Source organism: Neisseria sp. P0009.S008 (assembly GCF_051958615.1).
GTDB classification, from domain to species: domain Bacteria; phylum Pseudomonadota; class Gammaproteobacteria; order Burkholderiales; family Neisseriaceae; genus Neisseria; species Neisseria subflava.
In genome coordinates this window covers 1-46,108 of record NZ_JBQCVG010000012.1, presented here as the reverse complement: position 1 = coordinate 46,108, position 46,108 = coordinate 1, and the positions used below count along the sequence as shown (strand labels likewise).

36 protein-coding genes, 2 tRNA genes and 3 pseudogenes are annotated in these 46,108 nt (G+C 48.5%); 14 read left to right on the top strand and 27 right to left on the bottom strand.

Features of this window, described 5'->3' with window-relative positions; genetic code table 11:
- Positions 1-167: 167 nt before the first annotated feature.
- Positions 168-4,455 (bottom strand): annotated as a pseudogene (gene glgB, locus ACTHSQ_RS09755) (1,4-alpha-glucan branching protein GlgB).
- A 217-nt stretch (positions 4,456-4,672) separates the two neighbouring features.
- A complete protein-coding gene (locus tag ACTHSQ_RS09750) occupies positions 4,673-5,155 on the bottom strand; it encodes an FKBP-type peptidyl-prolyl cis-trans isomerase (protein ID WP_440371562.1) in 483 nt (160 codons plus the stop codon).
- A gap of 514 nt (positions 5,156-5,669) precedes the next feature.
- Here ACTHSQ_RS09750 and ACTHSQ_RS09745 point away from each other — a divergent pair.
- Complete coding sequence (locus ACTHSQ_RS09745; protein ID WP_440371563.1) at positions 5,670-5,945, top strand: hypothetical protein; 276 nt, start codon at positions 5,670-5,672, stop codon at positions 5,943-5,945.
- Between the two features lie 95 nt (positions 5,946-6,040).
- Positions 6,041-7,414, top strand: coding sequence for an FAD-binding oxidoreductase (locus ACTHSQ_RS09740; protein WP_440371564.1), 1,374 nt, complete (start codon positions 6,041-6,043; stop codon positions 7,412-7,414).
- Positions 7,415-7,469: 55 nt separating this feature from the next.
- Here ACTHSQ_RS09740 and ACTHSQ_RS09735 read toward each other — a convergent pair whose 3' ends face one another.
- Positions 7,470-8,300: a symmetrical bis(5'-nucleosyl)-tetraphosphatase gene (locus tag ACTHSQ_RS09735; protein ID WP_070461450.1), complete on the bottom strand. Its 831-nt coding sequence runs from the start codon at positions 8,298-8,300 to the stop codon at positions 7,470-7,472.
- Positions 8,301-8,370: 70 nt separating this feature from the next.
- Positions 8,371-8,760, bottom strand: a complete 390-nt coding sequence (locus ACTHSQ_RS09730; RefSeq protein WP_003746001.1) for a RidA family protein — start codon at positions 8,758-8,760, stop codon at positions 8,371-8,373.
- Between the two features lie 170 nt (positions 8,761-8,930).
- Here ACTHSQ_RS09730 and yaaA point away from each other — a divergent pair, with 170 nt between their 5' ends.
- Positions 8,931-9,710, top strand: a complete 780-nt coding sequence (gene yaaA / locus ACTHSQ_RS09725; RefSeq protein WP_440371565.1) for a peroxide stress protein YaaA — start codon at positions 8,931-8,933, stop codon at positions 9,708-9,710.
- Between the two features lie 79 nt (positions 9,711-9,789).
- A tRNA-Ser gene (locus ACTHSQ_RS09720) sits at positions 9,790-9,880 on the top strand.
- Positions 9,881-10,009: 129 nt separating this feature from the next.
- Here the strand turns inward: ACTHSQ_RS09720 and ACTHSQ_RS09715 are convergent.
- The 5 genes from ACTHSQ_RS09715 to ACTHSQ_RS09695 all read right to left on the bottom strand — a co-directional run bounded on the left by ACTHSQ_RS09715 (position 10,010) and on the right by ACTHSQ_RS09695 (position 17,263).
- Entirely contained in the window at positions 10,010-11,614 is a 1,605-nt protein-coding gene (locus ACTHSQ_RS09715) for an ABC transporter ATP-binding protein (protein ID WP_440371566.1), read from the bottom strand.
- Positions 11,615-11,638: 24 nt separating this feature from the next.
- Positions 11,639-12,547: an oligopeptide ABC transporter permease OppC gene (gene oppC / locus ACTHSQ_RS09710; protein WP_003683112.1), complete on the bottom strand. Its 909-nt coding sequence runs from the start codon at positions 12,545-12,547 to the stop codon at positions 11,639-11,641.
- 72 nt (positions 12,548-12,619) lie between these two features.
- Entirely contained in the window at positions 12,620-13,540 is a 921-nt protein-coding gene (oppB, locus tag ACTHSQ_RS09705) for an oligopeptide ABC transporter permease OppB (protein ID WP_036472303.1), read from the bottom strand.
- Between the two features lie 231 nt (positions 13,541-13,771).
- Entirely contained in the window at positions 13,772-15,568 is a 1,797-nt protein-coding gene (locus ACTHSQ_RS09700) for an aminopeptidase P family protein (RefSeq protein ID WP_440371567.1), read from the bottom strand.
- 75 nt (positions 15,569-15,643) lie between these two features.
- Positions 15,644-17,263: an ABC transporter substrate-binding protein gene (locus ACTHSQ_RS09695; protein ID WP_440371568.1), complete on the bottom strand. Its 1,620-nt coding sequence runs from the start codon at positions 17,261-17,263 to the stop codon at positions 15,644-15,646.
- Positions 17,264-17,591: 328 nt separating this feature from the next.
- Here ACTHSQ_RS09695 and ACTHSQ_RS09690 point away from each other — a divergent pair, with 328 nt between their 5' ends.
- The 6 genes from ACTHSQ_RS09690 to ACTHSQ_RS09665 all read left to right on the top strand — a co-directional run bounded on the left by ACTHSQ_RS09690 (position 17,592) and on the right by ACTHSQ_RS09665 (position 24,000).
- Positions 17,592-18,662, top strand: a complete 1,071-nt coding sequence (locus ACTHSQ_RS09690) for a porin (RefSeq protein ID WP_440371569.1) — start codon at positions 17,592-17,594, stop codon at positions 18,660-18,662.
- 124 nt (positions 18,663-18,786) lie between these two features.
- A complete protein-coding gene (locus tag ACTHSQ_RS09685) occupies positions 18,787-20,304 on the top strand; it encodes a polyamine aminopropyltransferase (RefSeq protein WP_440371648.1) in 1,518 nt (505 codons plus the stop codon).
- Between the two features lie 167 nt (positions 20,305-20,471).
- Positions 20,472-20,939, top strand: a complete 468-nt coding sequence (locus ACTHSQ_RS09680) for an FxsA family protein (protein WP_039864096.1) — start codon at positions 20,472-20,474, stop codon at positions 20,937-20,939.
- Between the two features lie 178 nt (positions 20,940-21,117).
- Positions 21,118-22,965: a transglycosylase SLT domain-containing protein gene (locus tag ACTHSQ_RS09675; RefSeq protein ID WP_440371570.1), complete on the top strand. Its 1,848-nt coding sequence runs from the start codon at positions 21,118-21,120 to the stop codon at positions 22,963-22,965.
- Positions 22,966-23,242: 277 nt separating this feature from the next.
- Positions 23,243-23,455 carry a 30S ribosomal protein S21 gene (gene rpsU, locus ACTHSQ_RS09670; RefSeq protein WP_003680926.1) on the top strand — a complete coding sequence of 71 codons (213 nt, stop codon included), beginning with the start codon at positions 23,243-23,245 and terminating at the stop codon, positions 23,453-23,455.
- Between the two features lie 98 nt (positions 23,456-23,553).
- Complete coding sequence (locus ACTHSQ_RS09665) at positions 23,554-24,000, top strand: GatB/YqeY domain-containing protein (protein WP_137040542.1); 447 nt, start codon at positions 23,554-23,556, stop codon at positions 23,998-24,000.
- 63 nt (positions 24,001-24,063) lie between these two features.
- On the opposite strand, the gene accD is transcribed toward ACTHSQ_RS09665, so the two are convergent.
- The 14 genes from accD to ACTHSQ_RS09595 all read right to left on the bottom strand — a co-directional run bounded on the left by accD (position 24,064) and on the right by ACTHSQ_RS09595 (position 35,991).
- Positions 24,064-24,930, bottom strand: a complete 867-nt coding sequence (accD, locus tag ACTHSQ_RS09660; protein WP_440371571.1) for an acetyl-CoA carboxylase, carboxyltransferase subunit beta — start codon at positions 24,928-24,930, stop codon at positions 24,064-24,066.
- 75 nt (positions 24,931-25,005) lie between these two features.
- Positions 25,006-25,791 (bottom strand): tryptophan synthase subunit alpha, encoded by a 786-nt coding sequence (gene trpA, locus ACTHSQ_RS09655; RefSeq protein WP_440371572.1) that lies wholly within the window; start codon positions 25,789-25,791, stop codon positions 25,006-25,008.
- Positions 25,792-26,117: 326 nt separating this feature from the next.
- Positions 26,118-26,465, bottom strand: a complete 348-nt coding sequence (locus tag ACTHSQ_RS09650; RefSeq protein ID WP_063076401.1) for a hypothetical protein — start codon at positions 26,463-26,465, stop codon at positions 26,118-26,120.
- Positions 26,449-26,751, bottom strand: coding sequence for an integration host factor subunit alpha (locus ACTHSQ_RS09645; RefSeq protein ID WP_003680933.1), 303 nt, complete (start codon positions 26,749-26,751; stop codon positions 26,449-26,451). Before ACTHSQ_RS09645 ends, ACTHSQ_RS09650 begins: the two co-directional genes overlap by 17 nt.
- 114 nt (positions 26,752-26,865) lie before the next feature.
- Positions 26,866-29,229, bottom strand: a complete 2,364-nt coding sequence (gene pheT, locus ACTHSQ_RS09640; RefSeq protein ID WP_440371573.1) for a phenylalanine--tRNA ligase subunit beta — start codon at positions 29,227-29,229, stop codon at positions 26,866-26,868.
- Between the two features lie 100 nt (positions 29,230-29,329).
- The gene (locus tag ACTHSQ_RS09635) at positions 29,330-29,926 is read right to left on the bottom strand and encodes a hypothetical protein (RefSeq protein WP_070749647.1); all 597 of its coding nucleotides are present in this window, start codon (positions 29,924-29,926) and stop codon (positions 29,330-29,332) included.
- A gap of 4 nt (positions 29,927-29,930) precedes the next feature.
- Positions 29,931-31,028 carry a DNA cytosine methyltransferase gene (locus ACTHSQ_RS09630; RefSeq protein ID WP_070749648.1) on the bottom strand — a complete coding sequence of 366 codons (1,098 nt, stop codon included), beginning with the start codon at positions 31,026-31,028 and terminating at the stop codon, positions 29,931-29,933.
- Positions 31,006-31,443 carry a very short patch repair endonuclease gene (locus tag ACTHSQ_RS09625; RefSeq protein WP_070749649.1) on the bottom strand — a complete coding sequence of 146 codons (438 nt, stop codon included), beginning with the start codon at positions 31,441-31,443 and terminating at the stop codon, positions 31,006-31,008. The genes ACTHSQ_RS09630 and ACTHSQ_RS09625 overlap by 23 nt, the downstream gene beginning before the upstream one ends.
- 16 nt (positions 31,444-31,459) lie before the next feature.
- Complete coding sequence (gene pheS / locus ACTHSQ_RS09620) at positions 31,460-32,449, bottom strand: phenylalanine--tRNA ligase subunit alpha (RefSeq protein WP_440371574.1); 990 nt, start codon at positions 32,447-32,449, stop codon at positions 31,460-31,462.
- Between the two features lie 248 nt (positions 32,450-32,697).
- The gene (gene rplT, locus ACTHSQ_RS09615; protein WP_003675502.1) at positions 32,698-33,057 is read right to left on the bottom strand and encodes a 50S ribosomal protein L20; all 360 of its coding nucleotides are present in this window, start codon (positions 33,055-33,057) and stop codon (positions 32,698-32,700) included.
- Positions 33,058-33,069: 12 nt separating this feature from the next.
- Entirely contained in the window at positions 33,070-33,267 is a 198-nt protein-coding gene (gene rpmI, locus ACTHSQ_RS09610; RefSeq protein ID WP_003675505.1) for a 50S ribosomal protein L35, read from the bottom strand.
- A 142-nt stretch (positions 33,268-33,409) separates the two neighbouring features.
- Positions 33,410-33,931: a translation initiation factor IF-3 gene (infC, locus tag ACTHSQ_RS09605; protein WP_079453677.1), complete on the bottom strand. Its 522-nt coding sequence runs from the start codon at positions 33,929-33,931 to the stop codon at positions 33,410-33,412.
- Between the two features lie 17 nt (positions 33,932-33,948).
- Positions 33,949-35,862, bottom strand: a complete 1,914-nt coding sequence (thrS, locus tag ACTHSQ_RS09600) for a threonine--tRNA ligase (RefSeq protein WP_440371575.1) — start codon at positions 35,860-35,862, stop codon at positions 33,949-33,951.
- 52 nt (positions 35,863-35,914) lie between these two features.
- Positions 35,915-35,991: transfer RNA gene (locus tag ACTHSQ_RS09595), tRNA-Val, on the bottom strand.
- Positions 35,992-36,228: 237 nt separating this feature from the next.
- On the opposite strand from ACTHSQ_RS09595, the gene tgt reads away from it, so the two are divergent.
- The 4 genes from tgt (at position 36,229) to ACTHSQ_RS09575 (ending at position 39,656) form a co-directional block, all read left to right on the top strand.
- Positions 36,229-37,344: a tRNA guanosine(34) transglycosylase Tgt gene (gene tgt, locus ACTHSQ_RS09590; protein ID WP_440371576.1), complete on the top strand. Its 1,116-nt coding sequence runs from the start codon at positions 36,229-36,231 to the stop codon at positions 37,342-37,344.
- An 85-nt stretch (positions 37,345-37,429) separates the two neighbouring features.
- The gene (hemH, locus tag ACTHSQ_RS09585; RefSeq protein WP_308111440.1) at positions 37,430-38,440 is read left to right on the top strand and encodes a ferrochelatase; all 1,011 of its coding nucleotides are present in this window, start codon (positions 37,430-37,432) and stop codon (positions 38,438-38,440) included.
- 120 nt (positions 38,441-38,560) lie between these two features.
- Positions 38,561-38,959: a c-type cytochrome gene (locus ACTHSQ_RS09580; RefSeq protein ID WP_049351158.1), complete on the top strand. Its 399-nt coding sequence runs from the start codon at positions 38,561-38,563 to the stop codon at positions 38,957-38,959.
- Between the two features lie 205 nt (positions 38,960-39,164).
- Positions 39,165-39,656 (top strand): disulfide bond formation protein B, encoded by a 492-nt coding sequence (locus ACTHSQ_RS09575; protein WP_440371577.1) that lies wholly within the window; start codon positions 39,165-39,167, stop codon positions 39,654-39,656.
- Positions 39,657-39,989: 333 nt separating this feature from the next.
- Here the strand turns inward: ACTHSQ_RS09575 and ACTHSQ_RS09570 are convergent.
- The 4 genes and pseudogenes from ACTHSQ_RS09570 to ACTHSQ_RS09555 form a co-directional block, all read right to left on the bottom strand.
- Positions 39,990-40,609, bottom strand: a pseudogene (locus tag ACTHSQ_RS09570) (transposase).
- Positions 40,610-40,700: 91 nt separating this feature from the next.
- A complete protein-coding gene (locus ACTHSQ_RS09565; RefSeq protein ID WP_440371578.1) occupies positions 40,701-43,430 on the bottom strand; it encodes a lactoferrin/transferrin family TonB-dependent receptor in 2,730 nt (909 codons plus the stop codon).
- Positions 43,431-43,516: 86 nt separating this feature from the next.
- On the bottom strand, positions 43,517-45,295 hold the full coding sequence (locus ACTHSQ_RS09560; protein WP_440371579.1) for a transferrin-binding protein-like solute binding protein: 1,779 nt from the start codon (positions 45,293-45,295) through the stop codon (positions 43,517-43,519).
- 136 nt (positions 45,296-45,431) lie between these two features.
- Positions 45,432-46,108: pseudogene (locus ACTHSQ_RS09555) on the bottom strand (hypothetical protein); the annotation flags it as partial.

Here is a 46,108-nt window from a genome sequence, read left to right as displayed (position 1 = left end):
TAATGTATATTTGCTCATAAAAAAACTGCACCTTGTGAGTTGGAGGGGGGATGTCCAACTTTTGGGGTGCAGTTCAAAGCTTTCAGACGGCCTTGAGTCATATTGATATCACTATCTTTTAATTTTCAGTTCAGTAGGCAGGCATGATGCCCACCCTCAAAGTTGATTTACGCTTCGTCTTTGACTGCCGCCTGATACAGGTAAACGGTTGCCAACGGCGGTACGGTAACAGACAGGGAATTTGGTTTACCATGCGACCAAACTTCTTCTGTCTCCACCGTTGCGCCGGCAGAAACACCGCTGCCTTTGTAATGCAGGTCGTCTGAATTGAGGATTTCGCGGTATTCGCCGGCAGAATTCACACCGAAACGGTAGCCTTCGCGCACCACAGGCGTGAAGTTGCTGATGACGATAACACGGTTGCCTTCGCGGTCACGGCGCTCGAAGACAAATACGGAATTGTCGCCGTCATCGGCAACCAGCCACTCAAAGCCTTCAGGCCATTGATCTAATTGGTAAAGCGGCGCAGTGTCTTTATAGACATGGTTCAACTCGCGTACGAAGTCTTGTACACCTTTGTGCCAGCCGCCCTCTTGCTCCAGCAGGAACCAATCCAGTCCTTCGTTGTAGTTCCACTCGCGGCCTTGTGCAAACTCGTTGCCCATAAACAAGAGTTTTTTGCCGGGGAAGCCGTACATAAAGCCGTAGTAGGCGCGCAGGTTGGCAAATTGTTGCCAGCAGTCGCCGGGCATACGTCCGAGCAGCGAGCGTTTGCCGTGCACGACTTCATCGTGTGAAAGCGGCAGGACAAAGTTTTCGCTGTACTGGTACATCATGCCTAAGGTCATTTTGTTGTGGTGATATTTGCGGTTGATGGGGTCTTCCATCATGTAACGCAAAGTATCGTTCATCCAGCCCATATTCCATTTGAAGCTGAAGTTCAAACCTTCTTGGCGGATCACATTGGCAAACGATGTGGATTCTTCGGCGATTTCAGTCGCAGCCGGAACCTCCTCTTTCAACATGGTGTTGGTATCACGTAGGAAAGCGATGGCTTCGAGGTTTTCATGGCCGCCGTATTGGTTCGGAATCCACTCGCCGTCTTTACGTGAGTAGTTGCGGTAAATCATCGAAGCCACCGCGTCAACGCGGATACCGTCGAAGCCGAAACGTTCTATCCAATACAGGGCATTGCCTTGCAGGAAGTTTTTCACTTCGTTTCTGCCGAAGTTGTAAATCAGGGTGTTCCAGTCTTGGTGGTATCCTTCGCGCGGATCGGCGTGTTCATACAGCGCGGTTCCGTCGAATTTGGCCAGACCGTGATCATCGGTTGGGAAATGGCCGACCACCCAGTCGAGGATAACGCTGATGCCCTCGTCGTGCGCGGCTTTAATCAATACGCGCAATTCTTCCGGCGAACCGAAACGGCTGGTCGGCGCATACAATCCGGTCGCCTGATAGCCCCACGAGCCGTCAAAAGGATATTCGGAAACGGGTAGGAATTCGATATGGGTGAAGCCCATGTCTTTGACGTATGCAACCAATTCTTTGGCGAGCTGTTCGTAAGTCAGCCAGAAGTTGTTTTCGGGATTGCGTTTCCACGAACCCAAATGCACTTCATAAATGCTGATGGGCGCGTCAATGGCGTTGGCGCGGGCGCGGAAGTCGGGTGCGTCCACTTTTTCCGGTAAACCGCGCACGACAGACGCCGTATTCGGACGCAACTCCACACCGAAAGCATACGGGTCGGCTTTTTCGCGCACATCGCCGTTGGCATCGCGAATTTCAAATTTGTAGAGGGCGTTGAGTTTGACTGCCGGAATAAAGATGTCCCAAATGCCGTTGTCGCGGTGGAAACGCATCACATGGCGGCGACCGTCCCAGTTGTTGAACTCGCCGATAACAGAAACGCGTTGCGCATTTGGCGCCCATACGGCAAAGCGTACGCCCTTCACGCCGTCCAATTCGGCAAAATGCGCACCTAAAGTCTCATAAGGACGCAGGTGCTTGCCTTCGGCCAACAGCCAGGAATCCATATCTTGCAACTCAGAGTTGAAACGATAAGGGTCTTCTTCAATCACAGGCTCGGAGTCTTCGGTATAACGGATACTCAAAGCGTAATCGGGCGCATCATCGGGCAAAACAGCCACAAAGAAACCGCGTTCATCAATTTTTTCAGACGGCACGATGAGTTCACCGCTGCGGCGGTTCACGATATCCACGCTTACTGCGCCGGGAATCAAAACGCGCACCACTTCATCGCCCTCTGCAAGGCGGTGTCGTCCCAGATAAGCGAACAAGTCGCTGTGGGTGGCAAGAAACAGGCTTTCGACCGTATCGCGCTCGATTTGGTCAAGTTCATGATAAGCCTTGATTTAGCTGTTTGTTTTCATGCGTACCTCGTCAATAATGGCAAGTTGGCCGCCCATGAGGCGGTGTTGTAGGAAATCTTCCAAAGAAACCGGCATTTTTTGCGCCCAGTTCGGATAACCGTCCGGCACGCCGGGGACATTCAAATTGTCAATGACGCCCAGCAGGTTTTCCAGTTGTACGGCGTAAAGCTTGCTGCGGCTCAATGCGCCGTATCTGTGCAAAGCCGCCAGCAAAGTTTCATCGGCTTTTGCCGGCATTTGCACGTCTGCACCCAGACAGCCGGTATATTTCAATTTGTCCAGCAAATCGGCTTTATCGTGTTCGCGCTCATCCAAGGCCGTCTGAAAAGCGGCTGCATCAGGCAAAGTACCGAGTTTGAACATCGTATCCAAATCTTTGCCCATCCAATAACCTGCCAGCGGCGCGACATCGTGGGTACTGATGACCGTAATCGCCTGCTCAGGGTATTCTTCAGGCAGTTGGAAACCGTTCCAGCCCTTGCTGAAATACATCACTTTGTAGGAGAACACTTGATAGCGGTTAAGCAGATAACGCGCTTGATCGGGTACCGTTCCCAAATCCTCGCCGATGATGACGCAACGGTTGCGCTGGCTTTCCAAAGCCAATATGGCGAAAGTCACTTCGGCATCGTAATGCACATATGCGCCGAAATCCGCTGTTTTATCGTTTAAAACCCACCGCAAACGACACAATGCCATCACATGGTCAATCCGCAACACGCCATACAGGCGCATGTTTTCACGCAACAGATGGGCAAACTTTTCATAGCCCGTATGCTTCAACATCGACGGATTGAGCGGCGGCAAATCCCAGTTTTGCCCCGTCGGGCTGAACGGATCGGGCGGCGCACCGACCGATACGTCCATACAATAATCTTAGCGGTGTAACCAAGTATCCACACTGCCGCGCGCCACGCCGACCGCCAAATCGCCGTAAATACCAAGTTTGACACCGTATTCGGCAGCGGCTTGGTTAACTTCTTGCAACTGCTCCGCGCAAAGCCATTGCAGCCACATATAAAAACGGATTTCACGTTCATGGCTGCGCGCGAATTTTTCTACTGCTTTGCTATCAGGCTGATGAAATTCAGACGGCCATGACTGCCAACCCACTTGTCCGGAACGACTGTAATACTGGTCCAAAGCCTCAAACAAACCGAAGCCCTGCAAAGCTTTGCCTTTTTCTAATACAAATGCTTCAAATGCAGCGCGTTCATTTGCCGCAGCTTCGCAAGTATCCTGTTCAAACGCGTTAAACGCCATTTGCAGCGCATCACGCTTGCATGTCCAAACCGCCGTATAAGTTACCGTTTCCGTAACACGCAAAGCAGCAATGCGCTGACGGATTTTCGGTTGTGCCAGCCAGTTTTTCAGTTGCTCGTTATAAGTAAACGCGCCGACTTTTTCGATATCCAAGTAAATCGGATTGAGCCATTCGCGCGAAGAAGGGCTATACGGGCTGGCAAAGGCAGGCTTGCTGGTAAACAAGGCGTGCAAAGGGTTGATACCGACAAAATCCAGCTTTTTCTCTGCCGCATACTTTCATCAGGTTCAGCAAATCGGTAAAGTCGCCTATACCCCAGTTGCGCTCGGAACGCAGGCTGTACAAATGCATGGTCAAACCATTCATCCGACCGCCATTGGCAAGCAGTTTGGGTTGGTAAACCGATTCAGGCGCAACAATCAGGCGTACAAGGCAACATTTTCCGCCGGTCTCGGCCGACAAAGTGTAATAACCGCAAGCCAGTTGGGGCAGCTTAATCCAAAGCGTATCGTTGTCGCCCGGATATAAAGTCAAGGTCTGGCACTCATCCGCCTCATCAATCAATACAACCACTTCCGCACCATGAAATTCAGACGGCATCTGTAAAGACTCTTCGCCGTTTTCATGCGCGACCATCGTATTCAGATAAAGGCCGTCTGAATCCGGTTTGCTTTTGTCCAAAACAGCAACGATCGATTCAAAAACTTCAGGTTTGGTCGCATGATATGTACCGTTGATGTCGTGGTAGCCTAAATCAATACCGGCCGCTACGGCCTGCTGCTCCAATGTCTCACTCATTGCACTCTGCCTGTTTTACCAATATCTGAATCTTAATACAGATCTTGTCGCACCGTTACATGTAATTCATTGTAATCTCTAACAAAATCCATATTTCCCTGTTTGATTTGACCTGCGCCAAAATTTCCTATTTATCTGTCTTGTAAAAACTTAAAGGCCGTCTGAAAAGGAAGGTTTCATTCCTTTTCAGACGGCCTTTATCATGCTTCAAACCTGATTAGTGGTGGTGATGACCGTGCGGGCCATGTACGTGACCGTGGGCAATTTCTTCCTCTGTCGCATCGCGTACACCTTCAACAGTCGCTTTGAACAATACTTTCATACCGGCCAAAGGATGGTTGCCGTCCACTACGGCTTTACCGTCAGCAACATCGGTTACACGATAAATCAATACATCGCCGGTTTCCGGATCATCGGCTTCAAACATCATGCCGACTTCAACTTCAACAGGAAATACGCTTACATCTTCAATACGCACCAGCTCAGGATCTTGCTCTCCGAAAGCATCATCAGGCGACAAAGCCACTTCAACGGTATCACCTACATTTTTGCCGTGCAACGCTTCTTCCACCAAAGGGAAAATACCGTCATAACCGCCATGCAGGTAAGCAATCGACTCTTCGGTTTTATCCAACAACTGGTTATTTGCATCGTACATTTCATAATGCAGGGAAACTACGGAATTTTTAACAATAGACATCATGTCGTCCTTAATCAATATTTAAAAGTCAGGTTCAGGCTATTCTATCACAGCTGTAACTCAACAATCGGTTTACCTTAAACAAATACTTTTGGCGAACACAACAAAACCGAAAAAGTCCATATGAAAAACAAAATTGAATGATTCCAATCCATAAAAGTTGCTTTTTCACAACACAAAGTTGCTAAATTACAAAAAATTCCCCAAACGCAAAAACATTCTAAATCCTTAAAACCAACAACAGTTAAAAAAATCAAATTATTGAATATAAATAACTTTTTAAAAGTTCATTAATTATGAATATTTTTAGATGATTTTTTACCTGCCTCCCTGATTTACATTATTTTCGCTAATTTTGTATTGATTTTAATCCGCAAACGGTTAAGCAACGTTGCATTGGCCCACCCCGTGGGGCATAATAACGAAAATTCAGCAATGAATTTCTACTGTACAGGCCGTTTGACGGCTATTTTTAGTTTAAATGTTTAAATCGATTTAAAAAAGGTCCTCAAAAATGAAAAAATCTCTGTTCGCTGCTGCTTTGTTGTCTTTAGCTTTGGCCGCTTGTGGCGGTGCTGATAAAGCTGCTGAAACTGCCGCTTCTGCTGCTTCTGCTGCTTCTGAAGCCGCTGCTTCTGCTACTGAAGCTGCTGCATCTGCTACTGAAGCCGCTGCTTCTGCTGCTACCGAAGCTACTGAAGCCGCTGCTTCTGCTACCGAAGCTGCTGCATCTGCTACTGAAGCTGCTGCTTCTGCTACTGAAGCCGCTGCTTCTGAAGCTGCTAAATAATATTCTTTTGAATATAAGAAAAGCAGGATACCATTGCGTATCCTGCTTTTTTACATTCTTCATTTTCCCCTTCCCGACTTTTCCGCCTGACTGCCATGCACCTTCACGACCGTTTTGCTGAGTTTCTTTCCGCCTCTGAAATCATTGAAGCTACTCCGACCTTGTTAAACGACCAACGCCGCCGTTTTGTTTCTTCGCCGGATATTGTCTTACAGCCGAACTCTGTCGAAAGCGTGCAGAAAATCATGCGTTTCTGTTTTGAAAACCGCATCCGCGTAACCCCGCAAGGCGGCAATACCGGATTATGCGGCGCAACGGTAACAAGCGAAGGTGTACTGCTCAATCTCTCCAAGCTCAACCGCATCCGCGATATCAACCTTGCGGACAACAGCATGACGGTTGAAGCTGGCGTGATTTTGCAAAATGCTCAAAAGGCGGCAGCCGAAGCCGGACGACTGTTTCCGCTCAGCCTTGCCAGCGAAGGCTCTTGCCAAATCGGCGGCAATATCGCCTGTAATGCCGGCGGTTTGAATGTCTTGCGTTACGGCAGCATGCGTGATTTGGTATTGGGTTTGGAAGTCGTTTTACCAAACGGCGAACTGGTTTCCCACCTTCAGCCCCTGCACAAAAACACGACCGGCTACGACTTGCGCCATCTTTTTATCGGCAGCGAAGGAACATTGGGCATCATTACCGCCGCCACACTCAAACTCTTTGCCCAGCCCAAAACCAAAGCGACCGCATGGGTAGGTTTAGACGATATTGAATCCGCCGTCTCTCTTTTAACTGCGGCGCAAGGCCATTTTGCCGAGCGCTTGACCAGCTTCGAGCTAATCAGCCACTTCGCCCTCGATTTATCTTCGGAATTCAGCCAACTCAAAAAGCCTGCTGATGCGGAATGGCATATTTTGATAGAACTTGCAGATTCCGTTCCCGATGCCGGACTGGATGAAAAGCTTGCCGAATTTCTCTATCAAAACGGATGGGAAAACAGCATCTTGGCGCAATCCGAGCAAGAGCGCTCCGACTTATGGACCTTGCGTGAAAATATTTCCGCATCCCAACGTAAACTCGGCACCAGCATCAAACACGACATCGCCGTCCCTATCGCCCAAGTGGCCGCCTTTGTCCGCCAATGCGCCCCTGCCTTGGAAACCCGCTTTCCCGGCATACAAATTGTCTGCTTCGGACATTTAGGCGACGGCAGCCTGCATTACAATACATTCCTGCCCAACGTATTGAGTAACGAAGCCTACCAATACGAAGACGCCGTCAATACCATTGTTTATGAAAACATCCTTGCCTGCCACGGCACGATTGCCGCCGAACACGGCGTAGGCATCATCAAAAAACATTGGCTGCCCCGTGTGCGTACGCAGGCCGAACTCATGCTGATGCATGCCATCAAAAATCAGCTTGACCCTTATGGCATTATGAATCCGGACAAACTCCTGCCTTCTCTGGATTAACAAAATACAAAAAGGCCGTCTGAAACATTTCAGACGGCCTTTTATCTTATTCAAACTATTTCAATGCCGTTTTCCAATCCAATCCGCCCAAGGAAGGTACCTGTATCACTTCATTGGTATCCAAATTGACCGCTGTCAGCTCTCCGCCCCACAACGCGCCGGTATCCAAAGCAATAACCTGATCGGTATTAACGTAGCCCAATGACGACCAATGTCCGAACACGGTAATATAATCCAAATTCTGCCTATCGGGCGCTTTAAACCAAGGGCGCAGGTAAAGCGGCATTTTTTTCAAAGTGGATTTATATTCGTAATCCAATTCACCTTTGTACGTCAGCGCACGCATACGGGTAAAGACGTTGATAATCATGCGTAGGCGCTCATAGCCTGTCAAATCGTCCGTCCACTCGGTCGGCTTGTTGCCGTACATTTTGCCAAAAAATTTCCTGTATTTTTTACCTTGCAATTCAGCCTCAGCTTCACGGGCAAGACTTTCAGCCTTATCAACCGACCATTGCGGCAAAATACCGGCATGCACCATCACATGTCTGTCGCCGCGCACCAACAGCGGCTGATGACGCAGCCAGTCCAGCATGGCATGACTATCGGGATGGGTCAAAATCGGCTCAACTGTATCACTGCGCTTAAGCGTTCCTTCACCGCAACCGACTGCCAAAAGATGTAAATCATGATTGCCCAAAACCATTTGCACACTGCTGTCATGCTCTTTGGCAAATTTCAGGGTTTCCAAGGACTTCGGGCCGCGATTGACAATATCACCAACCAGCCAAAGGGTGTCCGTACCATGATTAAAGCCGATTTTGGCAAGCAACAAAGTCAGCTCGTCAAAACAGCCTTGAATGTCTCCGATTGCGTAATGTGCCATTATTATTGTTTTCCATTGTTATTATTTTCAGACGGCCTCAAGCCCAGCCCAGGCCGTCTGAAAACATCAATTATGCATTTAAAACCAATACTGCTTCTGCTTCAACCTGAACACCTTTAGGCAGGCTAGCCACGCCCACCGCAGCGCGTGCAGGGAAAGGCTGTTCGATAAATTCAGCCATCACTTCATTGAATACGGCAAAGTTGGCCAAATCGGTCAAATAAGCATTGAGTTTGACGATATCGTTCAAAGAACCGCCTGCCGCTTCTGCTACGGCTTGCAGGTTTTTAAAGACTTGCACTGCTTCGGCGCGGAAGTCGCCATTGCCGACCACAGTCATTGTAGCCGGATCCAAAGGAATCTGACCGCTCATATAAACCGTGTCGCCTGCACGGACTGCTTGGCTGTATGCACCAATCGCGGCAGGGGCTTTGTCGGTATGGATAATGGTTTTAGACATGATATTCTCCTCAAATAGAAATGTCAGAATCAGGTGGAAGCTTCGAATTTTACTTTCAACAGAAATACGTTTCAATAAAAGCATTCAATTAATGCGTTTATCCCGTCTTGTTCTTCCCCGATTTTAAACCTACAATCCTACACATTATTCATTTCAAAGCCGAAATTATCATGTTTTTTGTCTTATCCCCAGCCAAAAACCTCAACGAAAAAGACCCCTCCCCCGTCAGCAGCTTTACCCAACCCGACCTTTTGCCCGAAGCAGAAATCCTGATGCAAGAGTTGCGCCAGCTTGCCCCTCAACAAATCGCCGAGCTGATGCATGTTTCCGACAAAATCGCCCTGCTCAATGCCGAACGCAATGCCGTATGGCACACGCCGTTTACGCCTGAAAACGCCAAACAGGCCGTATTTATGTTCAACGGCGATGTCTACGAAGGCATCGCCGCCGATACGCTCAAACCGGAACAAATCGACTACCTGCAACAACACGTCCGCCTGCTCTCCGGCTTATACGGCGTACTGCGCCCGCTCGACTTGATGCAGCCCTACCGCTTGGAAATGGGTACGGCCTTTGCCAACTCACGCGGCAAAAACCTCTACGAATTTTGGGGCGATAAAATCACCAACCTGCTCAACCAAACACTGAAGCAAGCCGGCAGCGACGTTTTAATCAACCTCGCCTCACAAGAATATTTCAAATCCGTCAACACCAAAAAACTCAACGCACGCCTGATTACACCGATTTTTAAAGACGAGAAAAACGGCAAATACAAAATCATCAGCTTCTACGCCAAACGTGCGCGCGGTTTGATGGTGCGCTACGCGGCAGAACACGGCATTACCGATCCTGAAATGCTCAAAAATTTCGACTACGAGGGCTATTCATTCAATGAAGCAGCTTCAAACGAAGCCGAATGGGTATTCATGCGTGAAGAACAATCTAAATAAAAACAGAATCCTAGATATTTTTTCTAAAATACCTCTTGGCAAAGGCCGTAAGTTCCATTAATATTACGGCTTCAAGAATGGAAGCGTGGCAGAGCGGTTTAATGCAACGGTCTTGAAAACCGTCGAGGGTTGATAGCCCTCCGTGAGTTCGAATCTCACCGCTTCCGCCATTCTTGATATTTTTTTATCTAGTGAAAATGAAATGCGAGACTTGATGATTCAAGTCTTTTTTATTTTCAAATCCAAAGAATTCCGTAAAGGCCGTCTGAAAATTTCTTTTCAGACGGCCTTTTCCTTTTCTACAAATCAAATGCGGCGTTAATCAAACGTTTGGTGTAATCGTTTTGCGGATGATGGAAAATCTGATCCGCGCTGCCGTACTCAACCATTTCGCCCTGCTTCATCACAATCACGTTGTCGCTGACGGCGCGCACGACAGACAAATCATGACTGATGAACATATAAGTCAGACCGTATTTCTTCTGCAAGTCACGCAAAAGTTCGACCACTTTGGATTGTACGGAGCGGTCAAGTGCAGAGGTCGGCTCGTCCAAAAGGATGAATTTCGGGCGCAGGATAACGGCGCGTGCAATAGCGATACGCTGACGCTGGCCGCCGGAGAATTCATGCGGATAACGGTTGAGCGCGTCAAGCGGCAGGGACACTTCCTTCATGACTTCCAAAACGCGCTGGATACGTTCTTTTTTGGTCATTTCAGGATGATGAACCGTCAAACCTTCGCCAATAATTTCGCCAACGGTCAAGCGTGGTGAAAGCGAACCGAACGGATCTTGGAACACAATTTGCCGTTGCGATTTCAGACGGCGTGCTTCTTCGGCGGTATAGTTTTTCAGGTCTTTGCCTTCAAAAGAAATATGGCCGGTATAAGGCAGCATCTGCATGACGGCTTTGCCCAACGTGGATTTGCCGGAACCGGACTCGCCGACGACGCCCAATGTTTCGCCTTCTTTAATTTTGAAGCTGATGCCTTTGACAGCGTCAAAAGTTTTGAGCGATTTGCCGAAAAAGTTTTGCTTCAATACGAAAGAAACATTGACATTATCGGCATCGATTAACACACCGGCGTTGTTTTCTTCCGGCTCTTTCATGCCTTTAGGAATGGCATTGATGAGTTCGGCGGTATATTCGTGTTTCGGATGGGCAAATACTTCTTTGATTTTGCCACGCTCGACAATTTCGCCGTTACGCATGACGCAGACGGTTTTGGAATAGTGTTCCGCCAAACCCAAATCGTGGGTAATGAAGATAATCGCCATGCCCATTTGCTGTTGCAAATCGTGGAGCAAATCGAGAATCTCGGCTTGAATGGTTACATCCAAAGCGGTGGTCGGTTCGTCAGCAATCAGCAAGTCAGGTTCATTGATGAGCGCCATGGCGATCATAATGCGTTGCAGCTGACCGCCGGAAAACTCGTGCGGATACTGCTTCATGCGGCGCTCGGCTTCTTTGATGCCCACACGCTCCAGCAATGCCAATGCCTTCTGCCCTGCTTCTTTTTTGCCAAGCTTTTTATTGTGCACACGCGCCGCTTCAATCAGCTGCGCACCAATACGCATAAACGGATTGAGCGAGGTCATCGGCTCTTGGAAAATCACGCTGATGCGGTTGCCGCGTAAATCACGCAGGGTTTTCTCATCGGCATCCAAAATGGAAATGCCGTCAAAAGTAATGCGCGAATCTTTGCTGTATCGGGCAAATTTTTCAGGCAACAGGCGCATAACGGACATGGACGTTACAGACTTGCCCGAGCCGGACTCGCCGACCAAAGCCAATGTTTCGCCCTCTGCCACTTTAAAGCTGACATTACGCACGGCATGAACGGTTTTCTCATGCAGCTCAAAATTGATGTCCAGATTTTCTACAACCAGTAACTGTTTTGTCATTTTGATTATCCTTTTGGTTGTGGTTTAGCGGTCTTTCGGGTCAAGCGCATCGCGCAGGCCGTCGCCGATAAAGTTGAAACAGAACAAAGTGGTTACCAAGAAGAAACTCGGCACGAGCAGCTGCCAAGGTGCAGCTTCCATAGAAATCGCGCCTTCTTGCAACATCGAACCCCAACTGGTCATCGGCTCTTGCACACCCAAGCCCAAGAAGCTTAAGAAGGATTCAAACATAATCATGCCCGGCACCAGCAAAGAGGCATACACCATCACCACGCCCAAAACATTCGGAATAATGTGGCGCGTTACGATTTTACGTTTTGCCACGCCGCTCACACGCGCCGCTTCGACAAACTCTTTATGCTTCAAGCTCAAGGTTTGACCGCGCACAATACGCGCCACGTCCAGCCAAGACACCAAACCCACGGCGGCAAAAATCAAAAGCAGATTGCGGCCGAAGAACGTGGTCAGCAGAATCACGAAAAACATAAACGGAAACGCGTTCAGAATTTCCAAAAAGCGCATCATCAGCGAATCGAGCTTACCGCCGATAAAGCCGGCAATCGCACCATAAAGCGTACCGATGACAACGGCCACCAATGCGCCGGCCACACCGACCAGCAAGGAAATACGTCCGCCGGTTGCCGCACGCGACAGCAAATCGCGGCCGAGCAAATCCGTACCCAGATAGTGATGGGTAGAAAAGGACGGCGGAATCTGCATATTATCCCAGTCGGTGAAGTCGTAGGTGTAGCGGACAATCCATGGCGCCACAATCACAAAAATACTGATCAACAACAGGATGATAATGCTGTACACCGCCGCTTTGTTCTGTTTAAAACGCCGCCATGCGTCGCTCCACAGGCTTTTGCCGTGTACTTGGGCGTATTCTGCTGCCTCTGCAAGGGCCTGAGTCTGCTTCTTTTTGAATAACATAATGTTCTCTCTCGCTTTTTATTCTTTCTTCAGGCCGTCTGAACGTTTCAGACGGCCTTTGCGCAAATGGGATTAATAACGGATTTTCGGGTCAATAATGGCATACAGAATATCGAGGATGGCGTTGAACAAAATGGTCATAATGCCCACCAAAATCGTCAAACCCAAAATCATGCCGTAGTCGCGGTTGAGCGCGCCGTTGACAAACAATTGTCCGACGCCGGGAATACCGAACACGTTTTCAATCACAATGGAGCCAGTGATAATGCCGACGAATGCCGGGCCTAAGAAAGAAACAATCGGCAACATGGCAGGACGCAATGCATGGCGCAGGATGATGCGGCTCATGGGCAGGCCTTTGGCGCGTGCCGTGCGGATAAAGGGGCTGTTCAATACTTCGATCATCGCGCCGCGCGTAATCCGCGCGATACTGGACACATAACCGATGGACAAAGTAACGACGGGCAAAATCAAGTTCATTAGTGCGCCATCGTTCCAACCGCCGGCAGGCAGCCATTGCAGTCTGACGGCAAACACCAGCACCAATACCGGCGCCATCACAAAGCTGGGAACGACGATACCGGTCATCGCGCCGCTCATCAGCGAATAATCCAGCCAACTGTTTTGTTTTAAGGCGGCGATGATGCCGATAAACATACCGAAGATGGCGGCAATCAAAAAGGCGTAGAAGCCAAGTTCTGCCGATACCGGCAGGGATTGGGCAAGCAACTCATTAACGCTGAAATCTTTATATTTGAACGATGGTCCCAAATCACCCTGCGCCAACTGCTTGAGGTAGTGGAAATATTGGAGGTACATCGGGTCATTGAGGTGGTATTTGGCTTCGATGTTGGCCATGACCGCAGGCGGCAAATTGCGTTCACCTGTGAACGGGCTGCCCGGTGCAAGCCGCATCAGGAAAAAAGATACGGTAATCAACACCAGCATGGTCGGGATGGAAGCACATATCCGTTTGATGATGAATTTCAACATAATCAGGCTGTCCTGTCTGAACATACCGGACTCGTGAAAACAAGCTGACCTGAAGCGGAAATCGGATGAATGGCAGCAGGCATCTGTAACGTCGCCGCGCCGGTTTCTCTCTCTATTCCGACCGGGTTATTGTTTTTATTCGGAGTCGGGTAAGGTTTTTTAGTTTTTAGATAATTATTGTTATAAGGCCGTCTGAAACTTTGTATCCGCCGTTTCAGACGGCCTTTCACGTTAACGCGCCAAAGGTTCGGTGCGTTCAATCAGCCATGCTTTGGCCGCGCCTTCTGTCAAAGGCTCGAGACGGCGGCGCACTTCGGCGTGATATTGGTTCAGCCATTCGATTTCGCTGCCGGTCATCAGTTTGGTATCGATCAGACGCGTATCGATTGGACAGAGGGTAACGGTTTCAAAATACAGGAATTTGCCGAACTCGGTTTCCTCAGGATTTTCAACCGGACGGTTGATTACCAAACTTTCGATACGGATACCCCATTTGCCCGGACGGTAAAGACCCGGCTCGTTGGAAGTCAGCATGCCTGACTTCATCGCGTGATGCGGTTGCGGCACGGCGGCGACGGCAATGCTTTGCGGACCTTCATGCACATTGAGGAAATAGCCCACGCCATGACCTGTACCGTGACCGTAATCGCATTGCGCCTGCCAGAGCGATTTGCGGCAGATGGCATCAATCATCGGGCCTTTGATGTTTTCAGGGAAAATGGTTTCCGCCAGAGAAATATGCGCTTTCAACACCAAAGTGTAATCGCGCTGCATGGCCGCACTCGGATTGCCGACGGGAACCACGCGCGTGATGTCGGTCGTACCGCCCCAGTATTGGCCGCCGGAGTCAATCAGCAGCATACCGTCGCCTTTGATTTTGCTGTTGTTTTCCGGTGTCGCGCTGTAATGAGGCAATGCGGCATTGGCATTGTAGCCGGCGATGGTGTCGAAACTTGGCGAAATAAAGCCGGGACGTTGGCTGCGGTGTTTGTAGAGCATGCCGTCAATATCCAGCTCGCTCAATTCACCGCCGTCTGCCAAGATTTGTTCAAACTCGGCAAAGAAGCCGCACAATGCCGCGCCGTCTTCCGCCATGGTATTGCGGATATGGGCGATGTCGGCATCGGATTTGACTGATTTGAAGAATGTGCTTGGGTGGATGGCTTCAATCAAACGAATGTCTTCAGGCAGGCGGCGCAAAGTGCCGACAGCGGTTTTGTTCGGATCAATCAGCAATGCGCCCTTAACACCTGCCAAATAATCCGCTGCTTGCGCATAAGGCAATACTTCAAAACCTGCCGCTTTCAAAGCTTCGGCAGATTCTGCTTTCAGACGGCCTGCATCGGTAAACAATACGGCTTTGTCTTGGCTGATAAACAGATGGGACAAGAACACAGGGTTGAACGGTACATCATCGCCGCGCAGATTGGTAATCCAGGCAATGTCGTCCAAAGAAGAAACCAAATGCGCATCTGCGCCCTGCTCTTTCATGGCCGCACGGATACGGGCCAGTTTTTCAGCTGCAGTTTCGGAAACATAGTCGGGATGGTGAACGTAGATTTCCGGAGTCGGCAATGCAGGACGGTCGTCCCACACTTCGTCCAACAAGGTTTCAGGATATTCGAGGCGGATGTTTTTGGCGGCAAGTGCCTGTTTCAAACCGCGCTCGCCGCTGAGTGCGAACATATCGGCAGGCGCGCCGACCACTGCACCCTCGGGCAGATTTTGTGCCAACCACTCGGTATAAGGTGCATCAACACCCATTTTTTGCAGCTCGATGCCGCTTGGCGCAAGCTGTTGGCCTGCCTGTTCCCAATAGCGGCTGTCCGTCCACACGCCTGCTTTATCGGCGGTCACCACCAAAGTGCCGGCCGAACCGGTAAAGCCGGAAAAATCGCGGCGTGCCTGCCAATGCTCGGGCAGGTATTCGGAAAGGTGCGGATCGGCGGAAGGAATGACAAACGCGTCCACGCCATGTTTTTTCATGGCTTCGCGTAAAGCGGACAAACGTTGTTGTACAGATTTCATGTGTTATGTCTCCTATTGTTTCAGACGGCCTCTGTCATCAATGCCGTCTGAAAACTTGTGCTGTCTATAATCAATCTATTTTTTCGGTGCGAACGACCAGCTCTTGACCGTGTAGTTCCGCAAAGGGTCTTTGTCGGAATAGCCGATAATATCAGGTTTAACCATACGCACTTCAACCTGATGATACAGCGGAATCAGTGCAGCGTCTTCTTGAAGCTGCTTCTCCGCATCGGCATAGAGCTTGCTGCGTGCTTCCTTGCTGACACCATCTTTCAGCGTATTGTTCATAAATGTGTCAAACGCCGCGCTTTTGTAGCGGAATGCATTATTTGAGTTGTTAGATTTCAAGATATTGAGCATACCTGCTGGATCGTTGAAATCGGAACACCAGCCGCTGAACGAAACCTTGAAATTGCCTTGCGCGCGCGTATCCAAATAAGTTTTCCATTCCTCGTTGGACAAAGTCGGACGGATAAACGGAATGGCGGCTTTCCACACCGACTGCACGGCAGTAATTTGTTTTTTGGACGCTTCGCTGGTGCTGTACAAAATATCGAACTCAAGCGGATGGTCATCGTTGTAGCCTGCCTCGTTCAAGAGTTTGCGCGCAGTTTCGATGCGTTTTTCAGGCGTCCACTCTTTCCACTCCGGATAAACAGGAATCACACCCTGCATTTGTGGCGGCGTCAATTGGAACGCAGGCGTATCACCGCGGCCGCCCACTTTGACGACGATGTCGCGGCGCGTCAGCATATTGAGCGCCTTGCGGACGCGCGGATCGTTAAACGGCGCCGCTTCGTGGTTCGGCTCCAAATACCAGCTGCACAAAGAAGTTGTACGTTTCACTTGTCCCGGAAACTCAATATCCGCCACTTTGACCTGATCGCTGGGAATGCCGTAAGTCACATCAATTTCATTGGCGCGATAACGGTTGTACTCGCCGCTACCTGACAAGAAAACAGCCTTCGGAATAGCCACTTTGTCTTTATCGTAATAATTGGGATTGCGTTCCATATTAATGTGGCTGTTGACTTTCCAATCCGTTAAAAGATAGGCGCCACTGGAAACGTAATGACCGGGCTGCGTCCACTTATTGCCGTATTTTTCAACAGTGGCGCGGTGAACCGGAAATGTGAATTGCTGAATCAGCATATCGGGGAAATAAGGCACGGGCGCAATCAGCGTAAATTGCAGGGTCTTCGCGTCCAAGGCCTTGACGCCCAATGTCTCAGGCTTGGCTTTGCCGTTTAATATATCTTCCGCATTTTCCACTTGTGCATCGACCAAATAGCTGCCAAAAGGTGCGCCGGTGGCCGGATCGGCAAGACGGCGGAAGCTGTATACAAAATCTTCGGCAGTAATCGGATCGCCATTGCTCCATTTGGCATCACGCAGATGGAAGGTCCAAATACGCTCACCCTCGCTCTCCCATTTTTCCGCCAAAGCAGGAATGGTTTTGCCTTCTGCATCCGTACCGACCAAACCATCCATCAACTGACGGATAATCGCACCGGCCGCCATATCGCCGCTCATTTGAGGATCCAGCGTACCCGGCTCGACGCCGTTGCTGACCACCACGCGCTCATAATCGGTACGCTTAAACTCAGGAGCAGGCTTGACATCGCGGCTGCACGCCGACAACGCGAATACGGCAGCCAATGATGCAGCCAACAGCGGATAGGTTTTTCCGGCCATATTTCATTCCTTCTTTTTGGGTATTCTTCTTTTTCAGACGGCCTGATTATTCAAACTACACCAGACTACATTTATTTAGAATTTTTCCAGTGTAGTTAAATCATCTATTTCAAGTCATAAAAATAGTGTTTTAAACCACATATTCCATCAGGATAATAGTGAGCCATCCAAGATTGTTGGCAAATTAACACAAAAATACGTAACTGAAAACTATTTTTCAATTTATCCTACGATAAATTACAAATGTATTGATTTTTTATAATTTGTCAAATAAGATTATCCGAATACCCCGTCCCCAATTAAGAAAAAGACATAAAAGGAGAACAAAATGAACAAGTTATCTTGTTTTGTTGCCATTACCCTCATCGGCTCTTCCATGAGCATCGCCCACGCCGAACCTAAAATGAACGGTACCATATACATTATGACCGAGGTCGAGCACAACAATAAAACCGGCGTAACCAATACAACCATTTCCGATAAAAGTTCCAGTCTTTATCTCTCCGATGAAGTACGACTCAACAACGACTTATGGCTGAAATGGCAACTTGGCTCCTTTATTTACTTCGATTCCGACCGCTGGGGCGGCTGGGGTACTGCCGACTCATACGTCGCTCTCAACAGCTACAAAAACCTTGGCACCGTCAAAATGGGTTACATCAGTACGCCCATGAACAGCATTTATCTGAACCCGTTCGACACCAACAGCTCGATTTTGGAATTCGGCAAAATTTCCCGCTTCGGCCAACGTCGCGTTTCTATGGCTTATGAGTCTCCTTGGAAAAACGGTTTCCAATTCAAATTCAACGTTTCCCCAGGTTCCAATGCCGCACGCAACAACAACGACTGGAATCCGGACAAAAAACGAGACGGCGACTGGGTTTTCGGCTGGGGTGTGGACTACAACCACCCAAACAACGGCTTTAACGCCCACTACGCTGCCGAATACGCACCCAACGACTCTCCGACCGAAACCAAAGACTTCCAAGCCCATGCATTCATAGCCGGATACAGCAAAGACAAAATCTCCGTCGATGCCGCGTTCCAATACGCCAAAAACACTTGCGACGGCTTCAGCTGCTGGGGCGTATGGAAAGATGCGGCAGGCAACGTAGCTGGTTCTTACGACAAAGAAATCAACAACACCAAAGAGTTTATGGTGTCCGGCTCATACAAAGTAGGCAATTTCAAACCTCAAATCGGCTTCGCCTACGGTAAAAGCTCTATCGGCGAAGACTACAAACACGTTGCCGTCAGCACTGATTACAGCTTCTCCAAACGGACAACTGCCACACTCGGCGCCGGCTGGTTGAAAGAAAACGTCAATCCGAAATACGACAAAGATTTGCCGAAAAAATCTTCTTACGCAGTGGGCATGGTATTTAAACACCGCTATTAATGCCTGACAGATTAAAGGCCGTCTGAAACAATTTGTTCAGACGGCCTTTTCTACATCCTATAAATAAACTTGCAGCCCACCTTAAAAATCATTACATTGCCCACACTCAAGCAACAAAAACGTCATCATGAACGCCCACCGCACCCTCATCATCTCTGTTTTTATCGTCGCCAGCTGCGGCCTCGCTTACGAGCTCATCATCGCCGCGCTTGCAAGCTATCTTTTGGGCGACAGTATTTTGCAGTTTTCCTCCGTCATCGGGCTTTATCTGTTTTCAATGGGTATCGGCGCGCACCTGACCCGCTACATCAAAGACGAAGACGTGTTGCACCGCTTTATCGAAATCGAACTTCTGGTCGGCATCATCGGCGGCATTTCCGCGCTGGCATTATTTGTGGCCTTCGGTTTATCCGCCGCCCCGTTCCGCACCCTACTCTACGCTTTTGTACTGATTGTCGGCATGGTTGTCGGCATGGAAATTCCTTTAGTCATGCGCGTGTTAAACCAAAAAGGTGCGGAATTTAAAGAACTCGTTTCCAAAGTATTGACCTTCGACTACTTGGGTGCACTTGCCGTCTCGTTATTATTTCCGCTCCTGCTCGCCCCCAAACTCGGCATGGCGCGTTCCGCCCTCTTGTTTGGCATTTTCAACGCCGCCGTTGCCTATCTGACTGCACGCGTTTTCAAATCCGAATTACCCCGCTATCACGCCATCCGTACACGTGCGTTTATCGTATTGACCGCGCTCATTACACTCTTTGCCTACGCCGACCGTATCTCTTTCAAAGCCGAACAAAGCTATTTCGGCGACCCCGTCGTCTATCAAAGCCATTCGCCCTACCAACGGCTGGTCGTTACACGCTGGAAAGACGACACCCGCCTCTATATCAACGGCAACCTGCAATTCTCCTCACGCGACGAAGCACGTTACCATGAAGCACTCGTTCTGCCTGCCATGCAGATGGTGCCGAACGCCGAACGCGTCCTGATTCTTGGCGGCGGCGATGGATTAGCGGCACGCGAAGTCTTAAAATATCCGCAGATCAAAAATGTTACTTTGGTCGATCTCGACCCCGACATGACCGCCACCTTTAAAACCTCTGCCACCTTGAGCGCGCTCAACCAAGGTTCGCTGTCCCATCCCAAAATGCACGTCGTCAACGACGATGCCGCCAAATGGCTGGAAAGGTCGTCTGAAAAATTCGACGTTATCATCATCGACCTGCCCGACCCGTCCAATTTCTCGCTGGGCAAACTCTACTCCGTCCCCATGTACCGCCTCGTCGCCCGCCATCTTCAGCCGCAGGGCAAAATCGTCGTCCAATCCACCTCGCCCTACTTCGCCCCCAACGCCTACTGGTCGGTCGTTGCCACCCTCGAAGCGGCCAAGTTGAATACCGCACCCTATCATGTTTACGTCCCCTCCTTCGGCGAATGGGGATTTGTGCTGGCAGGGTTTGACCAAAGCTTCCCCATTCCGCAAAAATTCGACGTACCCACACGATATCTCAATGCCCAGACTGTTGCCGAAATGTTCCGCTTTCCGCCCGATATGGCAAGGCGCAAGGTGGAAGCAAATTATTTGAACAACCAAATTCTCGTCAGTTATTTTGAAAGCGATTGGAACAATGTGATGCGATAGAATATCTAAAGGCCGTTTGAAACATCTGCCTTCTTTTTATCTCCGTTCAGACGGCCTCATCGCCCGTTTACCCTTTTTCACACAGCATTTGCTTGAAAAAATAAGGTTTATCTTTATCTAGATAGAAGACAATCGACACTATCCGTTGAATGAAGGAACAAACACTTATGCAGTATTTTGGAATCGGTTTTTTGGTTTTAATCTTTTTGGAAATCATGTCCATCGTCTGGGTTGCCGACTGGCTTGGCGGCGGTTGGACGCTGTTTGTGATGGCTCTCAGCTTTATCAGCGGTATCTTTATGCTGCGCCATACCGGCATCTCCGGCTTATTGCTCGCAGGCGCAGCCGTCCGCAGCGGACAAAACATTTCCCTCTATCAGATGCTGTGGCCGATTCGCTATACTGCCGCCGCGGTTTTCCTGCTCAGCCCCGGCTTTATTTCAACCGCCGTTGCCCTGCTCTTGCTGATTCCATTTAAAGGTAACGCGGCCGTTTCTTCTACGCAGTCTTTCCAAAGCCGCCAGACTTACAGCTCCGCCAAAGATGATGAAGATATTATCGAAGGCGAATATACGGTTACGCGCACCGGCAAAGCCGACAAACCGCAAGACTATATCGAACACAAACCCGATTGACGACTTCCTTCATAAAAGGCCGTCTGAATTAGGAATACCTCAAAAGTGTTTAATATTTCAGACGGCCTTAGTCATTTCCGGACTTTGAAAATGTAAATATCAGTTTGTAATTCGGTTATTCCGCATAATTCATTTAAAATAAGCAACTATTTTGATTCTAAAAACGACACGGTATCCAATGAACGTTCAACGTCTTTTCCCTCTCTCCCTCAGCTTGATTACCGCCGCTGTTTTATCGGCGTGTGCCACCCAAAACACACCGACTGCTTCGAAAAGCGAAACCGTCGTTCAGCCTAAATCCACTTCTATTCCTTCACGCCGCGCCGACAGCGAGTCCAAAGTCCTGTCCGATTACAGCCAATACCAAAGCGCCATCGATGCCGCCAAACGCGGCGACGATGCTTGGGTACAACAATTTTTATCCCAAGCCAGCGACAGCGCAATGGCTGAAAACGTCCGCAACGAATGGCTGAAAACCTTGGGCGCGCGCGGCCAATGGGATTTGTTCCGTCAAGAATTCAGTAAATTGAACGCCGCCGGCGTCGCACAAGAAGTGCAATGTTATGCCGATTTGAGCAGCGGCAATTACAGCAAAGCCGCCGAGCTGGTTCGCGTGACCGGCAAACTGCCTGCCGGCTGTACCCGCTTGGTTGAAAGCGCGGTAGCTTCAGGCCGTCTGAACACCAACGACGCATGGCGTCGCGTGCGCGGCTTGTTAAGCAACAGCCAAACCACAGATGCACGCAACCTCGCCGCCGCATTGGGCAGCCCCTTTGAAGGTGGCACGCAAGGTGCGACCGAATACAGCCTGTTGAGCGTGATCGGCAAAGATGCACGCAAATCCGCTTCTGCCGCCGCCACCCTATCCGACATGGAATCCGGCCTCAGCCGCGAACAACGCAGCTTCGCATGGGGCGTACTGGGCCACTACCATGCACAAAGCCAAAACATGCCGACTGCTTTGAGCTACTACGGCCGCGTTTCCGACCGCAAACAACTGACCGACGAACAATTGGAATGGTACGCACGCGCCGCTTTGCGCCTGCAACGTTGGGACGAATTGGCAAGCGTGATTCAGTATATGCCTGAAAAACTGCAAAAAGACCCGACATGGCAATATTGGCTGGGCCGCAGCTTCGCTGCACAAGGTAAAAGCAGCCAAGCCAAAGAAATGTACGAAAAAGCCGTCGCTTCCGGCCGCAATTTCTACGCCGTAATGGCAGGTGAAGAATTGGGCCGCCGCATCAATACGCGCAACAACGTTTCTGATGCCGATGCCAGAGACGTCCGCCGCATGAGCGAAGACGGTGCCATCAAACGCGCATTGGTTCTATTTAAAAACAGCCAAAGCAACGGCGATTCCAAAATGCGCCGTCAGGCACAGGCAGAATGGCGTTTTGCCACTCGCGATTTCAACGAAGACAACCTGCTGACTGCCGCACAAGTCGCTTTTGACAACCAGTTCTACGACATGGCAATCAACAGCGCCGACCGTACTGACCATAAACTCAACTACAAACTGCGCTATCTCTCGCCATTTAAGGATATTACCGTCCGCTATGCCGCACAGGCAGGCGTTGACCCTGCATGGGTTTACGGTTTGATTCGCCAAGAGAGCCGCTTTGTCATGGGCGCTCAATCCAGCGTCGGCGCACAAGGCCTGATGCAGGTCATGCCTGCAACCGCCCGCGAAATCGCCGGTAAAATCGGCATGAGCAGCAGCGAACTCTACACCATGGACGGCAATATCCGCATGGGTACTTGGTATATGGCAGATGCCAAACGCCGCCTGCAAAATAACGAAGTAATGGCCACCGCAGGCTACAATGCCGGCCCCGGCCGCGCCCGCAACTGGCAGGCTTCTTCGCCTTTGGAAGGAGCCATCTACGCCGAGACCATCCCATTCACCGAAACCCGCGACTACGTGAAAAAAGTCATGACCAACGCGACTTATTACGCGTCATTGTTCAACGAACCGCAAACTTCGTTGAAACAACGTATGGGTACGGTTCCCGGTCGTTATTAAAACCAAATAGGCCGTCTGAAAAGTGAGACAGAATCAAACGTTCAGACGGCCTGCAATCTTGACAGACTATCGGGTTTATAAGATAATCTCCCAATTGTTTCTGACCGAAAAGGTCACTTGCACGGCAAAAGCCGACTTGTTAGGAGGTGATGTTTACATCACGGCGCGTATCCCGCCCTGCCCTAGGCAAACCCGCGATACAACAACTATCCCATTATGACAAACCGTCCTCTATTTCTTAAAACGGTTTGATTGAACAAAATTTAAAGGAAATAAAATGCCTGCTATTCGTGTTAAAGAGAATGAACCATTTGAAGTTGCCATGCGCCGTTTCAAACGTGCCGTAGAAAAAACCGGTCTGTTGACCGAACTGCGCGCCCGTGAAGCGTACGAAAAACCAACTACCGAACGCAAACGCAAAAAAGCTGCTGCAGCCAAACGTCTGCAAAAACGTCTGCGCAGCCAACAACTGCCTCCTAAAATGTACTAATTACAGGCCTGCCCTGTGATAAACGACACACCGCAAGGGCAGCTTTGCGGTGTGTTTTGTTTTTCAGACGGCATCTTTTTATATAAAGTGAGAACATTATGAGCCTAAAAACACAATTAACCGAAGACATGAAAACCGCCATGCGTGCCAAAGACCAAGTGTCTTTAAGCACCATCCGCCTGATTAATGCCGCCATCAAACAATTTGAAGTAGATGAGCGCACTGAAGCCGATGACGCAAAAGTCATCTCTATCCTGACCAAAATGGTGAAACAGCGCAAAGACAGCGCCAAAATCTATACCGAAGCCGGCCGTCAAGATTTGGCTGATAAAGAAAACGCGGAAATCGAAATCCTCAACCGCTACCTGCCGCAAATGATGTCCGCAGAAGAAATCAAGACTGTCGTTGAAGCAGTCATTACAGAAACCGGTGCATCAGGCATGGCCGATATGGGCAAAGTTATGGGCGTACTGAAAACCCGTCTGGCCGGCAAAGCCGACATGGGCGAAGTCAACAAGATTTTGAAAGCCGCATTGACTGCTTAATCATCAATAATCAAAAAGGCCGTCTGAAATATTACTTTCAGACGGCCTTTCTTATTGTGCTAATCAAGCAGCAGTTACTTTACTTTCATGACGCAACAAAGTAATTAAATCGCTGATACGTTTTTTCATGGAACGGCGATCGACGATTTGGTCGATTGCACCCTTCTCCAACAAGAATTCTGCACGTTGGAAACCTTCCGGCAGGGTTTCGCGTACAGTCTGCTCGATAACGCGCGGACCTGCAAAACCAATCAGAGCATTTGGTTCTGCCAAAACCACATCGCCCAAGAAGGCAAAGCTGGCAGATACGCCGCCCATGGTCGGGTCGGTCAATACGGAAATAAACGGCAGACGTTTTTCAGTCAGCAAATGCAAAGCCGCGCTGGTTTTCGTCATCTGCATCAAAGAATTCAAACCCTCCTGCATACGCGCACCACCGGAAGCCGCCACGCAAATAAACGAACAATTATCTGCAACAGCACGGCGCACACCCTGCACGAAACGCTCACCCACTACCGAACCCATGGAGCCGCCGATAAAACGGAATTCAAAAGCAGCCACCACGACAGGCAGGCCGTTCATGGTACCTCTCATAACGACCAAAGCATCGTCTTCGCCGGTTGCTTTACGCGCAGCAGCGAGGCGATCCGTATATTTCTTGCTGTCTTTAAATTTCAGCGGGTCTGTCGGTTTAATATTGGCTGCAATCTCTTCACGGCCTTCTTCATCCAAAAGCAGATCCAAACGTTCGCGCGCAGAAAGCGGATTGTGATGGTTACATTTCGGACAGACTTCGCTGTTTTGTTTCAACTCGGTTGAGTAAACCGTTGCCGAACAAGACGGACATTTGTGCCACAGACCTTCAGGGACGCTGGACGAACTGCTTCGGTTTTTAATTTTCGGAGGAAGAATTTTATCTAGCCAGCTCATGAATGACTCCTTAGGATTCAGAATTCAGACGGCCAGTTGAACGTAAGGCCGTCTGAAACAATAGAATGGAAAAATTTAGCGAATCGCGTCTTTCAACTCTTTAACCAACGCGCCTACTGCTTCAGCCTCGCTACCTGCGTGGCTTTCAATCTCTTTGACGATACGGCTGCCGACAATAACAGCATCCGCCACCGCACCAATCTTACGCGCACTCTCCGCATTATTGATGCCGAAGCCGACACCAATCGGAATATCGATGTATTTGCGCAAAAGCTCTATTTTACGCGAAACTTCTTCAGTGTCCAAACTTGCTGCACCGGTTACACCTTTGAGCGATACATAATACACAAAACCGCCGGCCACTTTGGCAATAATTTGAATACGCTCCTCAGTTGTCGTTGGCGCAATAAGGAAAATACAATCAATACCTTGTGCTTTCAACGACTCATGTAAAGGCGCAATGGTTTCTACCGGAGAATCCACGGTCAACACGCCATCAACGCCTGCTTCGGCAGCCGCTTGCGCAAACGCCTGATACCCCATTTTATGTACAGGGTTCAAATAGCCCATCAAGACAACCGGCGTTTTATCATTGGTTTGGCGGAACAAGCGCACTGTTTCCAATACGTCATGCAAGGAAACATGATTTGCCAACGCCCTTTCAGCCGCACGTTGAATAGTCGGGCCATCCGCCATCGGGTCAGAAAACGGCACACCCAGTTCCAAAATATCAGCACCATTAGCCACCAGGCTATGCATCAATGCCAAGGTTGTCTCAAGGCTGGGATCACCCACCGTAATATAAGGAATCAGTGCTTTTGCGCCATTGAGCGCTGAGAAAGTTTGTTGGATTCTGCTCATTTTCTGCTATCCATTTCATCGATTTGAATGTTGTCCGGCGGCCTGTTTATTCTGCCGTTACATTTGTTTTAAAAACCTCAGTCTGCCATGAAAAGGCGGCATCTATCCGCATTATCTAATGACTGTTTCTTCCCAATCGGCAAACAAGAGGCTAAGTATAACATTTACGGCTATTTCATAGAATCATTTGCAATCAAGATTCTGATATTTTGAAAGCAATATAAAACAATAAAGGCCGTCTGAAAATCATTCAAACAGCCTTTATTAGAATCAATTATGCAAATCTTTGTATGCCTTCGCACTTTTGATTAGAATTTCCCTATCGATTACAGCTCGACATGGTGATTTTGTTGTTCAGAACCCAGATGACGCTCCAAATCAGACAAAATCTGCATCAGACCATGACGCACTTCTTCTGCATTGGCGGCAGGATTGCCGTTTGCATCCAAAGCACCACGGCTGAACGTATCGATATATGGTTCAAACGTATCTTTCAGTTTCAACAACTTAACTACATCTGAGCGCGTATATCGATCGCCACCGTATCCAATCACAACATTATTTTCATGTTGCCATTGGGCAAACTGAGCCGGGCTGATTTGCACCAATTGGCACATCTCATCCAACGTAAAATAACGCTTGGCAGGAATAACCGGATTATTGTTGTTTGTCATAGTAATGCTCCACCATGCCTTTGAGTTTTTGACTGGCATGGAAAGTTACCACACGGCGTGCGGTAATCGGCACTTCTTCACCTGTTTTAGGGTTACGGCCAGGGCGTTGAGGTTTGTCGCGCAATTGGAAATTGCCGAAACCGGAAATTTTAATTTCTTCACCACGCGCCAAAGTGCTGCGGATTTCTTCAAAAAAGAGCTCGACGATTTCTTTGGCATCATTCTTGGTGACGTTGCTGACTTTGTCGACCAAAATATCAGCCAATTCTGCTTTAGTTAGTGTCATGTGTTTACCTTCATTCAAACTGGTGCAATTATTACCAAAATTCTTTTAAAAATCAAGTCCTCACCAAAAAATTAAATATTATTGGCGATTTTTGGCGACAACTTTTGTCTTATGTTAAGCGCGAAGCTGTGCGTCTTTTTCGGCTGCCGCTTTAATCATTTTCGCAACCAAAGGCTCGATGACTTCATCTGTCAGCGTGTTTTCCATATCTTGCAAAATGATTTTGACGGCAACGCTCTTCATGCCTTCAGGCACGCCCGTACCGCGGTAAACGTCAAACACGCTGATTTCTTGAACCAGCTTGTTCGCCGCCGCTTTCAGGGCATTTAACAAATCATCATGCGTTACAGCCTCAGGCATTACAAATGCCAAATCTCGGCGTGCAGGTTGGAATTTGGATACGGACTGATAACGGGTTTTCTCACGACCCAATACCGCATCCATATCGATTTCAAACACCAGCGGCGCTTGCGGAAAATCATATTTTTGCAGCCATTTCGGATGCAACTCGCCCACAAAACCAACTACTCGGCCGTCTGAAATAATATTGGCGGCACGTCCAGGATGCAATGCCGGATGTTCGGTTTTAACAAAAGATACCTCTTTGTTTTTCAAAAGACTCTCAACATCGGCTTTCATATCGTAGAAATCCACGTTACGTGTTTTCTCGCCCCATTGCTCAGGCAGCACAGAGCCATACCACAAACCGCCGATACGTTCGTTTTGAACAAATTGATCAGCCGAATCTTTGCTGAACACACGGGCAATCTCAAATACGCGTACACGGTTTTGCTTACGGTTCAAATTGTTTTGCAAAACTTCCACCAAACCGCCGATAAGCGTAGAACGCATGACGGCATACTGCGCCGCCAACGGATTTTGCAGGCGGATAGGATTGGTATTGGCAGCAAAGTCTTGCTCCCATTGCTCATCCACAAACGCATAGCTGACCACTTCGCGGTAACCGCGTGCCGCCATTTCGTTATAAACCGCAAAACGCGGGCGTTTGGTTTCAGGCAAAGCCAACATTTTCAGACGGCCTGAAGTATAGTCGTCAGGAATATTTTCATAACCGTAAACACGGCCGATTTCTTCAATCAAATCGGCTTCAATCTCGATATCGAAACGGAAGCTAGGAGAAGTAACACGGAAGCCTTCTGCGGTTTTCTCAGGCTGCAAACCCAAGTGTTGCAAGATAATTTCGACTTGCTCGGCAAGAATTTCAACGCCCAATACCGTTTTCAGACGACCTAAACGCAATTCAACCTGTTTTGCCTCAGGCAATTTTCCTTGTGCTTCAACCATTTCACCGGCTGCACCACCGCAAATCTGCACCACCAATTCGGTAGCACGCTCAATAGCATCAGCTTGCAAGCAGTAATCCACGCCACGCTCAAAACGGAAAGAAGAATCCGAGCCAAAACCATATTGACGGGATTTACCGGCAATAATCTCCGGAGCAAACCAAGCTGCTTCCAACACAATATTTTGCGTCTTATCAGAAACCGCGCTTGCCTCGCCGCCCATCAAGCCGGCCAAGCTCAACGCACCTTTTTCATCAGCGACCACCAGTGTATTGTCAGCCAAAGTAACCGTCTTCTCGTTCAGACACGCCAAAGTCTCGCCATTTTGAGCACGGCGGACAATCAAACTGCCTGACAGCTTGTCAGCATCGAAAACGTGCATAGGCTGACCGATTTCCAGCATCACATAGTTGCCGATGTCCACCAATGCGGAAATGCTGCGGATACCGCTGCGCTCCAAACGTTGTTTCATCCAATCAGGGGTAGCCGCTTTCGCATTGACATTTTCAATCACGCGACTGATAAAACGGCCACAGTCAGCCGGTGCATCAATACGGACAGCCTGTTTTTTCTCACTGCCGATAGAGGCCGTCTGAATTTCAACAGGCGTAAACGCACATTGAGTCAACGCAGAAACCTCACGCGCAATGCCCTTAACACTCAAGCAATCAGCACGGTTAGGCGTAATTTTCAATGTAAACAGCGTATCGTCCAAATCCAAGTATTCACGGATATTGGTACCGATAGGCGCATCTTCAGGCAGAATGTGCAGACCGTCTACACCATCATCAGGCAAACCCAGTTCATTGGTCGAACACAGCATACCGTTTGATGGCACACCACGCATTTTAGTCGGCTTAATTTTAAAGTTACCCGGCAAAACGGCACCCGGCAACGAACACGGCACTTTAATACCCGGCTTGACATTCGGCGCACCACAAACAATCTGAACCAACTCGCCCGTACCGGCATCAACTTGGGTAACGTTCAAACGGTCTGCATCAGGGTGTTTTTCAACGGATTTTACTTCGGCAACAACCACACCACTGAAAGCAGGGGCGGCAGTATCGATTTCTTCCACTTCCAAACCGGCCATGGTCAAAAGATGTTCCAGTTTATCGGCAGAAAGATCAGGATTGGCTTGGGTTTTCAGCCATGAGTAGGAGAATTGCATGGTTTAACTCTCTTTTTATGAAACCGTATGAAAATATTTAATATTTCAAACAGCATATACTGCAAATTTTTAAAAAGTAAATATCTACTAATTCATTTAATTAAAAAGAAATTTCGTATATTTCTTGAATTGTATCTTGATTATAAATTCGTTGGTCTGTTTCAATAACTCTAATACTCTCACTTTCCGAAATATGAATAAGTTTCAACTCTTCTATTAAAGTATCATATTCCCCTGTATGAGCTAGCACAAACGAATCAATTCCCATATAACTGTTAGAGTCCCTTCTTCGAGCAACGACTTCAGACTCAGACAAAGTTAAAACATAACATTTTGCCTGTCTATGAACATACTTGGTTGCCATAGCCTCTAAATCTGCTTGTTTCCAACGTTCTCTTAAAGTTGTTTTGGCACTAATTGTTATTGGTGTCTTTCTGTTATACAAAACAATGTCTAAATTAACATTAGGAACAAAGGCTAATTTGGCTTGAGTATAGATGGGACTAATATTTTCTCTTAACAATGACAAAATAATTAACTGCTCGAACACCCCTCCATTTATAGATTGATTATTTTCATATTCTTCTTTATATTTTTCCCAATAATTTCTAATAAACTCACTTGCCAACCAATTTGGCTGAATAGGATAATTATGAATTAACTCCTTAACAATCCTTTGTATTTTGCCACTGCTCATAGTATTAATCCTTAAGCCCAAGTTTTATTAAAATCCGCTCAGCTGTAGCCTGAATCGCTGGCACAGCAACCGAATTACCAAATTGTTTGTATGCGGAAGCATCTGCAACCGGGATTTTAAATTCTTCAGGAAACCCTTGCAGCCTTGCCCATTCGCGCGGAGTCATTTTTCTGATTCCTTCACGGTTTACCTCGCCTTTGATATTGGTGGTCGGAGTAAAATCGGTAATACGCTTGTCGATTACCAAATTCCGCTCCCTTCCCATACCGCCGACGACAATCGCATTGGCAATCCCGTCATCGGGAATAATTTCATATCCGAACCCATTACCCTTTTCCTCATGCCTTTGTTTGTGTTTTCTTAAAGTATCGATGTATTGGGTGGACAAATAATATTTTGTTGGCACGGTATCTTTTTCCCGTATATCCTTAAAGGCTACCTGAATTCCTGTCGGTTCGGGATATTCGAAATCTTTAATATTGGTATCTCCCCGAAAGCCGACAATAAAAATCCTTTCGCGGTTTTGCGGCACGCCGAAATCCTTTGCGTTGACAATTTTCGGCTCGGGTACAAAATACCCCAAATCTTCCCTCAGAGTATTCAATATCGTCTGCAACGTCCTGCCTCGGTCGTGATTGGTCAGTCCTTTTACGTTTTCCAAAAAGAATGCCTTGGGACGATGCCTGCGGATAATTTCCGCCACATCGAAAAACAATGTGCCGCGCGTATCTTCAAACCCCCCGCGCCGACCGGCAATCGAAAAAGCTTGACAGGGGAAACCCGCACACAGCACATCAAATTGCTTCGGAATGTATTGTTTGGTTTCTTCCAGAGTAATATCACCGAACGGTACTTCCCCGAAATTGGCTTCATACGTCTGTTTGGCTTTCTCGTCCCACTCACTCGAGAACACACATTTTCCGCCCAAGTTCTGCATCGCTATGCGGAAGCCGCCAATACCTGCAAACAAATCGATAAAGGTAAATTTGGGCTTCAAGGCCGTCTGAAAAGTACCACTGTTTTCAAAAAGGCAGTATTGCGCTGCTTTTTCTTCCAAATATTCGCCTTGATTACTACCCTTAATTTCGTTTTTGTAAATCAATTCTTCTTGCCCGGATGATTTCTTTGACTTTTTCTGCACAGCTGGTTGTATCTTTAACGACATCGTTACTCCAAAAACGTAAAACCGTCCAGCCCTCGGCTTTCAGACGGCCTGTTACTTCTATATCCCTTTGGATATTGCGCTCAATTTTGGCAATCCAAAACTCACGATTTCCCTTTATTTCCGCTTTTTTCTGTTCCCAATCCTTACCGTGCCAGAATTCTCCATCGACAAATACGGCAACTTTATATTTTTTAAACGAAAAATCAGGTTTCCCAAAAATGCTTCCGCTATTTTTCCGATACCTGAGCCCTAAAGCCCACATCGCCTTTGCCAATGCAAGCTCAGGTTTCGTCCCTTTACTTTTGTTGGCACGCATACATTTTTTGCGCTGCTCTGGGGTTAATTTATCCATTGGGATTATTTGAAATTTATTTAAACTGCTTCAAAAAGTTCAAATCATTATCGAAGAACAGGCGCAAGTCATTCACGTTGTAACGCAGCATAGCGAAGCGGTCGAGACCAATACCAAAGGCGAAACCGGTATATTTTTCAGGATCGATATTGACGTTTTTCAACACGTTAGAATGTACCATACCGCAACCGCCTACTTCCAACCATTTGCCGTTTTCACCCATGATGTCGATTTCGGCAGAAGGCTCGGTAAACGGGAAGAAAGACGGACGGAAACGTACTTGCAAGTCATCGCGTTCAAAGAAGCGACGGATAAAGTCAGTGAACACTGCTTTCAAGTCGGCAAAAGTTACGCCCTCTTCTACCCACAAACCTTCGGCCTGATGGAACATAGGCGAGTGAGTGGCGTCACTATCCACGCGGTAAACGCGACCGGGAGCAATAATGCGGATAGGCGGCTCTTTTTTGTCGAGCATATAGCGGATTTGAATAGGCGAAGTGTGTGTGCGCAAAACGTCGCCGTTTTCAACGTAGAAGGTATCTTGCATTGCACGCGCAGGGTGATTTGCAGGAATATTCAAGGCTTGGAAATTATGGAAATCGTCTTCGATTTCAGGGCCGTCCGCCACTTCAAAACCCATACCGTGAAACAGCTCGACCACACGTTGCAAAGTCAAAGTAACTGGATGCAAACCGCCATATTCTTGCGCACGGCCCGGCAAAGTAATATCCAAGGCTTCTGCAGCCAATTGGGCTTGCAGCTTGGCTTCATTCAGGGCATCGCGTTTGGCATTAAAGGCCGTCTGAAACTGATTTTTGCATTCGTTGATGTGCGCGCCTATGGTTTTACGTTCTTCAGGAGACATTTGACCCAAAGTTTTCAAAAGTCCGGTCAATTCGCCGGTTTTACCAAGATAGCGTGCTTTAATTTGTTCTAAGGCATTGAAGTCTTGCGCGGCTTCAATAGCGGCAATACCTTCCGCAACGATACGGTTTACATTTTCCATGGTGGTTTATCGTCTGTTTGTTGATGGCAGGTCGTCTGAAACAACAAAGCCGTCTGTTGGATTTGATTGCAAACCCGTTCAGACGGCCTTTTGTCTTATTGCGGCCAATCCGTTTGATAAGAGAGGCCTATTTTATCGCAAATTAGTATAAAAAAATAGAGTTTAAAGAAAGAAAATCAACTACATAGGATTTCTTTAAAAAAAGGAAAAAGGAAGCATAAGCTTCCTTTTTAAATAATCTTATCGAATTAAGCAGCCAAAGCAGCTTTAGCTTTTTCAACCAATTGTGCAAATGCAGCTTTGTCGAATACAGCCAAATCAGCCAATACTTTGCGGTCGATTTCGATAGCAGCGCGTTTCAGGCCGTTCATGAATTTGCTGTAAGACAGACCATTTTCACGGGCACCTGCGTTGATACGAACGATCCACAGTTGACGGAATTGACGTTTGCGTTGGCGACGGTCACGGTATGCGTATTGACCGGCTTTCATTACCGCTTGTTTGGCAACACGGTAAACGTTTTTACGACGACCGCGGTAGCCTTTGGCTAACGCGAAGACTTTTTGGTGACGAGCACGAGCGGTAACACCGCGTTTTACGCGTGGCATATTCTAAACTCCTTAAGCGTAGGGCAACATTTTAGCAACAGAAGCCAAATCGCGTGAATCAACCATAGCGGTGCCGCGCAATTGACGTTTAGTTTTAGTGGTTTTTTTGGTCAGGATGTGACTTTTGAACGCATGACCGCGTTTTACACCACCGTTACCCAGTACTTTAAAGCGTTTTTTCGCGCTAGACTTGGTTTTCATTTTAGGCATTGGAAAACTCCATTCGTTATTAGATAAGGTATAAGGGGTTTTGAAATAAATTTCAAACACTTGGAACCCAAAATACCACGGTTTTTGCCGCTAATTAAACCTTATTTCGAGCGGCAATCGAAATAAGCCTTGCATTATAGCTTTATTTTTTCTTAGGCGCAATCATCATCACCATTTGGCGGCCTTCCATTTTAGGGAAGGACTCGATTTGTGCCACTTCAGCCAACTCTTCTTTTACGCGCTCAAGCAGTTGGGCACCCAATTGTTGGTGGGCCATCTCACGACCGCGGAAACGCAATGTCACTTTGACTTTATCACCATCGGCAAGGAAGCGGTTGATGTTGCGCATCTTGATTTGATAGTCGCCTTCATCAGTACCCGGACGGAATTTAATTTCCTTGATTTGTACCTGCTTTTGGTTTTTCTTGGCTTCGTCGCGCTTCTTGGCTTGTTGGTATTTGTATTTACCGTAATCCATCAGTTTGCATACGGGCGGTTTGGCAGTCGGGGAAATTTCTACCAAATCGACATCTTGCTCTTCGGCCATAGCCAGAGCTTCACGAACTGAAACGACACCAAGCTGATCGCCTGACTCACTGATTAATCGCACTTCTTTGGCGGTAATTTCACCATTGATTCGTGCTTCGCGTTCTTGAGCGATGATGAATACTCCTATAAAAATTAATGATTGACGAGGGCGTCAGTGATTTCTTGCTGCAATTGTGCAATAAAATCATCTACATTCAAAGAACCCAAGTCTTCTGCTTTGCGGCGTACCGCAACTTTGTTTTCTTGTTTCTCTTTATCGCCGACAACGATTTGATAAGGGAAACGGTATTGACTGTTGTCACGGATTTTGTAACCGATTTTTTCGTTACGCAAATCCAATTCGACACGGAAGCCCGCCGCCTGCAACTTGGCAGCCACTTCGCGACAATAATCTGCTTGGTTCTCGGTGATATTCATAATCACCATTTGAACCGGCGCAAGCCACAATGGGAATGAGCCTGCATGGTTTTCAATCAGAATACCGATGAAGCGCTCCAACGAACCCAAAATAGCACGGTGCAACATTACGGGACGCGTACGGTCGTTGTTTTCTGTTACATACTCGGCATTCAAACGCTCTGGCAATACGAAGTCCAACTGCAGGGTACCACACTGCCAAGAGCGACCCAAGGCATCTTTAACATGGTACTCAATCTTAGGACCATAGAATGCGCCTTCACCAGGTAACTCTTCCCACTCTACGCCGCAAGCGGTCAATGCATCACGCAAACCTTGTTCGGCCTTATCCCAAACTTCGTCAGAACCTGCACGTTGCTCAGGGCGGAGGGACAACTTCACAGCAACATCATGGAAACCGAATTGTTTGTAAATGCGAACCAGCAATTCATTGAATGCACGTGCCTCATCAACGATTTGATCTTCAGTACAGAAGATGTGTGCATCATCCTGCACAAAACCGCGAACACGCATCAGACCATGCAACGCACCGCTTGGCTCATTGCGGTGGCAAGAACCGAACTCAGCCAAACGCATCGGCAAATCGCGATATGAGCGCAAGCCGTTATTGAAAATTTGCACATGACCCGGACAGTTCATCGGTTTAACCGCGTATTCGCGTTTTTCGGAACTGGTCACGAACATATTGTCTTTATAGTTTTCCCAGTGGCCGGATTTTTCCCAGAAGGTTTTATCCATAATCTGAGGCGTTTTCACCTCTTTATAACCGGCAACATTCAGCTCTTTGCGCATATGCTGCTCAATCACTTGCCACAAAGCCCAGCCTTTAGGATGCCAGAACACCATGCCCGGTGCTTCATCTTGCAGGTGGAACAAATCCAATTGTTTACCCAGCTTACGGTGGTCGCGTTTTTCCGCTTCCTCGATGCGTTGGATATAGGCTTTCAATTCGTCCTTACTTGCCCAAGCCGTACCGTAAACACGTTGCAACATTTCATTGTTGCTGTCGCCGCGCCAGTATGCGCCTGCCAGCTTGGTCAGCTTGAAGTTTTTCAAGAAACGGGTATTGGGAACGTGAGGACCGCGGCACATATCGACGTATTCTTGATGATGATACATACCCATCGCTTCCACTTCAGGCATGTCTTCAATCAGACGCAATTTGTACTCTTCGCCGCGATCTTGGAAAATTTTGACGGTTTCTGCACGAGGCGTCATCACTTTAATGACGTCATAGTCTTGTGCAATCAACTCTTTCATGCGCGCTTCGATAGCGGCCACATCATCAGGCGTAAATGGTTTTTCAGTTGCGATATCGTAATAGAACCCGTCTTCAATCACCGGGCCGATAACCATTTTGGCATCAGGATAGAGCTGCTTGACTGCATGACCAACCAAGTGTGCGCAGGAGTGGCGGATAATTTCCACACCTTCTTTGTCTTTAGGCGTAATGATTTGAACGTGGGCATCTTCGGTAATCGGATCGCAAGCATCCACCAATTTACCGTTAACCTTGCCCGCTACCGTTGCCTTTGCCAAACCTGCACCGATAGACGCTGCAATTTGCGCCACGGTAACGGGTGATTCATATTGGCGGACCGAACCGTCCGGCAAGGTAATGTTCAACATCAGAAAGCTCCAAAACATTAAAAAATAACGGCATAAAGCCGTTATGGAAATTTGGTAGGCACAATTGGACTCGAACCAACGACCCCCACCATGTCAAGGTGGTGCTCTAACCAACTGAGCTATGTGCCTTCATCTAGGTCGCTTATTGTAACGAAGCGTGTTCCCTTTTGCAAGCATCTGTAAATACTTTTCAGACGGCCTGAATATTTTTGTTTGATTTATACCTCATTTTTTATTTCCCTCATCATTCAGGCCGTCTGAAACATTGTTTTGACAAAGATAAAATCCAGCCGTCAACTAACGAAAAATCCTTTATAATCTGCCCTTTCATTTCGCACACACGCGAACGTCCAATCTATTGTTACTATGCTCAAATTTACCTTACACAAAAAAGATGGTCATGCCCGACGCGGCACTTTGGAACTGAACCACGGCAAAATCGAAACGCCGGTATTTATGCCGGTCGGCACTTACGGTTCGGTCAAAGCAATGAACCCGCAAAACCTGCATGACATTAAAGCGCAAATCATCTTAGGCAACACTTACCATCTGTGGCTGCGCCCGGGTTTGGAAGTCATCGAACAATTCGGCGGCCTGCACGAATTTATCAGCTGGGACAAGCCGATTTTGACCGACTCGGGCGGTTTCCAAGTATTTTCGTTATCCGATATGCGCAAGCTGACCGAAGAAGGCTGTACATTCCAAAGCCCGATCAACGGCGACAAACTGTTCCTCTCGCCCGAAGTGTCGATGAAAATCCAAACCGTATTGAATTCCGACATCGTGATGCAGTTGGACGAATGCACCCCTGGCGAAGCAACGCACAGCCAAGCGCAAAAATCGCTGCAAATGAGCCTGCGTTGGGCGGAACGAAGCAAAAAGGCTTTTGAAGACCTGAAAAACCCGAATGCCCTGTTTGGCATTGTACAAGGCGCGATGTATGAAGATTTGCGCGAAGAATCGCTGAAAGGCTTGGAAGAACTCGACTTCCCTGGCTTGGCCATCGGCGGCTTATCCGTTGGCGAACCTAAGCCCGAAATGTACCGCATGTTGCGCGCCGTCGGCCCTATCCTGCCGGAACACAAACCTCATTATTTGATGGGCGTCGGCACGCCTGAAGATTTGGTGTACGGCGTAGCACACGGCGTGGATATGTTCGACTGCGTCATGCCTACCCGCAATGCGCGTAACGGCTGGCTGTTTACCCGTTTTGGCGATTTGAAGATCAAAAACGCCAAACACAAACTCGACAAGCGTCCGATTGATGAAAGCTGCACCTGCTACGCCTGTCAGAATTTCAGCCGCTCCTACCTGCACCATCTGCACCGAGTCGGCGAAATCTTGGGCGCACAGCTCAACACCATCCACAATCTGCACTTCTACCAAGTCATCATGGCAGAAATGCGCGAAGCCATCGAACAAGGCAAATTTACCGATTGGCAGGCGCAATTCCATGAAAACCGTGCCCGCGGTGTGGATTAATCCTTTTAAAGGCCGTCTGAAATCAGGTTTGGATTCAAACTGCTTTTCAGACGGCCTCAATATTCTCAATTAATAAAGCACAATTATGTCCCGTTTCCATACCGAACCGCCCTTAGCCTACACTGCACAAAACCGTACCGCCGTCCTGCTGCTCAACCTCGGTACGCCTGACGCGCCCACTGCTGCCGCAGTAAAGCCTTACTTGAAAGAATTTTTGTCCGATCAACGTGTTGTCGAACTGCCAAAGCTCTTATGGCAACCGATATTGCGCGGCTTGGTATTGACTTTTCGCCCCAAAAAAAGCGCGCATGCCTATGAAAAAGTTTGGTTTAAAGAAGGTTCGCCGCTTGAGGTTTATACACACCGCCAAGCAGAAGCCCTGGCCAAACATTTGCCCGATGTCATCGTCCGTCATGCCATGACTTACGGCAATCCAAGCGTTGCTGATGTTTTGGCGGAACTCAAAGCCCAAGGCGTGGGCAAATTGCTGGTCATTCCTCTCTATCCGCAATATGCCGGCTCTTCTACCGGCGCGGCTTTGGACAAAGTGTTTCAAGAGTTATTGCTGCAACGCAACCAAATGAGCGTCCGCACCGTCTCCCGTTATTACGACGATGCCGCCTATATTCAAGCCATGAAGCAGCATATTGAAGCCTATTGGGCTCAAAACGGACGCGGCGAAAAACTGATGTTGAGTTTCCACGGCATTCCGCAAAAGCATCACGACGACGGCGACCCTTATCCTGACGAGTGCCACCATACTGCCAAGCTGTTGGCGCAGGCATTGGGCTTGTCCGAACAAGAATACATCGTTTCTTTCCAAAGCCAGTTTGGCAAATCCCAATGGATCAAGCCCAGCACGCAAGCCCTGTTTGATCAGCTGCCGAAACAAGGCACGACCAAACTCGACGTATTCTGCCCCGGTTTTCTGGCCGACTGCCTCGAAACCATGGAAGAAATCGCCATTATGGGACGCGAACAATTCCACGCCGCAGGCGGCAAAGAATACCGTTACATCCCCTGTCTCAACGATTCCGCCGACTGGATTACCGCACTTGCACAATTAAGTCGAGTCAATCTGCAAGGCTGGATTTGACCTAAACCAAAGGCCGTCTGAAAAATCTACTTTCAGACGGCCTTTAGCGTTATCATCAAGCTATTAAAACGCAAACCAAGCGTGTGGCCATCAAAAACACCGCTCAAAAAGGAATACATCATGACTGCACTCCGCCCTATCCTGCTCCTTCTGACCGCACTCAGCCTCCCAACTGCTTTTGCCGCTGATGCCTCACTGATAAGCAAAGGACAAAAAATTTACGAAACCAACTGCGCCGCCTGCCACGGTAAAAAAGGCGAAGGCCGGGGTGCCATGTTCCCGCCTTTATTCCAGTCCGACTATATCAACAAAAAACCGCAAGCCCTGTTGCAAAGCATGACCAAAGGCATCAACGGCCCGATTAAAGTAAACGGCAAATCCTACAACGGCTTTATGCCTGCTACCGCCATCAACGATGCCGATGTTGCCGCCGTTGCCACTTACATCATGAACGCCTTCAATAATGGCGGCGGTACGATTACTGAAGCAGATGTCAAAAAATCTCACGGGAAAAAATAAAACGTCTCTCCCCTAAAGGCCGTCTGAACATTTCAGACGGCCTTTTCGATATGGAACACATTTTTGTTTCCATATTTATGGTTACGCAACATCAACAAACATACGCAAAAAACCGTCAAATCAAAAAAAGCATATGCGTTTTGTGTTAAAGTAAACACTATTGATCGGCTGTTTTGCATCCAGGCCGTCTGAAAGGTTTTCTGTTATGAACTTTTTCCGCAAGACTGTTTTATTTTTAGTCGTCCTCTCCATATTTGCCGCCTGCGGCTCCTTTATTTCCCAATACGTTTTGGGCATGAACCCGTGCGTATTGTGCATCCTGCAACGCTTGTGCGTATTGGCTGTCGGGCTGTTGGCCATTGTTACGGCATTCAGTTCTCAATCTTCCACATTTGCCCGCTCGCTCTCGGCATTGTTGATTGCCGCTCCGGCCGTTTACGGAGCAGGTGTCGCCGCCTATCAAATTTGGCTGCAAAGCCTGCTGCCCGGCACCGCCCCTTCTTGCGGCGCACCTTGGACTTTCCGCCTGCGCGACTGGCCCTTGTTCGATTGGTTTGAACCCATCGTCCGCGGTTTTGGCAATTGCGCCGAGCCGGACTATCTATTCGGCGTTGCCCTGCCGGTGTGGAGTATTTTGTATTTCGGCTTTGTCGTATTGCTGCTGCTTTGGGCTTGGTTGAAAACCAGAAAAATCTGATTGGTTTCGATATAAAAAGGCCGTCTGAAATTTCAGACGGCCTGAGACCTTTGCAAAAAAGCCTTTCCTCTAACAACCGAAACCTAAATAAAGATTTTCGGCTGTTTTTGTTTCAAATATCCAATAATTCTATTCAAATACTCCCTTAATCCCCCTTAAATACCTGATTAATCAGGCATCCGGACCGAGACCTTTGCAAAATTCCTTTTTTCCCAACAGCCTAAACCCAAACACAGGTTTTCGGCTGTTTTTATTTCAAATATCCACTGATTCTACTCAAATACCCCCTTAATCCCCCTTGGATACCTGATTAATCAGGCACTCAGCCACCTTTTAGGTGGCAACAGGCGCACTTAGCCTGTTGGCGGCTTTCAAAAGGTTCAAACACATCGCCTTCAGATGGCTTTGCGCACTCACTTTGCTCAGCTCAAAGTAGGCTGCCCGCGCATAGCGGAATTTACGGTGTAACGTACCGAAGCTTTGTTCGACCACATAACGGGTCTTCGACAAATATCGGTTGCGTTTGGTTTGCGCTTCCGACAGCGGATGTTTGCGGTGAGCTTTTCGGTCAGTTGGCGGTTAATCAGTTCCAATAATTCGGACAGGGTGTTGTCTTGAGCCAGCCAGTTGCGGTAGCGGCATAAGGTGCTGTAATCGGGGATGCTCAGTTCGTCAAAACGGCAAAACAGGTTGAAATCGACGCGGGTGATGAGGCTGTGTTCGAGTTCGGGATCGGAGAGGCTGTGCCATTGTCCGAGCAGGACGGCTTTGAACATGGACAACAGTGGATAGGCGGGACGGCCGCGGTGGTCTCTAAGGTAACGGGTTCTTTGACGGTTCAGGTACTGTTCGATCGGTTGCCAATCAATTACCTGATCCAACTTCAATAGTGGGAAGCGGTCGATGTGTTTGGCAATCATGGCTTGTGCGGTTTGCTGGAAGAAGGTGCTCATGAGAAATCCCCTAAATGTCTTGGGCGGGACTTTAGGGGATTTGGGGGATTTTGCAAAGGTCTCCTATTGCCTTGATGCACGGTTGCTTAGGTTAAAACTTCATCTCCAAAGTCAGGGTGTAATTTCGTCCCGGTGCGGCGTAGCGGTTATACCTACCGACATTATTGTGCCTATTGACCGCTCCTTCGGCAGTCTGCCTTACAGACTCCCAAGTGGTATACCGGTAGTTGAAGAGGTTATACACGCCTGCGCGCAGGGTCAGGTGTTTCTTGATATTGTAATATCCGGAAACATCCGTAACATGCCAAGGCCGCGTCCGCCGTGATGCTGCTTTTTTAGCATTAGCATTACCGTTCAACAGCGCCTGGCTGCCTAGCAGTTCGTCAACAGATTTTGCCTTGGAATAAGTAAACATCGTATTGATGCCCCATATTCCGTCAGGATGGTCGTAACCCAAACCCAATACATATCGTGAAGGTTGGACAGCATCAAAGAGATATGAAGTTACAAACGTCCTGTCGGCGCGTATATCGGCATCTTTGACCTTGATACGGTTATAGGCAAGCGTGGAATACAACCCGTCCGGCAACCCGCCCCATACACCGTGCCAATCGATTTTACCCAAAATATTGATACCGGCTATCCGTGCATTTTGAGCATTTCGGTATCCGGGGTCGCCAGAAGCCGAAGTTTGCCCGTTTTGAGTTCGGGTTTCATAACCGAATGCAATCAGGTCGCGATAGGCATTGTTGAAATAGCTGACTTCCAAATTGCCGAAGTCCCCTTTAAATACAATACCTGCCTCTCTATTAAAGGATTTTTCCGGTTTCAGATCCAACGTTTTCAAAGACTCCCCGGCTCTCCAGCCGTACATTTCGGCAAACGACGGCAGACGGAAGCCCGTAGAAGCGCGATAAGTCAAATCCATCCAGGTGAAAGGCTTGAGGACTACGCCTGCGTTCCAAGAAAGGTTGCGGTGAGTGCCGGTAGAGACACTCTTATCTTCCGAATGCGTACTGCGGTAATCGTAACGTATGCCTGCTCCGACATCTGCCCACCTGCCCAAACGGACATTGTCTTGAACGGCTGCATAATAACCGTTGCCGCCGATATTCCTCGGTGTGCAGTCTGTATAGGTGTTATTGCCGAAACGGCATATCGGCGATGTATTGACCGTGGTCTTGCCGATAGACACCCAATACGGTTTGCCTTGGCTTCCATTGGGCGACTGCTCCCCTTCTGGAGTTTTCGATCCATATGCCTGAACTGCGTTTTGCAGATAATAATCGCTGTGGGACAATTGCGACTTAAAGCGATCGTACCCTAGATTGATACTCAAATTGTGACGGATTTTGGCCGTATCAAATGCCTTTTTAAATACTGCTTGGAACAGGTTTCGGCTTTCTTCATAAATCATCCGGTCGGATTTATAGAAGGAATACGGTTTATTGCCGTCGGGACGGCAATTTTTATCCGAACCGTCGTGAGAGCAATGCGTCTGCTGCAAACGGTTGTCCAAATCTATACCTTGCCGGTCATAAGAAAGTCGGGCGTAATCGGCCCAGGTATCCTTGTCAGCATTATGGTAAACATATTCGAACCCGTACCGGTTTTTAGTATGGCGTTCATCATAAAACACGCCGGTACCGTAACCGATACCCTGCAATGTACCGCCCTCTCCCTGAATAAACAGCCTTTCGGCCTTATAATTGCCCGAATATTTGCCAAAGCCGCTCGGCGTACCGTTTCTCCGGACACTTTCATTCAGATCGGCCTCGGTAAAATAGGCAGGAACAGTCATATCCCGTGTATCAAAGGTCTGCTGCGTACGTTCAAGAACGGCTCCGACATAATGGCGGTTGTCCAAATGCCACCCCGGTCGGAACAGCCATGATTGGCTGCCATACTCAAGCGGGTCCGCAAGGAAGCGGCTGGGGCCGGTATAATCCTGCGTGCTGACGGTTTTGCGCTCATCTTTGGCCAAAGCATCTTTTTTCGCATTGTCTTTACAGGCCGCATATCCATTGGAACATTCCTCTTCGACAATGAAATTTGCGTACGGATGGGTATCCTCGACCGGCATCAGCCGGTTGAAACTTTGCACACCTTTACCAGCATCTTTATGCGCATGGATTTCCTGCCCCCGTCGTTTAGTATAAATAAGGAGGGCTTCCGCGCCGCCGCTGCGTCCTGCAAGCGCAAGGGACTGTGTCAGGGCATGGTCTTTTCCAGAATAGGCAGTTTTACTCTGAATGCCCCACTGTTTTCCCTCTCCGATAATGTCGGCTGCGGTTTTGGTTTGAAATGCGACCGAACCTGCCAATGCGCCGTTTCCGTATTCTGATGAATTCGAACCCTTGCTGATTTCAACGGCCTTAACGTTTTCATACTCAATTTCATTGATTGCGCCGCTGCTGCCCGCCGTCCTCGTCCCACCCAATGCCGCCTGCGCGGTGTAGGACTGTATTTGCGAAACGCCGTCTACCGTTAAGGAAACGCGGTTTTTATCCATGCCGCGTATTGAATAGCCGGAACTTGCGCCCCGACCCTGTTCGACCACGGCAATACCCGGATCGTAACGGGTCAGGTCTCGGATATTCAAAACCTGTTCTTTACTTAGCGTCTCGGAAGATTTGACCAGCTTGCCCAGCCCGGTTACTTCGTTATCACGGCGGGTTTTCTGTTTTTTCGCATTGACCTGCACGGTATCGAGCTGCTTTTCCCACACTTGTCCGGACGGTAAAACATCCGCATAAGCAGGCAGCGCAGTCATCAGCGACAGGCATAAAATATTTAATCGGAACAAATGTTGCTGTTTCATATCATTTCTCTACTTACTGCCTTCAGACGGCATTTAAAGCCGATATGCCGTCTGAAGAACTTTCCTCTGTCAACCGGCAGCCCAGTTTACCGGACAAGCTGTTGGCGTTTCGTACCGAATACCACTGCCGCCTTGCCGCTTTCTCCCTCCAATGTATTTCCGGAGAACGATCCGCCCATCTCAATGGCGGTTTTGCCGTAGAAGCCGCCGGACACATCTGCACGGATATTCGTCCGTTTCGGATCGATGGTATTTTTCGGATCTAATGCAAAGCCGTTTTCACCGGTTTTCGCCACACCTGAAAAACCGTTGCCCTGAATCGTGGCAGTGATGGTGAATACGGGGGCAATGCGGTCTTTCGCCGTCAGCATACCGTTGAGGGTTTTCTCGGCAAAATTAACTTTAAACTCCGCCCGGTTACCGCCTTCCTTATTGGAAGGTTCGGCACTCCAGCTCGTACCATTAACAATAGTACCCGACCATGTACCGCGATATACCGCCTCTCCCGCCGTTACAGGCATATCGGAAACCGGCGTACGGCTGCCCTGCAGGAACATATCGTGCGAACCGCCGTGTTCCAACACCCCGAAATGCAGGTAATCCAAATTGGAGCAGCATACCGACACCTTCACACCATCTTTCTCAAATACATGCTGGAATGCCGTCTGAGTGCCTTCGGACGGCACAAGCGCAAGCTCTACGCCGTCAATCAGCAGTTTAGCCACGTTGCCGAAGCTGTCTATCTGTTTTTTCACAAAATCCGCACCGATGCGGTAAGCGTCCATAAAGGTTTCAGCCAATGGTTTTTCTGCACCGTCTTTCTGTTTCGCGCCGAATACGGCAAGCACTTTCTTATCGTTTGCCAAAAACTTGCCGCCCAACTCATCGCCCTGAGGCCCGTAGAAACCACCTTCCAGACTATCAGAATCAGAAACGAAGGGATGACCGTTCCCAGTATCTTTATCTGCAGCCAACGCCTTACCTTTGAAGCGGTTACCGTGCAGGTTAGCCTGAATGTCGTAACGTTTAATTTGTTTGGCTTTATTTTCGGTTTCGTTATGGGTAATCCGGTTATTGCGGTAGAGCGCGCCGGTCATGGTCTTAGCGGCGAAATCCACCTCAAACTCGCTGGTCAGCCCGAAATCGGTCTGACCTTTCGGTGCCTCGCTTTCATTGCGCAACACATCCGCTTCCTCGGCAGACAAAGCCCCGTACCTATCCCCCGCTGGCGGACTACCCAACTGGGGAAACTTCTGTTTTTCCTTGGCATCGGTTACATAATCCCAAGTACCTTTGTAAATCGCTTTGCCCATCGGCAGAGCTTGGGAAGGATTGCTGCCTTTGTAGAAAAGGTAGCCGTCCGGACCGAAAAGGGCGATATTGTTTTTGGGATCGATTTTATTGGCACCGTTGCGGTAGATATAGCCCGAGCGGACATACTTGAATTTCGTGTATCCTTCCACGCGGCTTTTGCCGTCGCCCGTTGTAATGGATTCGTTCAGCGTACCCTTATCCATCGCAAAAATGTCATCCTTTTGGGGAAACTTATCCGGTTCACCCGCCGCCAATTTCACCCAATCCGCATCCGACAGTGGCTGATGCCCCTGCTTCACGTTGAAATGGATATTCCGACGCGGTATTTTGGCTGCAAAACCGTAAGCCGGACGGTCGTTTTCCGCCGCCTGTGCTTCATCGGGTTTTGCCGGTTTTTCAGTCTGTTCGTCTTGGTATTTCGGTGCTTCGGACTGCGGGTTGTGCTGTTTCGTTTCCACGCTGTCCAAATCGAAACTGCCGCCGCCCGCGCAGGCAGAAAGCAGCAGCACAGGCAGGATACCGGCTGCTTGGGCAATAAGTGAATTTTTCATATCAACTTTTTAAAAATGATAATAGTTTATATTCTATTAACTTAAAATGTAATTTGCAAACATTTTCTGACGTATCTTCACAAAAAACACCCGCACATCCTTACTCCAGATATGCGGGTGTTTGAGCAAACTTTGCCTAACCCAAAGACACCATTTCAATCTGCTCCATCGTCCTACCCAGAAAACGTTCGCCTATTATTCTGAATTTCAAAGGAATATCGCTGACATAAAAACGATAGTCGGGATTATTGTTGTCAGTATTGAGTAATCCCTCCTGCGCAAGGACGCGTGCTGTTTCTTCAGCCATCGTAATTGCAGAATCAACCAACGCGACATTACCCGCCTCCCTACCGATTAAGGGCTTGAGCAAGGGAAAGTGCGTGCAGCCCAACACCAGCGTATCGATGCCGTCTGCAAACAATGGTTTGAGGTATTCGCATACGGTCAGGCGGGTAACTTCATGTCCCAACCAACCTTCCGCATCGGTACGGGTATGTTGTTTGTAACCGAGTTTGTAGAGGCCGTTTTTCTTTGTCCAACGGGCATCTTCATCTTTGCTCGGTGTGGTTTGGCCGTTGACTTGTCCTTCTTCATCGACTTCTATGGCCTGACGCTGTTTGCTGCCGGCGGTCTGGATAATGGTGGCGTCAATGACGGCGGCGGATGCTTTCTCTACTTTTAGGCCTTTTTCGGTCAGTTGGCGGTTGATCAGTTGCAGCAATTCGGACAGGGTGTTGTCTTGCGCCAGCCAGTTGCGGTAGCGGCATAAGGTGCTGTAATCGGGGATGCTCAGTTCGTCAAAACGGCAAAACA

Coding starts and splice junctions, on each gene's coding strand:
- accD (WP_440371571.1), bottom strand. CDS start 24,930: ATGAGCTGGCTAGATAAAATTCTTCCTCCGAAAATTAAAAACCGAAGC.
- ACTHSQ_RS09575 (WP_440371577.1), top strand. CDS start 39,165: ATGAACTTTTTCCGCAAGACTGTTTTATTTTTAGTCGTCCTCTCCATA.
- ACTHSQ_RS09675 (WP_440371570.1), top strand. CDS start 21,118: ATGAACGTTCAACGTCTTTTCCCTCTCTCCCTCAGCTTGATTACCGCC.
- ACTHSQ_RS09740 (WP_440371564.1), top strand. CDS start 6,041: ATGCACCTTCACGACCGTTTTGCTGAGTTTCTTTCCGCCTCTGAAATC.
- ACTHSQ_RS09560 (WP_440371579.1), bottom strand. CDS start 45,295: ATGAAAAATTCACTTATTGCCCAAGCAGCCGGTATCCTGCCTGTGCTG.
- ACTHSQ_RS09565 (WP_440371578.1), bottom strand. CDS start 43,430: ATGAAACAGCAACATTTGTTCCGATTAAATATTTTATGCCTGTCGCTG.
- trpA (WP_440371572.1), bottom strand. CDS start 25,791: ATGAGCAGAATCCAACAAACTTTCTCAGCGCTCAATGGCGCAAAAGCA.
- hemH (WP_308111440.1), top strand. CDS start 37,430: ATGTCCCGTTTCCATACCGAACCGCCCTTAGCCTACACTGCACAAAAC.
- ACTHSQ_RS09650 (WP_063076401.1), bottom strand. CDS start 26,465: ATGACAAACAACAATAATCCGGTTATTCCTGCCAAGCGTTATTTTACG.
- thrS (WP_440371575.1), bottom strand. CDS start 35,862: ATGTTGAACATTACCTTGCCGGACGGTTCGGTCCGCCAATATGAATCA.
- ACTHSQ_RS09735 (WP_070461450.1), bottom strand. CDS start 8,300: ATGGCACATTACGCAATCGGAGACATTCAAGGCTGTTTTGACGAGCTG.
- ACTHSQ_RS09750 (WP_440371562.1), bottom strand. CDS start 5,155: ATGTCTATTGTTAAAAATTCCGTAGTTTCCCTGCATTATGAAATGTAC.
- rplT (WP_003675502.1), bottom strand. CDS start 33,057: ATGCCACGCGTAAAACGCGGTGTTACCGCTCGTGCTCGTCACCAAAAA.
- ACTHSQ_RS09665 (WP_137040542.1), top strand. CDS start 23,554: ATGAGCCTAAAAACACAATTAACCGAAGACATGAAAACCGCCATGCGT.
- oppC (WP_003683112.1), bottom strand. CDS start 12,547: ATGTTATTCAAAAAGAAGCAGACTCAGGCCCTTGCAGAGGCAGCAGAA.
- ACTHSQ_RS09580 (WP_049351158.1), top strand. CDS start 38,561: ATGACTGCACTCCGCCCTATCCTGCTCCTTCTGACCGCACTCAGCCTC.
- pheS (WP_440371574.1), bottom strand. CDS start 32,449: ATGGAAAATGTAAACCGTATCGTTGCGGAAGGTATTGCCGCTATTGAA.
- ACTHSQ_RS09690 (WP_440371569.1), top strand. CDS start 17,592: ATGAACAAGTTATCTTGTTTTGTTGCCATTACCCTCATCGGCTCTTCC.
- ACTHSQ_RS09700 (WP_440371567.1), bottom strand. CDS start 15,568: ATGAAATCTGTACAACAACGTTTGTCCGCTTTACGCGAAGCCATGAAA.
- rpsU (WP_003680926.1), top strand. CDS start 23,243: ATGCCTGCTATTCGTGTTAAAGAGAATGAACCATTTGAAGTTGCCATG.
- pheT (WP_440371573.1), bottom strand. CDS start 29,229: ATGCAATTCTCCTACTCATGGCTGAAAACCCAAGCCAATCCTGATCTT.
- ACTHSQ_RS09645 (WP_003680933.1), bottom strand. CDS start 26,751: ATGACACTAACTAAAGCAGAATTGGCTGATATTTTGGTCGACAAAGTC.
- ACTHSQ_RS09680 (WP_039864096.1), top strand. CDS start 20,472: ATGCAGTATTTTGGAATCGGTTTTTTGGTTTTAATCTTTTTGGAAATC.
- ACTHSQ_RS09715 (WP_440371566.1), bottom strand. CDS start 11,614: ATGACAAAACAGTTACTGGTTGTAGAAAATCTGGACATCAATTTTGAG.
- ACTHSQ_RS09730 (WP_003746001.1), bottom strand. CDS start 8,760: ATGTCTAAAACCATTATCCATACCGACAAAGCCCCTGCCGCGATTGGT.
- ACTHSQ_RS09695 (WP_440371568.1), bottom strand. CDS start 17,263: ATGGCCGGAAAAACCTATCCGCTGTTGGCTGCATCATTGGCTGCCGTA.
- tgt (WP_440371576.1), top strand. CDS start 36,229: ATGCTCAAATTTACCTTACACAAAAAAGATGGTCATGCCCGACGCGGC.
- yaaA (WP_440371565.1), top strand. CDS start 8,931: ATGTTTTTTGTCTTATCCCCAGCCAAAAACCTCAACGAAAAAGACCCC.
- ACTHSQ_RS09745 (WP_440371563.1), top strand. CDS start 5,670: ATGAAAAAATCTCTGTTCGCTGCTGCTTTGTTGTCTTTAGCTTTGGCC.
- ACTHSQ_RS09625 (WP_070749649.1), bottom strand. CDS start 31,443: ATGGATAAATTAACCCCAGAGCAGCGCAAAAAATGTATGCGTGCCAAC.
- oppB (WP_036472303.1), bottom strand. CDS start 13,540: ATGTTGAAATTCATCATCAAACGGATATGTGCTTCCATCCCGACCATG.
- ACTHSQ_RS09635 (WP_070749647.1), bottom strand. CDS start 29,926: ATGAGCAGTGGCAAAATACAAAGGATTGTTAAGGAGTTAATTCATAAT.
- rpmI (WP_003675505.1), bottom strand. CDS start 33,267: ATGCCTAAAATGAAAACCAAGTCTAGCGCGAAAAAACGCTTTAAAGTA.